We start from the raw sequence: 55597 nt of genomic DNA on the forward strand, positions 1-55597 counted from the left end.
TACTGGGGATCCCTCAGCCCTGTGGGAGAGGGTACAAACACTAAAAACGGCAACCTCAGGGTTGTCGTTTTGCTGTTAACCTCGCAGCGCGTTCTTCGCTAAACGCGCGTCTTCCGCCTGACAGGCCGCTGCGGTGAACAGCACGTCGGTAGAGGAGTTCAGCGCGGTTTCGCAGGAGTCCTGCAGCACGCCGATGATGAAGCCGACGGCCACAACCTGCATGGCGATCTCGTTCGGGATGCCGAACATATTGCACGCCAGCGGGATCAGCAGCAGCGAACCGCCCGCCACGCCGGATGCGCCACAGGCACACAGCGACGCCACCACGCTCAGCAGCAGCGCCGTTGGCAGATCCACAGGAATACCCAGCGTATGCACTGCCGCCAGGGTCAGCACGGTGATGGTGATCGCTGCACCCGCCATGTTCACGGTCGCACCCAGCGGGATCGACACGGAATAGGTATCGCGGTCCAGGTTCAGTTTCTCCGCCAGCGCCATGTTGACCGGAATGTTTGCCGCCGAGCTGCGGGTGAAGAAGGCGTATACGCCGCTCTCGCGCAAGCAGGTCAGCACCAGCGGATACGGGTTACGGCGGATCTGCCAGAACACCAGCAGCGGGTTGATCACCAGCGCCACCAGCAGCATACAGCCGACCAGCACCATTAGCAGCTGCGCGTAGCCCCACAGCGCGTCAAAGCCGGTTGTGGCCAGGGTAGACGACACCAGACCGAAGATACCGATGGGCGCAAAGCGAATCACGACCTTAACGATAAAGGTCACGGCGTTGGACATGTCGTTGACCAGGTTTTTCGTCGTTTCGTTGCCGTGACGCAGGGCGAAGCCCAGGCCGATCGCCCACACCAGAATGCCAATGTAGTTGGCATTCAGCAGAGCATCAATGGGGTTCGTAACCATGCTCATCAGCAGGCCGCGCAGCACTTCCACAATGCCTGAAGGCGGCGTGACGTCGCCCGCCGCAGAGGTCAGATGTAGCGTGGAGGGGAAGAGGAAGCTAAAGACCACTGCGGTCAGCGCAGCAGAAAACGTGCCCAGCAGATATAAAAAGAGAATCGGGCGAATGTTGGTTTTTTGTCCGTGTTGGTGATTGGCGATAGAAGCCATGACCAGCATCAGTACCAGCACCGGCGCAACGGCCTTCAGCGCGCCCACGAAAAGCGTTCCGAGAAGCCCCGTCGCTTCCGCGGCGGGTTTCGACACCAGCGCCAGCAGAATACCCAGAACAAGACCTACCAGGATTTGTTTAACCAGGCTACCCTGCGTCAGACGCGCAAGCAGGCCCTTAGATTGTGTGCTCATACTAAATTCCTAAGTGAAATTGTGTTCCATCCTGGATGTGCTCTAAGTCACATTTATTTCAGGATGTAAATATTTGTTTGCCTGGTTGAGTATCAAGGAAAGCGGGGAAAGGCGGAAGAGTAAAATGCTGGATTTTACGTGTCACATCATATTTTTTAACTATTGAGTCACAAAAGTGTGTTAACCCTCTCCCCTTTGAGGAGAGGGTTAGGGTGAGGGGATTACTCCGCCTGCTGCTTTTTATCGTGCTGGCGGTTAACCCAGGTACTGATAACCAGCGTCACCAGCAGAATGCCGAACACCACGCCAAGCGAAATGGCGATCGGGATGTGGTAGAAATCCACGATCAGCATCTTGATACCGATAAACACCAGGATCACCGACAGACCATACTTCAGCATCGAGAAGCGCTCTGCCGCACCTGCCAGCAGGAAATACATGGCGCGCAGACCGAGGATCGCAAACAGGTTAGAGGTCAGCACGATGAACGGATCAGTCGTAACCGCGAAGATTGCCGGGATGCTGTCTACCGCGAAAATCACGTCGCTCAGCTCGACCAGAATCAGCACCAGCAGCAGCGGGGTAGCAAACAGCAGGCCGTTCTTACGCACGAAGAAGTGTTCGCTCTCGATCTTATCCGTCATGCGCAGATGGCCGCGGATCCACTTCACCAGCGGCTTATCACCGATACCGGTATCGTCTTCTTTCGCCAGCGCCATTTTGACCCCGGTGAACAACAGGAACGCGCCGAACACGTACAGCAGCCATTCGAACTGGGTAATTAGCCAGCTGCCAGCGAAGATCATGATGGTACGCAGGACAATGGCACCCAGCACGCCGTAGACCAGCACGCGGCGCTGCAATGCTGCAGGCACAGCAAAGTAGCTGAACAGCATCAGCCAGACGAAGACGTTATCAACCGCCAGGGCTTTTTCAATCAGATAACCGGTGAGGAAGGCGAGCGCCTGAGGATCGGCCACCGCGCGGCCTTCAGTCGAGGCCAGATACCACCAGAAGGCGGCGCAAAAGAGGAGCGAGAGGGTAACCCAGACCAGCGACCAGACGGCGGCCTGCTTAACGCTCATGCCGTGCTCGCCGCGACGACCCTGCAAAAAGAGGTCGATCGCCAGCATGATGAGCACGACAACTGCGAATCCGCCCCACAGCATTGGAGTGCCGACAGAATGCATACTATTTTCCTTACACATAAAAAACAAAAACGGCCATGGTCAGAAGACGATAGCCGTTAGCTTTTTATGCATAGACCTCGCCTTCCGGCAAGGTCTCACTTACAACCACGAAGGTTGCCCGGCGACCGGATGCATATTTAACGCATCGTAATGACGATCCACCGGCGAAGAAGTTACTCCCCTTTGCAGGTAACAAAATATGTCAGACCATCGGTTTCGTCAATGGCCTGCGCCGTTTCATTACACAGCTTTACGCGATCGCTTCCGCGCTCACGCCGTCTGCCGGGAACACCACGCCGGTCTGACGGCGGATCTCGGTTTGCAGCTTCGCCGTGGTGCGGCTTACCGCAAGGCCTGGGTGATTCACTTCGTTGTCTTCCACCAGACGGGCGAAGACCTCTGCCTCATAGAGCATAGTGTTAATATGCTGAGGCTGCGTCAGTTCCTGCGCTTTGCCGCCGCGCGGCACGAAGCTCACCTTCTGGCATTCGGAGATCTTCTCGATGACCAGCGACCCGGCTTCGCCCTGAATTTCGCTCGGCAACACGGAATCGCTCACCTTGGAGTGCTGCAGCGTGACGCTGAAATCACCGTAATCCAGCACCACCAAACCGTGTGCATCCACGCCGCTCTCCAGCAGGCTGGCGGTGGCCGTAACGCCGTGCGGCTCGCCCCACAGCGCTACGGCAGAGGCCAGGCAGTAAAAACCGATATCCATAATCGAGCCGTTTGAGAAGGCCGGATTAAAGGTATTCGGATTCTCGCCGTCCAGATAGCGCTGATAGCGCGACGAATACTGGCAGTAGTTGATAAAGGCTTTGCGCACTTTGCCAATTTTCGGCAGGGACTGCTGCAGCATAAGGAAATTCGGCAGGCTGGCGGTTTTGAACGCTTCGAACAGCACCACCTGGTTTTCGCGGGCAAGCGCAATGGCCGCTTCCACTTCCTCAATATTCGAGGCCAGCGGCTTCTCGCAAATCACGTGCTTTTTGTGGCCGAGAAACAGCGCCGTTTGCGGGAAGTGCAGGGAGTTCGGGCTGGCGATATAGACCGCGTCAATGGCGTCGCTTTGCGCCATTTCATCCAGGGAGGTGAAGAGATGCTCGACGAGGTAGTCGTTAGCAAAGCTCTGCGCCTGCTCAAGGCTGCGGGAATAGACTGCGGTGAGTTTAAGTTTGCCGGTTTCGTGGGCGGCGTCGACGAACTGGCGCGTGATCCAGTTCGTTCCAATGACTGCGAAACGTATCATAAACGTTTACGTACTCCGTAGCGGGGAACCTTTAGCCACTGTAGCACGGGATTATTGCAAAACCAGTGCGCTATTCCGCATTACCATTTAACGATAAATGCGTAAGCCACAGGCGGGTATCAAACTCCAGCTGGTGATACTGCGGCTCCATGTGGCAGCACAGGGAATAGAACGCTTTGTCGTGCTCTTTCTCTTTCAGGTGCGCCAGCTCATGCACCACGATCATCCGCAGAAAGGCTTCCGGCGCGTTACGGAAAACCGTCGCCACGCGGATCTCCGCCTTAGCCTTCAGCTTGCCGCCCTGTACGCGGGAGATGGCGGTGTGCAGGCCGAGCGCATTTTTCAGCACGTGGATCTTGTTGTCGTACATCACCTTGTTGATCGGCGGCGCGCTCTTCAGATATCGGCTTTTCAGATCCTGCGTATACTGCCAGAGCGCCTTATCGGTCGCGAAATCGTGCGTGCCGGGATAGCGTTTTTCCAGCACCGCGCCGAGCTTCTGCTCGGCAATCAGGCTGCGAACCTGAGTCAGTAAATGCTCCGGATAGCCCTGGAGATAAGTAAGTTGGTTCATCAAAAGCCCAAATTAATGCGAAAACGGGTATACTCACGCACCCTTTTCAGGGATACGCCAAATTTTACCATTCAGGAGGGCCGATGAGCCACTTAGACAACGGTTTCCGTTCACTCAACCTTAAACGTTTCCCGGAAACGGACGACGTTAACCCGCTTCAGGCGTGGGAAGCGGCGGATGAATATCTGCTGCAGCAGTTGGATGAGACTGAAATCCGCGGCCCGGTTCTGATCCTGAATGACGCGTTTGGTGCCCTGGGCTGCGCCCTGGCGGAGCACACGCCTTACAGCATTGGCGATTCCTACCTGAGCGAGCTGGCGACGCGTGAAAACCTGCGCCATAACGACATCGACGAGTCCAGCGTGAAGTTCCTCGACAGCACCGCGGACTACCCGCAGGCGCCGGGCGTGGTATTGATAAAGGTGCCAAAAACCATGGCGCTGCTGGAGCAGCAGCTGCGCGCGCTGCGTAAAGTCGTCACGCCGGAAACCCGCATCATTGCGGGTGCCAAAGCGCGCGATATTCACACCTCGACGCTGGAGCTGTTCGAGAAAGTCCTCGGCCCGACCACCACCACGCTGGCCTGGAAAAAAGCGCGCCTGATCAACTGCACCTTCAGCGCACCTGAGCTGGCCGACGCGCCGGAGACCCTGAGCTGGACGCTGGAAGGGACCGACTGGACCATCCACAACCATGCGAACGTTTTCTCCCGCACCGGGCTGGATATTGGGGCGCGTTTCTTTATGGAGCATCTGCCGGAAAATCTGGAAGGGGAGATTGTCGATCTGGGCTGCGGCAACGGCGTGATTGGCCTTACGCTGCTGGCGAAGAATCCGGAAGCCAGCGTGGTGTTCAGCGACGAGTCGCCGATGGCGGTGGCCTCCAGCCGTCTGAACGTAGAAACCAACATGCCGGAAGCGGTGGATCGCTGCGAATTTATGATCAACAACGCGCTCTCCGGCGTTGAGCCTTTCCGCTTCAACGCCGTGTTCTGCAACCCGCCGTTCCACCAGAAGCACGCCCTGACGGATAACGTCGCGTGGGAGATGTTCCACCACGCGCGCCGCTGCCTGAAAATCAACGGCGAGCTGTATATCGTGGCGAACCGCCACCTGGACTACTTCCACAAGCTGAAGAAGATTTTCGGCAACTGCGTCACCATTGCGACCAATAACAAGTTTGTGGTGCTGAAAGCGGTGAAGCTGGGGCGTCGTCGCTAAATAACCAGTGCAAGCTGGGTGCCCTGCGCAATCGCCCGCCGCGCATCCAGCTCCATCGCCACCTCGCACCCGCCGATCAAATGCACCGTTTTACCGGCCTCGCGCAGCGGATCCGCCAGATCGCGCTTTGGCTCCTGTCCGGCGCACAAAATCACATGATCCACGCGCAGCAGCTGCGGTTCACCACCGATCAGCACATGCAGCCCGTCGTCGTCGATCTTCTGGTAGCTCACCGCCGGGATCATCTTCACTCCGCGCGAGAGCAGGGTGGCGCGGTGGATCCAGCCCGTGGTTTTGCCCAGCCCTTCACCCGGCTTGCTGGCCTTACGCTGGAGCATCACGATCTGGCGCGGGCTTTTCGGCAGCTGCGGCCCTTCCGGCCGTAATCCGCCGGACTGGCTCAGGCTGGTATCAATGCCCCATTCTACGCAAAACTCGGCGATGTTCTGGCTGGTGGCCTCGCCCGGCTGGCTTAAATACATCGCGGTATCAAAGCCGATCCCGCCGCAGCCGATAATAGCCACTTTCTCGCCAACGGGCGCTTTGTCGCGCAGTACGTCCAGATAGCTCAACACCTTCGGATGATCGATGCCCTCGATCGCAGGCGTGCGCGGTACGATCCCGCTCGCCAGGATCACCTCGTCGAAACCGATCAGATCCGCCGCGCTGACAAGCTGGTTAAGCCGAAGCTCGACGCCCGTCAGGTCGATCATCCGGCGGTAGTAGCGCAGCGTTTCATAGAACTCCTCTTTGCCGGGGATCTGTTTGGCGATATTAAACTGCCCGCCGATCTCCGCCAGCGCATCAAACAGCGTCACGCTGTGCCCGCGCGAGGCGGCATTCACCGCAAACGCCAGCCCAGCGGGGCCAGCGCCCACCACGGCCAGGCGTTTTTGACTGACCGCGGGGACGACCGGCATTTTGGTTTCATGGCAGGCGCGGGGGTTCACCAGGCATGAGGTGACTTTGCCGGCGAAGATTTGATCCAGACAGGCCTGGTTACAGCCGATGCAGGTGTTGATCTCATCCGCACGGCCGCTTTGCGCTTTGGAGAGCAGTTCGGAGTCCGCGAGGAACGGACGCGCCATCGATACCATATCGGCGTCGCCGCGTGAGATCACATCGTCCGCCACCTGCGGGTCGTTAATGCGATTCGTCGTTACCAGCGGAACGGAGACTTTGCCTTTCAGCTTGCGCGTTACCCAACTGAACGCCGCGCGCGGCACCGGCGTGGCGATGGTCGGGATGCGCGCTTCGTGCCAGCCAATCCCGGTGTTGATGATGGTGGCACCTGCGGCTTCAATCGCCTGCGCCAGCTGCACGGTTTCGTCGAACGTGCCGCCGCCCTCTACCAGGTCGAGCATCGACAGGCGGAAGATAATAATAAAGTCCGCGCCCGCACGTTCGCGCACCGCGCGCACCACTTCCACGGCAAAGCGCATCCGACGGGTATAGTCGCCACCCCATTCGTCATCGCGCTGGTTGGTGCGTGCGGCGAGGAATTCGTTAATCAGATAGCCTTCAGAGCCCATCACCTCTACGCCGTCGTAGCCCGCCTCACGCGCCAGCGCGGCGCAGCGGGCAAAATCGTCGATCAGCGCCAGGATCTCGTCGTGGCTGAGGGCGTGAGGGGTAAAGCGGTTAATCGGCGCCTGAATAGCCGATGGCGCAACCAGCTTTGGCTGATAGCTGTAGCGCCCGGTATGCAGAATTTGCAGGGCGATTTTGCCGCCTTCGTTATGCACCGCGTCCGTGACAATGCGGTGATGCGGCAGCTGTGTCGCATCATTCAGGACTGCGCCGCCCTCCATCGTCACGCCTGAAGGGGCAGGGGCTACGCCGCCGGTGACAATCAGCGCCACCCCGTGGCGGGCGCGTTCGGCATAGAAGGCTGCCAGGCGCTCGGCTCCGTCCGGACGCTCTTCCAGCCCGGTGTGCATCGAGCCCATCAGCACGCGGTTTTTGAGGGTGGTAAACCCCAGATCGAGGGGGGCGAATAGCGACGGGTAGCGGCTCATAGTCTCTTCCAGTGTAAAATTATTGTTATGTGGTCGGATGAGTTACTAATTTAGCCAGCGGCAGCAGAAAGGTAAAAGCGGGATCGAATGATTGTGATAGATCTCAAAGAACTTCCCCGGTGGCGCTACGCTTACCGGGCCTACAAAACCCCAGGACGGATAAGCGCAGCGCCATCCGGCGTTATTTACGGCGTCGCTGCCCGCGCTAACCCCGGCGCCTGCCACATCGACGTGGTCAGCCCGCTGTCCACCAGCCCGAGCTGATCCGCGTACACCGCCTGCCACTTCTCCATCATGACGTCGTACAGCTCCCGGTGCTGCGGGTTTGGCGTAAACTCGCGGCTCCACTTCACCAGCCGCTCGCCCGTCGAGGCCATATCCGCAAACAGCCCCGCGCCCGTTCCGGCGGCAATGGCGCAGCCCAGCGCCGTGGCCTCTTTGACCTCCGGTACGCGCACCGGCAGGCCGGTGACGTCGCTTAAAATCTGACTCCACAGCGCGCCCTTCGAGCCTCCGCCCGCAAACACCAGGCTATCAAACGTCACGCCGGAGAAGCGCGAAATCTGCGTCAGGTTACAGGCCGAGACGATTGCCGCGTTCTCCTCCAGGGCGCGGAACAGCGTCGCTTTGTTGCACTTTTCCGGGTCGATGGAGAGGTTAATAAACGACGGCGCGGCGTGGTACCACTGCTTGAAATGCATCGCGTCGGAGAAGATTGGCATTACGCCGTGGGAGCCAGCGGGTACGCGGCCCGCCATCTCTTCCAGCAGGGAATAGGTGTCCATCCCCATCCGCTCGGCAATCAGCTTCTCTTCGGCACAAAAGGCGTCGCGGAACCAGCGCATGGTCAGCCCGGTAAAGAAGCTGATCGACTCCGCCTGTGCCATGCCGGGGATAACGTGCGGGTTTACGCGGATGTTCATCTCAGGGTCGGTGCGCACCTGCGGCAGGTTAACCACCTGCTGCCAGAAGGTGCCGCCCAGCACCGCCGTTTGTCCGGCGCGGACCACGCCCAGCCCCAGGCAGCCCAGCTGCACGTCGCCGCCGCCCATCACTACCGGCGTGCCCTCGCGTAAACCGCTCTGCTGTGCGGCTTCTTTCGTGATGGCCCCCAGCACGGTGCCGGTCTCTTTTACCGGCGAGAGAATATCGGCGCGCAGCCCGGCCATGTCGAGCAGCGCCGGACGCCAGTCGCGTGAAAAGAGATCCAGCATGCCGGTGGTGCCCGCGTTAGACGGATCGACCGCCAGCTCGCCGGAGAGCTTTGCCGCCAGCCAGTCGCTGATCATGGTGATGGTCGCGGCCTTGCGGTAGATGTCCGGACGGTGATGCGCCAGCCAGAGCAGGCGCGGCATGGCGCTAAGGGCAAGCGTCTGGCCGGAAACGTCATACACTTCGGATTCAAAACGGTAGTCGTGGATCTCTTTGAGTTCAGCCACCTCGCGGCTGGCGCGGGCGTCGACGTTGGCGCAGGCCCAGATGGCCTCGCCGCTGCGGTCGTACAGCACGATCCCTTCGCGCATCGAACAGCAGGCGACGGACTGAATATCCGCCGCGCTCAGGCGCGCGCGCTCCAGCGCCTGCTGAATGCACCGGCAGGCCAGCTGCCAGTTGGTGTCGAGATCGAACTCCATCGACCCCGGCACGTTCTCCACGCTCAGGTGCTTCCACTCGGCCTGGCCGACGGCAATCTGGTTGCCCTGCAAATCGAAAATTACGGCGCGAACGCTGCCTGTCCCTGCATCTAACGCTAAAAGGTAACTCATGAGCTTGCCTCGCTGTTAGCGCAGGGCGACTCTTATTCGGCCAGAGCCAGCACCGCGCGGGCTGTCGTCTCTTCCGTCACCAGGCCATTAATACGGCGACCTTTCAGTGCGGCATAAATCGCATCGGCTTTCTCTTCCCCTCCGGCCACGCCGACGATGGTGGGCAGCTGCGCCAGCTCATCAAGCGAGACGCCGAGTAATTCTTTGTGGATCTCCAGCTCCTCGACGCACTCCCCTTCGGCATTGAGGAAATAGCCGAGGATATCGCCCACCGCCCCTTTACGGGCGTACATCAACTGTTCACCTTCGCTGATATAGCCGGAGCGCAGTATCGTCGCGTCACGTCGCTGGTTCACGGAACCAATGCCGACCACCGCCACGTCAGCGGCGGTCGCGGCGAGGATCACGTCCCGCACGCTGGTTTCGCGCTTTAAGATCCCGGCCACTTCGGCGGATGACACGCGAAGCGGGGCGGGGATCATGCTGACGCTACAGGCCGCATCCAGCTGGCCGATACCGGTCATATACGGCCCCACGCCGCCGGAAAGCGTCACCAGGCGGATCTGCTGCGAGCTGATAAAGCCGCTTAAGTGTTGCAGGCTGCTCATGGTGGTTTCACCGAACCCCACCGCCAGCAGTTGGCCGGGCTCCAGCACGCCCATCAGCGACTGCGCCGCGCCAATGCCCAGCCGCACGTTCATCGGCGGGGTATTTAGGGCAGGCATCACGCGCACCAGCTTCAGGCCAAAGCGCTGCTGTAGCTCGGTTTCCAGCGACAGGCAGCCCTCGTAGCGGGAGTTGATCTGCACGCGGATCACCCCCGACTGGCGGCCTTTCTCCAGCAGGCGGGAGATCTTCAGGCGCGGCAGACCGAGCCGTTCGCCGATATCATTCTGGGTCAGCCCGTCGTGGTAGTAGCACCAGGCGACGCGCGCCACCAGCTCCTCTTCCGCCAGTGCCAGCCCGGCAAACCGTCCTTCTTCCGCAGTGCGTTTATCGCTCATAATTGAACTCTTATAAAAATTTAGATCATATGTTCGTAATGGCGCGGCGTGAAAATGTGAGCCACGCGGCAAAACGGATCTTTTAGATCGTTTCTGGTTAATCTGAATCTCAATCGATAAAACTGTGATCCCTGCACGGTTGTAAATATAGTTCACCGTCTACGCTTTTGAACATTATTAAATCTAAAAATCATTTGTTCAATAGCGGAGTGATGATGACACCACTTCTCAACGCGCGAAATATCAGCAAGCAGTTCTCAGGCGTGCCGGTTCTAAAAGGCATTGATTTCACGCTGCTTGCGGGGCAGGTGCACGCGCTGATGGGCGGGAACGGCGCGGGAAAATCGACGCTGATGAAGATCATCGCCGGGGTCGAGACGCCGGACGGCGGTGAACTTTCGGTTGCGGGCGAGTCTTTTGCACGGCTTACCCCGGCGCAGGCGCACCGGTTAGGCATTTATCTGGTGCCGCAGGAGCCTCTGCTTTTCCCCAACCTGACCGTGAGGGAAAACATCCTGTTCCGCCTGCCGCGCGAGCGCGATCGGGAAAAGCGGCTGGCGGAGAAACTCCAGCAACTGCAATGTCAGCTTAATCTCGACGCAACGGCCAGCACCCTGGAAGTGGCGGACCAGCAGATGGTGGAGATCCTGCGCGGGCTGATGCGCAACGCCAGAATTCTGATCCTAGACGAGCCCACGGCCTCGCTGACGCCCGGCGAAACCGAACGGCTGTTTCGCCAGATCCGCGCCTTACAGGCGTTCGGCGTCGGGATTGTCTTTATCTCGCATAAGCTGCCGGAAATCCGCACGCTGTCGAGCCACGTCTCGGTGATGCGCGACGGCGCGGTGGTGCTGAGCGGTGAAACCAGACAGTTCGACGATAGCGCCCTGATCGCCGCCATGACGCCGGTGAGCCGCGAGAAATCCCTCAGCGATACGCAAAAGCTGTGGCTGGCGCTGCCGGGAAACCGTCGCACCCAGCCGCAGGATTTTCCGGTGCTGCGCGTGGAAGATCTCACCGGAGAGGGCTTTATCGATCTCAGCCTTGAGATCTACGCCGGAGAGATCGTCGGCCTTGCAGGCCTGGTGGGATCCGGACGCACCGAGTTTGCCGAAACGCTCTACGGCCTGCGTCCCGTACGCGGCGGGCGGGTGTGGCTGGAGAGCCGGGAGATCACCTCCGAACCGGTGGGTTCACGTCTGGAAAAAGGGCTGGTTTATCTGCCGGAAGACAGGCAGGTGTCCGGCCTGTTTCTCGACGCGCCTGTCCGCTGGAACACGGTGGCGCTGAACGAGCCGTCGCTCTGGCAGCAGCGAAAGCGGGAGTCTGCGGTGGTGGAGCGCTATCACCGGGCTCTGGGGATCAAGCTCAATCATGCGGATCAAACCGTGCGCACGCTCTCCGGCGGCAACCAGCAGAAGGTGCTGCTGGCGCGCTGTCTGGAGGCCAATCCTTTATTGCTGATCGTCGATGAGCCGACGCGCGGCGTGGACGTGTCGGCGCGTGCCGATATCTACCAGCTCATTAAAAGCGTGGCGGCGCAGAATGTTGCGGTGCTGATGATCTCAAGCGATCTCGATGAATTCCCCGGCCTCGCGGACCGCGTGCTGGTGATGCATCAGGGCGTACTCAGCGGCGAGCTGCCGCGCCACGCCGTCAGCCTCGACCGGATGATGGCGCTGGCGTTTGGAGGACAATCATGAAGTTCTTACTCAAAAACCGCGAGCTGAGCGCGTTTCTTGCCATTCTGGCGCTGTTCGCCGTGCTGGTGGCGCTGAATCCGTCCTACTTCAGCCTGCAAACGCTGGGGATGATCTTCGCCAGCGCGCAGATCCTGATCCTGCTGGCCATCGGTGCGGCGCTGGTGATGCTGACCCGCAATATCGACGTCTCCGTGGGCTCGACCGTCGGGCTGTCCGCGATTGCCGTCGGCGTGGCGCTCAACGGTGGCTACAGCCTGCCGGTATCGATACTTTTTGCGCTGTCGATTGGCGCGCTGGCGGGGGCGTTCAACGGTTTTCTGGTGGTGGGGCTGCGCATTCCGGCGATTGTCGCCACCCTCGGCACGCTGGGGCTGTACCGAGGAGCGATGCTGCTCTGGACGGGCGGAAAGTGGATTGAGGGGCTGCCGCCGGGGCTGAAATCTCTCTCCGAGCCTGCCGCCATCGGCATTTCGCCGCTCGGCGTGGGAGTGTTGATTCTCGTTGTCGTTGGCGCGTGGGGGCTATCGCGCACCTCGTTCGGGCGTGATTTTTACGCGGTGGGGGATAACCTCGCCGCCGCGCGCCAACTGGGCGTGGCGGTGAACCGCACGCGCATGATCGCCTTCACCCTCAACGGCATGCTGGCGGCCTGCGCCGGGACTGTCTTTGCCGCGCAGATCGGCTTTGTGCCCAACCAGACCGGCAGCGGGCTGGAGATGAAAGCCATTGCCGCCTGCGTGCTCGGCGGCATTTCACTGCTGGGCGGCACCGGCACGCTGGTCGGTGCGTTCCTCGGCGCGTTCTTCCTTACCCAAATCGACACCGTGCTGGTGCTGTTCAGGCTACCGGCGTGGTGGAATGACTTCATCGCCGGGCTGGTGCTGCTGGGCGTACTGGTGCTCGACGGGCGGCTGCGCCAGGCGCTGTCACGCCATCAGCGGGCGCTGAAGTACGGCCGGTTCCAGCCTGGCAACAGAGGGGGAAAGCACGTCACCCCCTTTCCCAAACGCAACAAAGAGGTGGCGTAAATGAGGCTCAACTGGGAAAGCGCGCTGCTGATATTGCTGGTGCTGGAGATCCTGCTCTTCGGCGCCATTAACCCGCGCATGCTCGACGTTAATATGCTGCTGTTCAGCACCAGCGATTTCATCTGCATCGGCATCGTGGCGCTGCCGCTGACGCTGGTGATTATCAGTGGCGGGATCGACATTTCGCTGGGCTCCACCATCGGCCTGTGCGCTATCGCGCTGGGGGTGATGATGCAGGCGGGGTGGCCCATGACGATCGCCGTTCCGCTGACGCTGCTGCTTGGCCTGCTGTGTGGGCTGGTGAATGCGGCGCTGATCCACTACACCGGCATTAGCCCTTTAGTCATTACCCTCGGCACGCTCTACCTCTACGGCGGCGGCGCGCTGCTGCTCTCCGGCATGGCGGGGGCGACGGGCTACGAGGGCATCGGCGGCTTCCCGGACAGCTTTACCGCGTTCGCTAACCTCACGGTGCTGGGGCTGCCAATCCCGCTGGTGCTGTTCGCGGTGATTACCGCCTTTTTCTGGCTGATTACCCATCGCGGGCGCTTTGGCCGCCATCTGTTTTTAATCGGCCAGAATCCGCGCGCGGCGCGCTATGCGGCGCTGTCGGTGAACGGCATGCCCTACGCGCTGTACGGTCTGGTGGGCGTGGCGTCGGCGGTGGCCGCGCTGGTGATGGTCTCCTATTTCGGCTCTGCGCGTTCGGATCTGGGGCGCGATTTGCTGATGCCCGCACTCACCGCCGCCGTACTCGGCGGGGCAAATATTTACGGGGGTTCAGGGTCGGTGCTGGGTACGGCGCTGGCGGCGCTGCTGGTGGGGTATCTCCAGCAGGGATTACAGATGGTCGGCATCCCCAACCAGGTGTCGAGCGCGCTGTCTGGGGCGCTGCTGGTTGTGGTGGTGATGGGACGTTCGCTAAGTCTGCACCGTGAATGGGTGCGATCTCTCTTCAGAAAACTATCCGGAGCGTAAGATGAAAACAAAACTGCTCGTCCTGGCAATGGCCCTCAGCTTCGCTTCGGCGCAAGCGGCGGACCGCATTGCCTTTATCCCCAAGCTGGTGGGCGTGGGTTTCTTCACCAGCGGCGGCAACGGCGCGAAAGAGGCGGGGAAAGATCTTGGCGTGGACGTGACCTACGACGGCCCGACAGAGCCGAGCGTTTCCGGCCAGGTGCAGCTCATCAATAACTTCGTCAACCAGGGCTATAACGCCATTATCGTCTCCGCCGTGTCGCCGGACGGCCTCTGCCCGGCGCTGAAGCGCGCGATGCAGCGCGGCGTGAAGGTGCTGACCTGGGATTCCGACACCAAACCGGAGTGCCGCAGCATTTATATCAACCAGGGGACGCCGGAACAGCTGGGCGGCCTGCTGGTAGAGATGGCGGGCAAGCAGGTCACCAAACCGAATGCCAAAGTGGCGTTCTTCTACTCCAGCCCCACCGTCACCGACCAGAACCAGTGGGTGAAAGAGGCGAAGGCCAAAATCGAGAAAGATCACCCCCAGTGGCAGGTCGTGACCACCCAGTTTGGCTATAACGACGCCACCAAATCTCTGCAGACCGCCGAGGGGATCTTAAAAGCGTATCCGGATCTGGACGCGATCATCGCGCCGGACGCCAACGCCCTGCCGGCGGCGGCGCAGGCGGCGGAAAACCTGAAGCGGGAAGGGGTGGCGATTGTCGGCTTCAGCACGCCGAATGTTATGCGCCCGTACGTTGAGCGCGGGACGGTGAAAGCCTTCGGCCTGTGGGATGTCGTACAACAGGGCAAAATTGCGGTCAATGTCGCCGATCGTCTGCTGAAAAAAGGCGATCTTAACCCTGGCGACAGCGTGGACGTAAAAGGTATCGGCGCGCTGAAGGTGGAGCCGAACAGCGTGCAGGGCTATCAGTATGAGGCGAAGGGCAACGGCATCGTGCTGCTGCCGGAGCGGGTGGTGTTCACCAAAGAGAACATCAGCAAATACGATTTCTGACGGGGGAGCAAATGGCTGATTTAGACGACATCAAAGACGGCAAGGATTTTGGCATCGGCACACCGCAGCAGAATGTACCGTTCACGCTGAAGGGCTGCGGCTCGCTGGACTGGGGCATGCAGTCCCGCCTGGCGCGCATCTTTAACCCGCAGAGCAACCGCACGGTGATGCTGGCCTTTGACCACGGCTACTTTCAGGGGCCGACCACCGGCCTTGAGCGTATCGATCTCTCCATTGCGCCGCTGTTTGGCGAAACCGACGTGCTGATGTGTACCCGCGGCATTCTCAGGAGCCAGGTGCCCGCCGCGACAAACAAACCGGTGGTGCTGCGCGCCTCCGGCGGTAACTCGATTCTGGGGGAACTCTCGAACGAGTGCGTGGCGGTGGCGATGGAGGATGCCCTGCGCCTGAACGTCTGCGCGGTGGCGGCGCAGGTGTATATCGGAAGCGAGTTTGAGCATCAGTCTATCAACAACATCATCAAGCTTGTCGATGCAGGGGCACGCTACGGCATGCCAACGCTGGCGGTAACGGGCGTCGGCAAGGAGATGGCCCGCGACGCGCGCTACTTCTCGCTCGCTAGCCGCATCGCCGCCGAAATGGGGGCGCAGTTCGTCAAAACCTACTACGTGGATGAAGGCTTTGAAAAAGTGACCGCCAGCTGCCCGGTGCCAATCGTCATCGCCGGGGGCAAAAAGCTGCCGGAGCACGAGGCGCTGGAGATGTGCTGGCGTGCAATTGACCAGGGGGCGTCCGGCGTGGACATGGGGCGCAATATCTTCCAGTCCAGCGCGCCGCTCGCCATGCTGAAGGCGGTGAAAAAAGTGGTTCACGAGAACGTGAGCGCCCGGGAGGCGTTCCAGTTCTGGCAGGAAGAGAAACAGGGAGAAGCAAAATGAACGTGACGCTGGTTGAAATCAACATTAAGCCCGAGCGGGTGGACGAGTTCCTGGAGGTGTTTCGCGCCAACCACGAAGGCGCAATCAAGGAGCCGGGGAACCTGCGCTTTGACGTGTTGCAGGACCCGAGGGTGAAAACCCGGTTCTTTATCTACGAGGCCTACAAAGACGAAGCGGCGGTGCTGGCGCATAAGCAAACGCCGCACTATCTGGCGTGCGTGGACAAGCTTGAGGCGCTGATGTCTGAGCCGCGCAAAAAGCGCAGTTTTGTGGGGCTGTTGCCGGAGTAGCGGATTTGCCCGGTGGCGCTAACGCTTACCGGGCCTGCGGGTACGGGGTTGTGTTGATTTTTTAGGCCGGGTAAGCGTAGCGCCACCCGGCGTATTTCACGCTTCCTCCACGCTCACTCGCAGCGCCGCCAGCGCCTTGCGCGCCGCCTTCAGCACCTGCTCACACTGCTCAATGGTCAGCGTCAGCGGCGGTTCCACGCGGATGGTTTTTGAGTTGTTGAGCGTGCCGGCCACCAGCACCCGCTGGCGGAACATCTCGCTCGCGAAGCTGTAGCCGATTTCATTATCAACGAACTCAATCGCCATCAGCATGCCTTTCCCGCGCGCCTCCTGCACCAGGTCCGGATATTCCCGGCCCAGCTGGCGGAAGCCGTCCAGCAGCATGTCGCCTTTCTGCTCCGCCTGCGCGGGCAGGTTTTGCTCCAGCAGCACGTTGATGGTGGCCAGCGCCGCCGCACAGGCCAGCGGGTTACCGCCGAAGGTGGTGGTGTGCAGGAACGGATTGTCGAACAGCACCGAGAACACCTCCTCGGTGGCAACCGTTGCACCAATCGGCATCACGCCGCCGCCGAGCGCCTTCGCAAGACACAGTATGTCCGGCTGAACGTTCTCGTGCTCGCAGGCAAACATCCTGCCGGTGCGCCCCATCCCTGTCTGCACTTCGTCGAGGATTAGCAGCGCGCCAAACTCATCGCACAGCTGACGCACGGTGGGCAGGTAGCCCTGTGGAGGCAAAATCACGCCGCCTTCACCCTGAATCGGCTCGAGGATCACCGCCGCCACGTCGTCACCGGTTTTACGGCATTCGCTCAGCGCGCTGCGCATGGCGTTAATGTCGCCGAACGGCACGTGGCGGAAGCCCGGCAGCAGCGGCATAAACGGTTTGCGGAAGGTGGATTTGGCGGTCGCAGACAGCGCACCCAGGGATTTCCCGTGGAACGCGCCGCTGGTGGCGATAAAGGTGAATTTCCCGCGTGGCGACTGGTACGCCTTGGCGAGCTTGATCGCCGCCTCGACCGACTCGGTGCCGCTGTTGCTGAAGAAGCTGTACTTCAGCTTGCCGGGCGTTAAGGCCGCCAGCGTTTTCGCGAGCATGGCGCGAAGCGGGTCGAGCAGTTCCTGACTATGGAGAGGTTGTTTCGCAAGTTGATTCTGTACGGCGGAAACCACTACTGGATTACGGTGCCCCACGTTAAAGATACCGAAACCACCCAGGCAATCTATAAACTCCTGTCCCTGGGTGTCGACAAGCGTGTTGAGACTTCCCGCTTGCCACTCTACGGCTCCGTAATCCCCGCCGGCGGTAACAGATTTGCGATACTCCAGAAAACCAGGATTCACATGCTCTTTAAAGTAATCGATGACCTCTCGGTTAAGTTGTTTCATCTCCTCATGATCGAGCGTTCGCTTCTCAATGAGATTCAGTGCGTGCGCGGTACAGGCAAGAGCCGAGGCGCTGGAAGGTAACCTGTTCAAAATATGCTCCCGGGGATCGCGTATCACATGATACTGAGTTAAGTATTGCAGGGATTACGCCACTTCAGATGACTTAACGAAAATCGGGATAAACGCCAGGTTAAAATTATGTTGCGCAATATTTAATCATGCCGGATCAATCGAAACGGGATTTAGCGGTACAGGGCAACCCGCATTCTCAGGTGCACAAAAAGGCAATTGCACTAAAGGAGTGCATGGCTTGCGGCTTAAGTGGGCGTTAACAGGTCATGTTTTATAGGTAATTTCTTTACGAAAGTATTTGGAATCAATGAATTATAAAATCTCACAAAAAGTGCGGTTTAAGTGAAATCTGCGATCTCCATCAAGTTTAACAACTAAAGATAAATTGTTTACCGCCGAAAAAACAATAAACCACAAAATTAACATTCGAATAACCTGCAAGGAATGCCCGTCATGTCTTCTCCTTCCTGTGTCACCCAGAATAATTATCCTCTGGACGATGACACCACCTTAATGTCGACTACCGACGTCCACAGCTATATGACCCATGCAAACGACACCTTTGTGCAGGTGAGCGGCTATCAGCTTGATGAGCTGATGGGCCAGCCGCACAATCTGGTGCGCCATCCCGACATGCCAAAAGCGGCGTTTGCCGATATGTGGTACACCCTGCAGCAGGGTGAGCCGTGGAGCGGCATTGTCAAAAACCGACGTAAAAATGGCGATCATTACTGGGTGCGCGCGAATGCGGTACCGATGGTGCGGAATGGGCAGGTGACGGGGTATATGTCGATCCGCACCAAAGCCACGGATGAAGAGATCGCTGCCGTAGAGCCGCTCTACCGGGCGCTGAATAACGGGAGCTGTAAAAAACGCATCCAAAAAGGACTGGTGGTGCGTAAGGGCTGGTTGGGTAAACTTCCTTCCATGCCGCTACGCTGGCGCGTACGCAGCGTGATGGCGGCGCTCTTTGCCGCGCTTGCCGCTACCCTGGTGACCACCTCCGCAGGCTGGGTGCCGCTCGCAGCGGCCGCCGTGGTAACGCTGCTGGGAACGCTGCTGTTTGAGCAACAGATTGTCCGCCCGATCGAAAACGTCGCGCATCAGGCGCTGAAGGTGGCGACCGGCGAGCGCAACAGCGTGCAGCATCTGAACCGCAGCGACGAACTGGGGCTGACCCTGCGCGCGGTAGGACAGTTGGGGCTGATGTGTCGCTGGCTCATCAATGACGTCTCAAGCCAGGTGATGAGCGTCCGTGACGGCAGCGACAGGCTGGCGCAGGGGAACGAAGCGCTGAACGATCGTACGCGTCAGACCGTGGCGAACGTGCAGCAGACCGTCGCAACGATGAACCAGATAGCCGCTTCCGTTCAGAGCAACTCAGAAACCGCCGCCGAAGTGGACAAACTCTCCGTCGCCGCGAGCAGCGCGGCGACGAAAGGCGGCAACGCGATGCAGACCGTAGTTAAAACGATGGATGACATCGCCGATAGCACGCAGCGCATCGGCTCGATTACCTCCCTGATTAACGACATCGCTTTCCAGACTAATATCCTCGCGCTGAATGCGGCTGTTGAAGCGGCAAGAGCCGGCGAGCAGGGGAAAGGCTTTGCCGTGGTCGCGGGGGAAGTTCGCCACCTTGCCAGCCGCAGCGCGAATGCGGCTAACGATATCCGCAAGCTGATTGATGCCAGCGCAAGCAGGGTACAGTCCGGCTCGGAGCAGGTGCACGCCGCAGGCCGCACGATGGATGACATTGTCGAGCAGGTGAAAAACGTCACGCAGCTCATCGCGCAGATCAGCCACTCGACGTCCGAACAGGCGACCGGGTTGTCAGAGCTAACCCGCGCGGTGGCGGAACTGGACAGCATTACGCAAAAAAATGCCGACCTGGTCGAGGAGAGCGCGCATATCTCTGCCATGGTGAAACACCGCGCCGGGCGTCTTAAGGATGCGGTGACGGTGCTCCATTGAGCCAGTAATGTTCCGGAAAAGTCGTTTGTACCGTAAGGAATAAACGGCTTTTTTATTTGTGGTTGTGACTATTAATGTTTTTTATTGTTAATGAGATATTAAATAACTAAAGAAAATGTCTCAGTTATTTATCCCTGCCTAAGTCAGTTTTTCCCGATGCTATTTTGCAAAACCCTGTTCTGGTGGTCTGGTAACGATCGATGGGGCGGAATCAATAGTCTCTACCTATCCATTGTGATGGTTATGAAATAAAAAAACGATCAAAGTCATAAAGTTAGCGGATTCGTTACCGATAACAGCGATCGTCTGAGAAATAATCACATCGATGGAGTAAATATGTTCTTACATGACGTAAAGATCGGCACGAAATTATTTCTGGCGTTTGGATTCTTTATTGTCCTGATGGTGATCAGCGCCAGTATGTCCTTACTGAGCCTGAACCGGGCTAACAACGGGATGCAATCCATCATTACCCATGATTATCCCACCACGGTAAAAGCGAACCAGTTAATCGACAACTTCCAGGAATTTATTAGCACTCAGCAGCTCATGCTGCTGGATGAACAGGGAACGTACACGGCACAGTCGCAGCAGCATCTTAAAGAGATCAGCGAGCATATCACGGTGATTTTGGGCGAGCTGAATACGGTGTTGCAGGACCCGAAATCGCAGCAGGTCCTTGCCGAGATCCGCGACGTTCGTCAGCAGTATCTGGACTCGCGCTATCGCATTTTGCAGGCGGTGCAGAATAATGACCGTGCGGGTGCTATCCAGGAGATGATGACCCATACCCTCACCGTGCAGCAGGCCTATAAAGCTAAAGTGCAGGAGCTGATTGCGATTCAGAACCATGAGATGCAGAGCGCGGGGGCGCAGGTGGAAGGAGACTTCAGGTCCAGCCGACTGCTGCTGATCCTGATCACCCTCTTTAGCGTCGCCGCTGGCAGCCTGATTGGCTGGTTTATCGTGCGCGCTATTACCCGCCCACTCGGCGAGGCGGTGAATTTTGCCAATGCCATTTCAGAGGGCGACCTGACGGGCAGCATCACGCCGCACGGCAAAGACGAAACGGGCCTATTGCTGCACGCGCTGATGGAGATGAAAAACCGCCTGCTGGATATTGTGCAGCAGGTGCAAACGGGCTCGGAGAATATCTCCAGCGCAGCCGCGCAGATTGTCGCTGGTAACCAGGATCTTGCCGCGCGCACCGAGGAGCAGGCAAGTTCCGTTGAACAGACCGCCGCCTCGATGGAGCAGATCACCGCGACGGTGAAAAACACCGCCTCGCACACCGGGGAAGCGACTAATCTCTCGGCAGATGCCGCCACGGTGGTCAAAAACAACGGGGAGATGATGAAGCAGGTGACCAGCAAAATGCGCCTGATTAACGAGACGTCGAACCGGATGTCCGACATTATCGACCTGATCGACGCCATTGCATTCCAGACCAACATTCTGGCGCTGAACGCAGCGGTGGAAGCCGCCCGTGCCGGTGAACATGGTCGCGGCTTCGCGGTCGTGGCGGGGGAAGTGCGCCAGCTTGCCCAGAAGAGCGCGTCGTCTGCCAGTGAAATTCGCGAGCTGATCGAGAGCTCCACCAGCCAGACCCAGGACGGGATGAATCTGGTGGAAAAAGCGAGCGCGTTGATCAACGGCATGGTCGGCAACGTGGAGGAGATGGACACGATCCTGCGCGAGATCCGCCAGGCCAGCCACGAGCAGACGGAGGGGATCTCGCAGATCAACAGCGCGATTGGCCTGATTGATGCCACCACCCAGCAGAACTCTGCGCTGGTGGAGGAGTCCGTCGCGGCGGCGGCATCCCTTAACGAGCAGGCGATGCACCTGAAAGAGCTGGTTCGCGTATTCCGAGTGAGCGAGCACGCGCCGGCTTAATCCAGCTGGGAGATCTCCAGCGCCGCGCGGTCGATTATGCCGATAATCTGCTTGAGCTGCGCGTCGCTGAACTCTCCCTGATTTACCTTCAGGTCTAACACCGCTTTAAAGTTATCCAGCGCCCGCTTCATCTGCGGGTTTTTGCGCAGCTCAAAGCCGACGCTGCGCGCCTTAATACGCACCTGGATCTGTTCCAGCTGTTCCCGGTTTTCGTCCAGCCAGCGTTGTCCTTCAGCGGTAATCGCAATCTTCTTACGACCGCTCTCTTCTTCCGTAATGGTGATAAAGGTTTGATCTTGCAGATAATCCAGCGTCGGGTAGATCACACCGGGGCTCGGCGTGTAGTTCCCCTGGGTCAGGTTCTCGATCTCTTTGATCAGCTCATAGCCGTGGCTGGCGCTGCGGGTCAGGATATCCAGAATCACCAGTCGCAGGTCGCCGTGGCCGAAAAAGCGCGGTCGGCGTCCACCGCCGTCGTGTTCATGTCGCATGTTATGTCTCTTAATTTGATATATCTAAACTATATCTAAGATATATTCAGATGCAATCTAAAAAATCTTGCTTTTTTACTGATTAGTAATCATTATCATTTAAAAATCAATTCCGATATATCGTATTCATCAGATAAGAGGCTAAAAATGGCATCTACCCGTTACCCACAGCGCGTGCGTAATGACCTGCGCTTTCGCGAGCTGACGGTGCGCCGCGTTGAGCGCATTAGCGCAGGCTTTCAGCGCATTGTTTTAGGCGGCGAGGCGCTGGAGGGCTTTAGCTCCCGCGGCTTCGACGACCACACCAAAGTCTTTTTCCCTGCACCTGGCACCACGTTTGTCCCGCCGAAGGTCACCGATGAAGGCATCGACTGGGGCGACGGCGTACGTCCACAGGCGCGCGACTATACGCCGCTGTACGATGAGGCAAATCATGAGCTGGCGCTCGATTTCTTCATTCATGACGGCGGGATTGCCAGCGGCTGGGCAGTCGAGGCGAAGGCGGGCGACAGGTTGACCATCGGCGGCCCGCGCGGTTCGCTGGTAGTGCCGGAGGATTACGCCTGGCAGCTGTACGTGTGCGACGAGTCCGGCATGCCCGCGCTGCGTCGACGTTTAGAGAGCGTTGCTAAACTGCCGGTTTGTCCGGAGATTCACGCGGTGGTGACCGTAGGTGACGAATCTTATAAGGACTATCTGGCGCACCTGAGTGATTACAACATCACCTGGGCGGTGGGCCACAGCGAGCAGGCGGTGGCTGACCGTCTGGCGGCGCTGGCCATGCCGGAGGAGGATTACTTTATCTGGCTGACCGGAGAAGGGAAGGTGGTGAAACGCCTGAGCCGTCAGTTTGAAACCGACGCGATTGACCCACAGCTGGTGCGTGCCAGCGCATACTGGCACGCTAAATAATCAGGCTGCCGAATCCATCTGCGCTTCGTTAACCTGGTGTTCGAGCGAGGCGCATACCTCTTTTAGCGCTTTCTCCTGCTGAGCAAAGTACGCTTCCATATTGCTCAGCGACGAGACCAGCAGCCAGGATTCCTCTTTTTCCAGCTCCGCCAGCTCGTTCACTAAGGTGTCGATTTGCTCGCGGACCTGCGCCATTTTTTTGCGGATACGCTCCAGATCGTTCAGCCTGTCGCTCGCCATCAATGGCTCGAACCCCTGGTGCAGGCGGGCCACCAGCGAACGAATGGCTTTCACGTCGCCGCGCTGCTTCGCCTGGTTGAGCTGCACCATCATGTTGTTGGCTTCTTCTTTCAGATCGTCCGCCACCAGATCCGGATGGCAGAGCTTGCTCGCCTGCCGCCAGAGGCGCTTGAGTTCGTTCTGATCTTCTTCCGAGAGATGCTTGCCCTTGCGCAGCCGCACTTCGGCATCGTGATGCTGTTCGCGATACTTCTCGTACTCTTCGTTGGCCTCGTCGCGCGCCTGACGCGCGGGCTCTTCTTCGCGCGTTAAGCCGCTTTCCAGTTCGAGCGCTTCGGCCAGCAGGTTGGCAATCAGATTGCTTTGCTGCTCCAGATGCTTACGCGCCTGAGCGGCCTGGACGGAGTCAGCCGGGAGATCGCGCCAGCGCTGGGTAAGCGTCGCCAGCACCTCCACCGCCTGCGCCATATAGCGCTGACAGCGGCGATAATCCTCCTCGCGACGACGTGCCTCCGCCTGCTGACGACGCAGGTTCAGCTCCGCCAGCGTTTTACGCAGGGCGAGGATCTGCTGCATCAGCGGTCCGAGGCGGGAGAAATAGAGATCGTTGAACTCATCAAGCTGCTGCACGCGCGCGTTGCGGCGGTCAATCAGATCGCGCAGACGCTCTTCCAGCGCCTTCAGCTCCAGCTTGCTGGCGGCTACCTGTGGGTCACGCCACTGGGTCACGGCGCGTTGGCCCTGCAGCCAGGCGGTTATGGCCGCCATGGCCGAGGTATAGTTCTTTTTCTCAAGCGCCACGACGATTGCCTGTAGCTCATCGTCAAACGCTTCATTTTTCAGGCGTGTCAGCTGGCTCTGGATGATGTCGTCATCTTCCAGTTCAATGGCATTTTTAATGATTTCTAGCCGTTTGATCGGTGTGCTCATGATGCCTTTCGCTTTGGCGCTTAAGTATTTGAGTTAAGGGTAGTTGTTGTAAAAGCTACAGGAAATAATACACACGGATGATGATCGGCGCGATGGGGGATTTCTTTAGATTTGCAGTTTGTGAGGTGCGAGATATGAGCAGGAAAGCGAATACGCAAAATGGCTTCGTTTTCACTGTTTCCCGCTCTATCCCTTAAATAACCTCGCTGTAGATCCCCACCACGCGACCCACCGTTTTTATCTCGGTGATACCGCACTCAAACGGAACTTTACCGCCCGCTACGTGGAGTTTTTTGCCCGGTAACAGCGTTAAGTCGCGGATGCTGGCGGTGCCTTCAATCTCGACCAGCCAAAGGCCGTCGGTTAACGACGCCTCTTTTTCGATAAAGTGAAGCTTTCCCTCTGCCCGAACGGCGATGCCGCGAGCCAGCGGTTTGCTAAAGAAACTGGTATCGATGCTCAAAATGGTATTTTCTTCCAGCTTACCATCACTGAGTGTGAATGCCGAAACTGAAACCGGATCGCCCGATGCGGGGTTACCTTCAAACTGCGCACCTTGCCCGGTCATCAGCCAGCGCAGGCTGGCACCGGTGTCCAGCGCGCACTGAACCGCGAAGTCGTAAGAGATGGTACCGCGCGCGTAGCGGTTCTGAAGCGAGCTGGCGGCGATATTAAAGTGCCGGGCCAGCTGGATTTTCTGCGTGAAACCATACACCTGACAGATTCTATCGAGTAACTCTTCATTATTCACTTGAGAATCCAGTATCAAAATATATTCCTTTGGGTGTTTACTAATACTCAATTGGGTATTAATATCATTGCAAATTCGAGCAATCAGCGGCAGAAGTTGGCAAACAGAGGCTAATGATTGCAGACATTATCAAAATGGGAATTTTGCAGCATGGTTTGTGAAATCGCAATCATCAAACGGCGGAAAATGCCGTGCTATGAGCGTTTTCAGCACATTAGCGTGCGTGAATTTATGCGAGGGGAGATATGGCGATAGAAGCTGCCCATGCAAGGGTTCCACTTAGCGTGGGAGCACGTCTTAACGGGCTTAACCACGTCGCTGAACTGCGCGCCCGATACGGGAGCGATAGCGGAAAAGAGCTGGCACGGTTTATGGCCGAGCTGCGCGATAAGCGCGATCCCTGTTTTGAGGAGAACAGCAGGGCGCTGGCCGCCATCTTTTACCTGGCGAGATTACCTGTCGCCCGTCATGAGTGCGATATCAGCGAGCTGACGACCGAAGAGAAACGGGCGCTAATTAACGCCATGAATCATTTTCGTGCCGTTGTGAGTTTATTTCCTGAACGGCTGACCATGCCGATATAACCCAACCAAAAACCTAATGGCGTAAACCCGCCGGGCAGCCTATTGCCTGAAATTAAGGAGAACGCGTGATGCGAAACAGTGAAAACCGCCCCTATCCGATCGGAAGTGAAGAACTGAAACGCCTGCTGATGGAGGCTAAAACAGAGGAACGATGCGCGCGAGCCCTCGCGGTCTCCCTGCGCCTGGAGGCGCTGGCGAGCCATATCTACAAAACCGGCATGAGCGGAGAGGACGTTGCCGAACTGCTGTGCCACGAGGCAGCCCGCTACGAGCGTGAATCACAGGAGCTGCACTGATGGCCGATTTTATCGATCTTGCGCAGGCGCGCGAGCAGGAAGACAGAGAGCGCCACATTAACAGTGCCCGCAGGCGACCCGCATTGCCTTCGCGTTTTCTGTGCGAGGACTGCGATGCGCCGATACCTGAGGCGCGTCGAAAGGCGGTACCTGGAGTGGCCTTGTGCATCACATGCCAGGAGATCGCGGAGATGAAAAATAAACACGTCCGGGGAGGATGAGTTGGCGACGTCATTTGCTTATCCGTGGAACGCTCCACGGTCGGCCATTGCCAGCCCTTACCTCACGCACACCCAACAGCAGCGTCGCGATCGCCTCTTCGCGGCGCTGCAGCAGGCAAGAATTGCCCTCTCACAGCAGCCTGACTGCGTGCGCTTCGAGGTCTGGCGCACGATTGACGCCCTCGAGCAGCATCAGGGCAGCCTGAAGGCTAATGCTTTCTCGATCCGCTTCTGCAAAAGGATGTTGCCCCGCTTGCGTCTGGTCTCTGAACGCTATGCCTGCAAGGGCCTGCACAATACGGTCTCCAGGGCCGTGTTTAATGACCATTTCGACACCCAGATTCTGCAATACCTCGCTTCGAGGATGGTTGAGCTGGTTACGCGCTATAACCGTCTTCCGGATATGTCCCGCGCGGACATCGACCTGCTGGCCGCAGATATCGCCAGCTTTATTCGCGGCGAGCTGGCGAATATTAACGATGCTGAGATGGGCGAATACCGGACGCTTTACGTCTGGTACCAGCGCGCCGGACTGATCGCCCGGCAGTTCAACGTTTCGCCTCCCCACTGGGAACGGGTGTCAAAGACGTTTTTCAACAAAGATGACGTTGCCTCGGCGGTGATCCGCATGTTTTCCGAGGTGTGGTGGCGCGGGCGCCTGCGCCGTATCGCGGCGGCCTGGCGCGAGCATTTGCAGATTGCCCTCGGCAACGTCAGCAAAAAGAGAACGGCGTATGCGAGCAGGCGCTGCGTGACCGAGTGGCGCGAGCAGAAGCGCCGCACCCGCGAATTTCTCAAGGGCATGGAGCTTGAAGATGAAGAGGGCAACCGCATCAGCCTGATTGAAAAATACGATACCTCGGTGTCTAACCCGGCGATACGCCGCTGTGAACTGATGACCCGCATCCGCGGGTTTGAAAATATCTGTGAGGCGCTGGGCTACGTGGGCGAGTTCTATACCTTAACCGCGCCCGCGCAGTATCACGCGACCGTGAAATCGGGCTACCCCAACGCTAAGTGGAACGGGGCCAGCCCGGCGGATACGCAAGGCTACTTTACCCGTCTCTGGGCACGTATCCGGGCAAAACTCCACCGGGACGGGCGACGTATTTTTGGTATCCGCGTTGCGGAACCCCATCACGACGGTACGCCCCACTGGCACATGCTGATGTTTATGCTGCCGGGAGATGTTGACTGCGTTCGCCAGATTATCGGGGATTACGCGCGGCAGGAGGATGCTGTTGAGCTGCAGAGCGAAAGTGCCATAAGAGCGCGCTTTCACGCGGAAGCGATCGATCCTAAGAAAGGCAGTGCTACCGGTTACATAGCCAAATACATCTCAAAGAATATCGACGGCTATGCGCTCGATGGCGAGACCGATAACGAAAGCGGCGGGCTTCTGAAGGAGACGGCGTCCGCCGTTTCGGCCTGGGCGGGACGCTGGCACATTCGTCAGTTTCAGTTCATCGGCGGCGCGCCGGTAACGGTCTACCGCGAGCTGCGACGTATGGCGGATACTGAGGCCGCGCGCGGCTTGAGCGTTGAGTTTGCCGCCGTCCATGATGCCGCCGACGCCGGTGACTGGGCGGGTTACGTTACTGCGCAGGGCGGGCCGTTTGTCCGTCGCGATGATTTACAGGTGCGCACGCTGTATGGACCGCGCGCCGGGTTTAACCAGTACGGCGAGGAAACGGTCCGTATTCGTGGCGTGTACGACTCCGCCGTCGGCGCGGGCAGCCCGATTGTCACCCGGCTCACCCAGTGGAAAATTGTGCCGAAGAGGGCCCCGGAAATTAAGAATGCGCCTGAGCCCTCTCGGAGTTCTGTCAATAACTGTACGCAGGACGATCTGTCTCAGCCCCTAAGCCGGCGTGCGAGACGGGCATTAACCGAACGCATCAAATTCATCCGCCCCGGTGCTACGTCGCCCATCGTCTTCGCGAGCGACCCGCAGAACGGGGTACCAGAGAAGGTGATTGACGAGATACGGCTCGCCACCGGGATAGCCATCAGCCGGGGCGAGGCCCTGCATCTTATGGCCGGAGGCGTTAGCCGTTTTAACGACAAATGGTGCAGGGGCGCAGCTGACGGAACGCTATTTCCTGCAGCGTGTTCTTATCAGGAAAAGGCGCGGAAAATCCTTGAACGTATTGGGTATTTAACGGATTTGTTAACCAGGCGAGTACGCTAATCTTTATCGATATCATGTACATACCGTTAAAGGTTCTGATTTTTCGCTTCACTCTTTTTATGAATACATGCTACTGTATGTTTATACAGTATCTCGTGGTGGAGGTTGTGTGGACAGAGAGTTGAACGAGCAGGTCATGATTGAACGAGTCGAGATGATTGCTCGGCTGACGACAGAAGGAACGTGTCAGGAAAGAGATCGTGAGATTGCCCTGAATTTGATTGCTGAGATTGCGCGGGGAAATTTAATCAAGAACAACGCCTTTACCGTTGTTTTCTCGGCATCGCCTGTTCCGGAACGAATCAAAAAAGAGAGTAACGTTCGGGTGAACATTACTCTCGATAAAGATCGGCTGGCTGGCCAGTCCGTCGCCGAAGCCTTTCAGTGCGAACTGACCCGCAGAATAGGGTCCCTGTTTCCGTCAACGAGGGTGACCGTGAGAGTAGGCTCGGTGACGGGGGTAGAGCTCCAGGGGCTTGAAAAAGAGGCCGATCGCGAGGCGCTGGACACTATTCTCCGGGAAGTCTGGGAAGACGAGAGCTGGCGCTAAACCCGGTTTTGTTACCCGGACCGAACACCCTCATTAGATTTTTACGTTCCCATTGAACCGCGCTTCGCTTCCCTCGGATGGTTTGTTGTGTCCGCGAGCGTCCATCCGTCAGCGATAGCGAAAAGCCTGCTGGCCCGGGAAACTCTTCAGTACCTGGAAACCGGATGTTGGGAGCGACTGATGAAGATCTATGCAATGCAGGGGGACACGCTTGATGCCGTTTGCGCCCGCTTTTATGGGCGCACGGCTGGCGTCGTTGAAGCCGTTCTGAAGGCCAACTCTGGCCTCGCGGAGTTAGGGGTTATCTTGCCTCACGGCACGCCGGTAGAGATGCCGGAGGTGGATAGCGCCCCCACAAAAGAATTCGTAAACCTATGGGACTGAGCCTGGAGAAAATCACCACGTTTATCGCCTACTGGCTGGCCGTGGCGCTGGCCTGGTTCGGGGCGATGTCTCCTGACAAAGTCGCGCTGTACGTGGGAAGTCTTTGCGCCATTTTTACCGCGCTGACGAATTACTGGTTTAAGCGAAAAACCTGGCGCTATCTCAAATCTCTTGGCCTCGATAAGAAGAGCATTCGTGAACTCAATCATTAAGCGTTGCAGCGTCGCCGGCGTGCTGGCCCTGGCGGTGCTGATGCCTGATTTTCGGTTACTGAAAACGTCTCCGGAGGGGCTGGCGTTGATTGCCGATCTTGAAGGATGCCGCCTCTCGCCCTACCGGTGTAGTGCCGGGGTGTGGACGTCAGGCATTGGCCACACGGCAAACGTTGTGCCCACGCGGGACATTACCGAACGCGAGGCCGCGGCAAACCTGGTCGCTGATGTGCTCAACGTGGAGCGGCGGCTGGCGTCGTGCGCGCCGGTGGAGATGCCGCCTCGGGTCTACGACGCGCTGGTGAGCTTCACGTTTAATGTCGGCGCAGGCGCTGCCTGCCGTTCGACGCTGGTGTCCTTTATCAAGCGTAAACAGTGGTCGCAGGCGTGCGAGCAGCTTACCCGCTGGGTGTACGTCAACGGCGTTAAAAATACCGGGCTCGAAAATCGCCGTGTCCGCGAGAAGGCATGGTGCACGAAGGGGTTGCCATGAGAGCCCTCATGCTGGCGCTGGCCGGACTGCTGGCCATCACGCTGTGGCTCCGTCATGACAACCTGACCCTGTCCCGTTCCTTAGCCACGGCTAACCGGGTCGCCAGCGAGCAAAAAACGGCCCTCGCCACGCTTAACCAGCAGCTGTCCCTGTCACAACGGATAGCCCGATCAAACGAAAACGCCCAGGTCAGGCTCCGCGAGGCGCTTGTCACTGCGGGCGAAGAGAGCGCGAGACGGGAAGCGACTATCGGGAGATTACTCAATGAAAATGAAGCGTTACGCCGCTGGTATAGTGCTCGGCTGCCTGATGCTGTCCGCAGGTTGCACACCCGCACCGCCTGCGCCTCCGCAGCCCATTGTTTACCACGCCTGCCCGAAGGTGAGCCTCTGCCCGATGCCGGGCAGCGAACCCGCCACTAACGGCGATCTCAGCGCGGATATTCGCAGGCTTGAGTATGCCCTTATCGCCTGCGCGCTGCAGGTTGAAACCATTAAAAACTGTCAGGATAAATTCGATGCACAAACTCAAGAGCCTGCGTCAGGCATTAATTGACGCCATCCCCCAACTGAACGCTAGCCCGGAACGCCTGCAGATGTCGGTCGGAAGCGGGCATATTGACGCCCGCCTGGCCTCCTCGCTCTCCTTTGAAAAACACTATCAACTGAATGCAAAGGTCAGCGGTTTCAAAGGCGACAGCGAGGGATTGTTCGTTCCCGTGCTGGCCTGGCTTCGGGAAAACCAGCCGGACATTTTTACCCTTGATGAAGGCCGTAAAAACGGATGTTCCTTCACGATAGTCTTAAACGATGACGATACGATGGATATCAGCATCAGTTTGCAATTAACCGAGCGCATGCTTGTTGCACAGGATCAGAGCGCTCTGCACGTGACGTATTCCCCGGAGCCGCCGCTGCCGGAGCCCGTCACGCGTCAGACGTCGTTGTACATCAACGGTGAGCTGGTCAGCCAGTGGGAGGCGTAAGTTCCCCCGCGCCGAGAGCTCGCTGTCTGTACAGCGTGTTGTTTCATCCCGCATAAAACCCCGTCTCGTTGCTGCCGTTCCTCCTGAACGGCATTCTCTTCTCATGAATACATTAACTTCCATGAACGGTATCGCTCGCGCGATCCGCAATCTGATTCGTATCGGTGTTGTGACCGAGGTTGACCTCAACAGAGGGCTTTGTCGTGTCCAGACCGGCGGGATGAAAACTACCTGGCTGAACTGGCTAACCTGTCGTGCGGGACGTTCGCGCGTCTGGTGGGCGCCTTCCGAGGGCGAGCAGGTGCTGCTGCTGGCCATCGGAGGCGAGCTTGATACCGCCTTTGTGCTGCCCGGCATTTTCTCGGACGACCATCCGGCCCCGTCCGGGTCGTCTGACGCGCTCCATGTATCGTTCCCTGACGGCGCGGTGATCGAGTACGAACCCGAACGCGGGGCGCTGACGGTTACTGGCATTAAAACGGCCGACATTACCGCCTCGGAATCGCTGACCGCCACCGTGCCGGAGGTGCGGGTGACGTCAACTTCCCGCATCACGCTGGATACGCCTGAAGTGGTGTGTACCAACAAGTTAATTACCGCCTCTCTTGAAGTGCAGCAGGGCGGTGTGATGGCCGGAAATATTGAGCATTCCGGCGGTAAATTCACCTCCAACGGGGTGCAGGTGGACAACCACGCGCACGGCAGCGTGCAAAGCGGCGGAAGCTGGACTAAGGGGACACAATGACGGTGCGATACAGGGGAATGAACAGGCAGACCGGGCTGAGCATTTCAGAGGCTGAACACATCCGGCAAAGCGTGCGCGACATTCTGGTCACGCCGATTGGCTCGCGGGTCATGCGGAGGGATTACGGCTCGCTGCTGGCGGCGATGATCGACAGGCCGCAGAGCCCTGCGCTGCGTCTGCAAATCATGTCCGCATGCTATTCCGCCATCCAGAAATGGGAGCCGCGGATAAGCCTGACGGCAATCACTTTCGAGCGTTCGGAGAACGACGGGACGTTGTATGTCGATATCACCGGCACGCGCCCGACCTCCGGACAATCCTTTTCTATCACCATTTCACTGAGTTAAACGCTATGGCTATTGTTGATCTGAGCCAGCTCGCCGCGCCTGATGTCGTGGAGGAGGTGGATTATGAAACGCTGTTGGCAGAACGAAAGGCCACCTTTGTCTCGCTCTATCCGGAAGAGGAGCGAGAGGCGATTGCACGGACGCTGACCCTGGAATCCGAGCCGATTGTGAAGCTGCTGCAGGAGAACGCCTACCGGGAAGTCATGTGGCGTCAGCGGGTTAACGAGGCCGCGCGTGCGGTCATGTTAGCCTATGCAGCGGGCAGCGATCTGGACCAGATTGGGGCAAACGCTAACCTTGCGCGTCTGGTGATCGCCCCTGCCGACGACACCACGTTCCCACCCACGCCGGCTGTGATGGAGTCCGATACCGATTTTCGTCTGCGCATCCAGCAGGCGCCGGAAGGGCTGAGCGTGGCCGGTTCGACGGGCGCGTACCAGTTCCATGGCCGCAGTGCCGATGGCCGGGTAGCGGACATCTCCGTCATCAGCCCGCAGCCGGCGAACGTCACGATTTCCGTACTCTCCCTGGAGAATAACGGCATAGCGTCTGAAGAGCTGATCGCTATTGTTCGTAACGCCCTAAACGATGAAGACATCAGGCCGGTTGCCGACCGCGTTACCGTCCAGTCGGCCAAAATAGTTGATTACAGCATCGAAGCATCGCTTTTCCTTTTTCCCGGCCCCGAAAGCGAGCCGGTACTCAACGCGGCAAGAACCCGGTTACAGGCCTATATCACGGCTCAGCATCGTCTTGGACGCGATATTCGCAAGTCCGCCATTTATGCCGCTCTTCACGTAGAAGGGGTGCAGCGGGTGGAACTGACCGCACCCGCGGCTGACATCGTGCTTGATGAAACCCAGGCCTCATGGTGCAGCCACTACAGCGTAACCGTGGGAGGGAACGATGAGTAACACCCGCCTTTTACCGGTTGGCTCATCGCCCCTTGAGGTCGCGGCAGCGCGCGCCTGTGCGGACATCGAAAATACGCCCGTTCCGCTGCGCCACCTCTGGAATGTGGATACCTGCCCGGCGAATTTGCTGCCGTGGCTGGCATGGGCATTTTCGGTTGACCGCTGGGACGAGAGCTGGCCGGAAGCCACCAAGCGGGACGTGATCCGCGCGGCGTGGTTTATCCATGCCCACAAAGGGACGATTGGTGCCGTGCGTCGCGTGGTGGAGCCGCTTGGCTATCTGATTAACATCACCGAGTGGTGGGAAACCAACGATCCGCCCGGCACTTTCCGCCTTGATATTGGCGTGCTGGACACCGGTATTAACGAGGAAATGTATTACGAAATGGAGAGGCTGATTGCTGATGCAAAGCCTGCCAGCCGCCACCTTATTGGCCTGAATATCATCCAGGACATTCCGGGTTATCTCTATACCGGCGCCTTGGGCTATGACGGCGACATCATCACGGTTTATCCCGAATAAGTGAGAGCACAATGACAGTGAAATATAAAACGGTTATCACCAAAGCCGGTGCCGAAAAACTGGCTGCAGCGACCGTCCCGAACGGCAAGAAAGTGAATTTTACGGCGATGGCGGTGGGTGACGGTGGGGGCACGTTGCCGGTACCTGATGCCGGGCAGACGAAGCTGGTTAATGAAGTCTGGCGCCACGCGCTTAATAAAATCAGCCAGGATAACAAGCATCAAAATTATGTGATCGCGGAGCTGCTCATTCCGCCTGAAACCGGTGGTTTCTGGATGCGAGAAATGGGCCTCTATGATGACACGGGGACACTGATTGCCGTTGGGAACATGGCAGAAAGCTATAAGCCGTTGTTGGCGGAAGGATCCGGACGTGCGCAGACCGTGCGTATGGTCATCATGGTAAGCGACATTGAGTCAGTCGAACTCTCGATAGATACGTCTACGGTAATGGCGACCCAGGAGTACGTTGATGAGAAGCTTGAAGAACATGAGCAGTCTCGTCGCCATCCTGATGCAACGCTAACGGCTAAAGGGTTTACTCAGCTTAGTAGTGCGACTGATAGCTCCTCAGAAGTGCTGGCGGCGACGCCGAAAGCGGTTAAGGCTGCTAACGATAATGCTAATGGCCGTGTGCCATCAGGAAGAAAGGTTAACGGACATATTCTGACGGAAGATATCAGTATCACCGCCCAGGATATTTTTAATACTCAGGCTGTGGAAATAGGTAATGCTGCTGATCTGAATGCCTACACCACACCGGGACTGTATTATCAGCCCTCAAACGCGCAGGCGCAAACCGGGAAAAACTATCCTGAGGCTGTTGCCGGGGCGCTTGAGATTTTTAAACACGCAGGTATTACGCAGGTTTACCGGATATACGTTGGATCTCGTTCATATATCCGTACGCTGTACAGCGGTATGTGGTCACCATGGACAAAACAGTATGATACCGTAAATAAACCCACCCCTGACGAGGTTGGCGCGGTATCAGCGAATGGCGGAGGTTATAACGGCACATTCAGGTTTAGAAGTGTGGGCACGCTGCCATCTGAAAGAAACACAGCGACACTTGTAAGTGCTCAGCCTGGTGTGGGTGGAATTGTCTCTGGCGCGGTGTTTGAATGGTATGACAATTCAATGGCTATCGGTCTGACGAGAGGGGGAGGAACCGACGTTACCGGCTTCGCTATTTTGATGAATAATCATCTTCTGGCAACAGTTGCTCCTGATGGAGCGATTGCGAATAGTGGAAATATCTATTCAGGGCAAGGTGTATTTGAATCTGGTGGCAGAGTACGAGTTTACTCATCAAACAATCCACCCCCTCAGCAGGATTTAAGCCCTTATGCACGACAGGACTGGACACTGCAATACTTTGTCCGGGATGTTGCCATGGGTGCGGAGGGAGCATTTACGATTGTAAAAAATGCCTGGCAGCGTGTGCCTCCTGGATGTGCTATGACAGGCTACAACTTTGAAGGTGATAACCCCGGTGGCGATACCATTTTCTATCGCCCAATTCAGAAGTACATGTCTAATATCGGATGGATTACTGTAGGTCATACAGCATGATTACCCTTAAAAATTTCGTTCAATATGAACCAAAATACAAAGAGTTTTTGTTTAATGCTATATTTCTTCAGTCAGATGAGGGGCTTGACTGGTATTATCATATGTCACGATTTCAGCCTGAAACACTGAAAATTTGCTACGACAAAAATAATATTATTCGCTCTTTTAGTAATGATGCTGATCGCCTTTTTCCTCTGGGGATGTCAGTTTCAGAAGTTGATCCAACAGACGTGCCTGAAGGGCTGAATATACACGGTGAGTGGGTATGGAATGGCACTAAAATTATTCCACGCCAGTTGACCCGGGAGGAATTAATTCAACAGGCGGAAACCAGAAGAGGTGAATTGCTTGCCGAAGCTTCGGATGTTATTGCCCCCCTCCAGGATGCTTTCGAGCTCGGCATTGCAACAAACGAGGAAGCAGCCACGTTGTTACTCTGGAAGCGCTACCGGGTGACGCTAAACCGGCTGGATTTCAGTACTGCCCCTGATATCGACTGGCCCGAACGCCCTGCCTGACCCCAAGCCCTCCCTCCGGAGGGCTTTTCGTTTGTTGTGTAATCCTTTCCCCAACCCCAATACGTCGCATCAATCGCGCGCTCCACAGACAATAGCCTCACCACTAAACGAAGGAGTTAACCGGATGGGCGACTATCACCACGGCGTGGAAGTTATCGAAATCAACGATGGCACCCGCACCATTTCCACCGTCTCGACGGCAATCATCGGCATGGTCTGTACGGCCAGCGATGCTGACGACAAGACATTTCCTTTAAACGAGCCCGTGCTCATTACCAACGTACAAACTGCGATTGCGAAAGCCGGCAAGGCGGGGACGCTGTCCACTTCTCTGCAGGCGATCGCCGACCAGTGTAAACCGGTTGTCGTGATTGTTCGCGTGGCTGAAGGCACTGCAGAGACCCCGGAAGAGGCCCGCAAACAGACCGTTTCCAACATCATCGGTACCACTGATGAAAACGGTAAATACACCGGTCTGAAGGCGCTTCTCACGGCGAAAACGGTGACCGGCGTTAAGCCACGCATTCTCGGCGTACCGGGGCTGGACTCTCAGGAAGTGGCGACCGCTCTGGCCGCCACGTGCCAGAGCCTGCGCGCGTTTGGCTATGTCAGCGCATGGGGGTGCAAAACCATTTCTGAGGCGATCAACTACCGCAAAAACTTTAGCCAGCGCGAGCTGATGGTTATCCACCCTGATTTTCTGGCGTGGGATACCACTACGAATGCGACGACAATGGCCTGGGCGACCGCCCGTGCGCTTGGCCTGCGTGCCAAAATCGATCAGACAATGGGCTGGCATAAAACCCTGTCAAACGTTGGCGTTAACGGCGTCACTGGCGTAAGCGCTTCGGTCTCCTGGGATCTGCAGGAACAGGCCACCGACGCGAACCTGCTTAACCAGGCTGGCGTCACCACGCTGATTCGCAACGACGGCTTCAAATTCTGGGGTAACCGCACCTGCTCAGACGATCCATTATTCGTCTTTGAAAACTACACCCGTACCGCGCAGGTGCTGGCCGATACCATGGCGGAAGCGCACGCGTGGGCGATGGATAAACCCATCACGCCAACGCTTATCCGCGACATCGTCTCCGGTATTAATGCCAAGTTCCGCGAGCTGAAAACCAACGGCTATATCGTCGACGGCTCCTGCTGGTATGACCCTGAGTCGAACGACGCATCAACCCTGAAAGCGGGGAAACTGTATATCGATTATGACTACACCCCTGTCCCGCCGCTGGAAAATCTGACCCTGCGCCAGCGCATCACCGATACCTATCTGGCAGACCTGTCAGATTCGGTTAATAGCTAAGGAGCTGAAGCATGGCGTTACCACGCAAACTGAAATATCTGAATATGTTCAACGATGGCCTGAGCTACATGGGCGTTGTTGAGTCTGTCACCTTGCCGAAGCTTACCCGCAAGCTGGAGAAGTATCGCGGCGGCGGTATGCCTGGCTCGGTCTCTGTCGACCTCGGTCTGGACGATGATGCTCTGGCGCTGGAGTGGACCGTTGGCGGTCTTCCGGACGCCGCGCTGTGGGCGCAGTATGCCTCTCCGGGCGCGGACAGCGTGCCGCTGCGCTTTACCGGCTCTTATCAGCGCGATGACACCGGCGAAATTTCCGCCGTCGAAATCGTCATGCGCGGTCGTCATAAAGAGTTTGATGGTGGTGAAAACAAGCAGGGCGAGAGCGGCACCACCAAAATGTCCACCGAGTGCGCCTACTACCAGCTGACCATTGATGGCAAAGAGATCATCGAAATCGACATCATCAACATGGTGCTGAAAGTCGATGGCGTCGATCGCCTGGCAGAACACCGTAAGGCCATCGGCCTGTAACCCTTTAACCGGCCGGGATCGCCGGCCGGTAAGTTAACTTTGTGAAGAGTAACGAAATGGAAAATACCAACGAGATCGCCATGAACGAAAATCCACATATCGTCACGCTTGATAGCCCTGTTCAGCGCGGTGAGCAAAAAATTGAAAAGGTGACCGTTTCAAAACCGAATGCCGGGACCCTGCGAGGGGTATCTCTGGCGTCGCTGGCGCAATCTGACGTAGATGCGCTGATCAAGGTGCTGCCGCGAATGACCTCGCCAGCCCTGACCGAGCATGAGGTAGCGCGCCTGGATGCCTGCGATCTGCTCTCTTTTGCTGGCAAGGTGATCGGTTTTTTGTCACCGGCTTCGGCTCGCTGAAATTTCCTGAAAATCTGTCGGTCGACGATCTGATGGCGGATATCGCGGTGATCTTTCACTGGCCGCCGTCAGAGCTGTACACCCTGAGCGTGACCGAACTCCTCTTATGGCGCGAAAAAGCGCTGCAGCGAAGCGGAAACCACCATGAGTAATAATGTCAGACTTCAGGAGCTGCTTAAGGCTGTCGACCGGGCAACCCGACCGCTTAACGCTCTCCATAACGCCAGCCTCACTCTCGCGAACGATATCCGCGACGCGCAGGCGGCACTTGGGGCGCTCGATGAGCAGGCGGGGCGTATCAACGGCTTCAGGAAAGCAAACGGCCAGCTCGCCATGACGGAGCAGTCCCTTGCTCAGGCGAAACAGCAGGCCGCGGCGCTGGCGGTGCAGTTTAAAAACACGCAGAACCCCACCCAGGCACAGGCTGATGCGCTGTCCGCGGCCCGAAAATCGGCAGCCGATCTTAAGCTTGAGTACAACAGCTTACGCTACTCGGTACAGCGTCAACGTGCTGAGCTCGCACAGGCGGGGATAAACACGCGCACGCTTTCGTCGGACGAGCGTCGTCTACGAACCAACATCAGCGAAAAAACGCAGCAGCTTAACCGGCAGCGGGATGCGCTGTCCCGCGTCAACCAGCAGCAGGAGCGGCTGAGTACCGTTCAGAACCGCTACGAGTCAGGCAAGCGCGCTATCTCGCGAGTCCAGCAACTGGCTAATGCGGGCGTGAGTATGGCAAAAGCGGGCTTTGACCAGACGTCCCGCTTTATGGCGCCAGGCATCAGTTTTGAAAAACAGATGTCTGCCATTCAGGCAAACCTTGGCCTGGAGAAGGGAGACCTCCGGCTTGAGGCCATTCGCCGGCAGGCACGGGAAGTTAGTGCTAGCACCGGAACGCCTGCGGATGCGGTCGTCCGGACACAGAGCGAACTGGCCCGTTCAGGCTATGACGCCGATGGAGTGCTTGCGGCCACTGTGCCAACGATCAACCTCAGTCAGGTGGGGAATATCGGCGCGGCAAAAGCGGCCGATATTATCAGCAGTACGCAGGCCGCGTATAACCTGGCAGATGCAGATGCCGGACGCATCGCAGACGTGCTTACGCGCGGTTTTACCTCTTCGAATACCAGCCTCGCTGAGATGGTGGCGGCCGTCACCTCCGCTGCGCCCGCTGCGGATGCCGCCGGTATGGGGCTTGAAGAGACTACTGCGCTGCTTGGCGTTCTTGCGGAAAAGGGGATGAAAGGTGCCGCCGCCGGGGACGCGCTCAGCGCGATGTTGCGCCATGTTCAGACTCCGGATGCCATAAAAGCCGCAGGGGCGCTGGTTTCCGCCGCGGGTGATGGATCGCTTGATGAAAAACGTAAGCAGCTGCAGGGGGCAAAGGGCAGTACCGCGCTCGCGGCTTCCGTTCAGACCGATAATCTTGACGGCGACATCAACCGATTCCAGGCCGCGTGGAGCGGGTTGAAGATTGACGTGTTCGATAAAGCAGATGGCGCTCTGCGCAACCTGATAACAACCGCAACCGGCTGGCTCAGCACGGCCTCCCTTTGGGTGAATGCCAACCCTGAGCTGACGCAGACTCTCGCCAGCATTGTTGTCGGCGCGCAGGCGTTTGCTGGCGTACTGGGCGGCGTAGGAACAGTTATCGCCCCGGTTCTGACGGGCGTCAATATGATCATCACCGCGGCCGGGATGTTGGGAACGGTATTCAGCGTGGTGGGCGGCGCCATCATGACGGTGCTGGGTGCCCTTAGCTGGCCGGTGATTGCCCTTGGCGCGGCGATTGCCGCCGGAGCCTTGCTGATTTTTAAATACTGGGAACCCATCAGCGCCTTCTTTGGCGGGGTGATGGAAGGGCTTTCGACGGCCTTCGCACCACTGGGGGCGATGTTCTCACCGGTGATAACGGTATTTGATGCTATCTCAGAGACGCTGGGCGGTATCTGGCAATGGTTCACCGATTTGGTTGCGCCGATCAAGGCGACGCAGGAAACGCTGGATGGCTGTAAAAATGCTGGCGTGATTTTTGGGCGGGCGTTGGGCGATGCGTTAACGGCACCGCTTGATCTCTTTAACAGCCTGAGCGGCAAGGCCAGCTGGCTGCTGGAGAAGCTCGGTCTGATCAAAAACGAGTCGGGTAACCTCGACTCCGCTGCGGCAAAAGCAGAAGCGGCATCCTCCTCTCCTGCGGGCAGCTCTTATATTCCGGGTACGGGGACCTATGGCGGCTATCAGGGGTATCAGCCAACCATCGCCACAGGGGGACGCTCTTACGTCGATCAGAGTAAAAGCGAGTACAACATCACGCTGCAGGGGGGCACGGCCTCCGGAATGGATCTGACGCGTCAAATCCGGGAGGCAATAGATAACATTGAACAGGATAAAGCGAGACGGCAGCAATCCAGCTTTATGTCTGGTTGAGGAGAGAGAAAATGTTAATGGTGCTGGGTCTGTTTGTCTTTGAACGACGAACCTTACCGTATCAGACAATGCAGTTTACAAAGGACTACCGCTGGGCGTCCAACGATCGCATCGGGAAGCCCAAAGCCTGGCAATATCTTGGCGAAGGTGAGACCTCCTTTAGCCTCACCGGAGTACTTTACCCGGAGCTCACGGGAGGGCGGCTTTCTCTCAAGGCGGTTGAGCTGATGGCGAATGAAGGGCGGGCATGGCCGTTGATAGATGGTACCGGCATCATTCACGGCATGTTTATCATTGAGAAAGTCACGCACACGCATTCGGAGTTTTACAGTGATGGTACCGCGCGAAAAATTGAATTTTCCCTGTCGCTAAAACGCGTGGACGAATCGCTGATGAAGATGTTTGGCGATCTGAGAACGCAGGCTGAAGAGCTGGTGACTAGCGCACGTAATAGCATTGGAGGGCTGGTGGGATGATCGCCGAGATGAATATCCGGGCGGGCGGCAAAATCGCCCCTGACTTTATGCTTAAGCTTAACGACCGTGATATCACGCAAAATTTCAGCCACCGCCTTATCAGTTTATCCATGACCGACAAACGTGGGCTGGAAGCCGATCAGCTGGATATTCAACTGGATGATTCCGATGGGCTGTTAGACCTGCCAGCCCGGGGAGCAACGCTCTCCTTATGGCTGGGGTGGGAGGGAGCTCCGCTCCAGCCGAAAGGGAACTTTACGATCGACACAATTGAATTTCGGGGGGCGCCGGACACCCTGACCATTAGGGGATGCAGCGCGGATTTTCGTGGGAAGCTAAACGTGCGGCGCGAACAGTCGTGGCATGACACGACGATCGGCGCGATAGTCACTACTATCGCTCAGCGGAACCAGTTGACCACAAGCGTTGCGGCTGGGCTTTCATCCATTGCCATTTCTCATATTGACCAGTCTCAGGAGACTGACGCGGCGTTTCTCACCCGCCTGGCCGAACGCAATGGTGCATTTGTTTCCATCAAAGCCGGGAAGGTCATTTTCATGAAAGCGGGCCAGGCCGTGACGGCCAGTGGCACAGCGATTCCCTTAATGATGATTGAACGTGGGGATGGCGATCGGCACCTTTTTTCCGTCGCCGACCGTGAAAGTTATTCCGGCGTGACGGCCAAATGGCTGCAAACGCGCGATCCAAAACAGCAAAATCCTCAATTGAGTATTAATCGCCAGATTGGGGGGCAGCCCACAGAGGTGCTACAGCATCCGGATGCCGCCGCGTCGGGAGCTAAAGGCATGGAGCCGAAGCCGCAAGAGAGGCTGGTGGGATCGGCGGAGAACGTGTTTGAGCTTGCTACGGTGTATGCGTCTGAAGAGCAGGCGCTCAGGGCTGCGGAGGCGAAGTGGCGCGCGCTTCAGCGGGGAACCGTGAAATTTTCTATCCAGCTGGCGCTGGGGCGAGCCGATCTGTTTCCCGAAACGCCGGTGCTGGTTAACGGCTTTAAACGAGTCATTGACGAGCAGGCGTGGATCATCAGCGAAGTGGTTCATACGCTGAGCGGGAGTGGATTTACCACGCAGCTGAACCTTGAGCTGAACGTCACCGACGAAAAATTTTCTGTGGATAGAGAGTAATTCATTTGCCATTACGTTGTTTTTGAGTATTATTAATTCACACAAAGTGAATTAAACGGAGGGTGTATGTTTCATTGTCCTAAGTGCAAGCATTCAGCGCATGCGCGTACCAGTCGCTATTTAAGTGAAAACACCAAAGAGCGCTATCATCAGTGCACCAATGTGGACTGCAGCTGTACGTTCGTGACGATGGAATCCGTAGAGCGTCTGATTGCAACTCCTGGCGCCTCTGAACGTGTCCGAACGGCTTCGTTGAGTCACGGTTAACGGCGGTGCCACCGGCTCATAAAAAACCAATAAAAAAGCCACTCAATCGAGTGGCTTAATTCTTTGATTCTACATCTAAAATTTGGTGGCCCCTGCTGGACTTGAACCAGCGACCAAGCGATTATGAGTCGCCTGCTCTAACCACTGAGCTAAGGGGCCGTGGCGGTGAATTATAAAGTAACTCCCCGCAGCAATCCAGCCATTCACACCTGCCTGCTGTTTTTATAAACAACGCATTATCAATCCTTTATACTTCCATTACGACGTATCAGTGGGAGTAAAGATGATCAACGACATTCTGGCCCCTGGCCTGCGGGTGGTGTTTTGCGGAATCAATCCGGGAAAGTCCTCGGCGCACACCGGCTTTCACTTCGCCCATCCGGGCAATCGCTTCTGGAAGGTGATCTATCAGGCCGGGTTTACCGACAGGTTACTCAAGCCGGAAGAGGAGCAGCACCTGCTGGACACGCGCTGCGGGATCACCATGTTGGTCGAGCGGCCGACGGTACAGGCAAGCGAGGTCAACCTGCATGAGCTGCGCAGCGGCGGGCGGGAACTGGTGAAGAAGATTGAAGACTATCAGCCCGCCGCGCTGGCGATCCTCGGTAAGCAGGCCTACGAGCAGGCGTTTAGCCAGCGCGGGGCTAAGTGGGGTAAGCAGAGCATCACCATTGGCGTTACGCAGGTGTGGGTGTTGCCGAACCCGAGCGGGCTCAACAGGGCAACGCTGGATAAGCTGGTGGAGGCCTACAGGGAGCTGGATGAGGCGCTGATGGTGCGGGGGCTTTAGGAGCCTCTGTGGACTGATGTCCTCACCCTGGTCCTCTCCCACAGCAAGAGGCAATAAAAAAGCTCCCCGAAGGGAGCTTTTTCACGGTCACGACAGTTTAGTCGTCCAGGAAGCTACGCAGCACTTCAGAGCGGCTTGGATGACGCAGCTTACGCAGCGCCTTCGCTTCGATCTGACGGATACGTTCGCGGGTCACGTCGAACTGTTTACCCACTTCTTCCAGCGTGTGGTCGGTATTCATGTCGATACCGAAACGCATACGCAGCACTTTTGCTTCACGGGCGGTCAGGCCAGCCAGCACGTCGTGCGTTGCGGCACGCAGGCTCTCGGTGGTGGCAGAGTCCAGCGGCAGCTCGAGGGTGGTATCCTCGATGAAATCCCCCAGATGCGAATCTTCATCATCACCGATTGGTGTTTCCATGGAGATCGGCTCTTTGGCGATCTTCAGCACTTTACGGATCTTGTCTTCCGGCATCAGCATGCGCTCGGCCAGCTCTTCCGGCGTCGGCTCGCGTCCCATCTCCTGCAGCATCTGGCGGGAAATACGGTTGAGCTTGTTGATGGTCTCAATCATATGCACCGGAATACGGATGGTGCGCGCCTGATCCGCGATAGAGCGGGTGATAGCCTGACGGATCCACCATGTCGCGTAGGTGGAGAACTTGTAACCACGACGGTATTCAAACTTGTCTACCGCTTTCATCAGACCGATGTTGCCTTCCTGAATCAGATCCAGGAACTGCAGACCGCGGTTGGTGTATTTCTTGGCGATAGAGATAACCAGACGCAAGTTCGCCTCAACCATCTCTTTCTTCGCACGGCGCGCTTTCGCTTCACCGATAGACATACGACGGTTGATGTCTTTGACCTGCTCGATGGTCAGGCCGGTCTCTTCTTCAATCTGCTGCAGCTTCTGCAGACCGCGATAGACATCGTCCTTCACGTCGTGCAGTTTTTCAGACCACGGCTTGTTCATCGCGATAGCCGCGTTGAACCAGGTTTCGCTGGTTTCGTTGCCGGTGAAGAGGGTGATGAAGTTCTTCTTCGGCATTTTGCACTGCTCAACGCACAGCTTCATGATGATGCGTTCCTGGGTGCGTACGCGATCCATCATCACGCGCATGCTGTTTACCAGGTAGTCGAACTGTTTTGGCACCAGGCGGAACTGTTTGAACACTTCAGACAGCTTCAGGATCTCTTCCTGAGCGGCGGCATGGCTGCGGCCTTTCGCTTTGATGGTGTCACGCGTTACTTCGTACTGGGTACGCAGCTCGGCAAACTTCTCGCGCGCCAGTTCCGGGTCGATGCTGTTGTCATCGTCCGCGCTATCGTCGTCTTCTTCCTCATCTTCATCTTCGTCGTCATCCATCTCTTCCTGAGACAGCTCAGAACCGACGTGAGTGGCGGTAGGCGCCATATCTTCTTCAGCGTTCGGGTCGACAAAACCGGTGATCAGGTCAGACAGGCGCGCTTCTTCCGCTTCAACGCGATCGTACTGCTCCAGCAGATAGGTAATCGCTTCCGGGTATTCGGCAACAGAGCACTGAACCTGGTTGATCCCGTCTTCGATGCGTTTTGCGATGTCAATTTCGCCTTCGCGGGTCAACAGTTCAACGGTACCCATTTCGCGCATGTACATGCGGACCGGGTCAGTGGTACGCCCGATTTCAGATTCCACGCTGGACAGTACCTGTGCAGCAGCTTCTTCCGCATCTTCGTCAGTGTTGTTGGAGGTTTCAGCCAGCAACAGATCATCGGCATCCGGTGCTTCTTCCATCACCTGAATGCCCATGTCATTGATCATTTGGATGATGTCTTCGATCTGGTCTGAATCGACGATATCTTCCGGCAGATGGTCATTGACCTCGGCATAGGTCAGATAGCCTTGCTCCTTACCGCGTTGGACAAGAAGTTTCAGCTGTGACTGCGGGTTTTGCTCCATAAGACGGTATCCACACTTAATTCGTTTGATTGGTGTCGGCGATGGTGCTGCCAACCTTTAAAGCGAGGGCGTACTTATATTTTTGCCGCTGCCTCTCAGTGCGGCTGCCGGGGGCTTCCCGATCGATATTCGGCACTTAAGCCGTTAAATTTTTTATTTCTTCGCCAGTTCCTGGTTAATCATCCAGAGCTCCCGGCGTTCTTCGCTGCTTAAGCCATGGGTGCGCTCGCGAGCTATCAACTCTTCCTGGCGCAACTCAAGCATCGAATCAAACATATGGTTGAGCGAGTCGGTGAACGTTTTTTCTGCAATTTCCTTATCTGCTATATCGTCCCACATCGACAGTTTTTCAAGGGTAGCGGCCTCTTTTGTGCCGCGATAATGCTCTAAAAGTTGTCCGGTGGTCAGACCTGGCTGAGACAAACAAGTGTTGACCAGTTCTGAAAATAAGCCAAGTCCGGGCAACTTTTCGTGGTTCAAACCCGCCAGCGACGGCACTTGCGGAGCAAGTTCGGGGTTTTGCACCAGTAACCCTATCAGTATACGCATGGTTGTGCGTTTTAGCTGAGGCGCGGGGCGAACCGTGCCGTTTTCAGCCTGTTTAGGCATTAAACGTTCAAGCTGGCTGTCATCCAGGATACCGAGCTTGTTGCCTAACTCCTGACGCAGGTAGATGCGCAGCGTTTCGCCGGGCACCTGGCTGATTAACGGCAGCGCCAGAGTACTGAGCTGCGCGCGCCCGTCAGGGGTACTCAAATCCACCTGCGGCATCAGGCTGTTAAACAGAAACGTGGAGAGCGGCTGTGCCTGCTCCATCCGCGCTTCGAATGCCGCTTTGCCCTCTTTACGCACCAGCGTATCCGGGTCTTCACCGTCGGGCAGGAACATAAAGCGTAGCTGACGTCCGTCGGTCATATACGGCAGCGCGGTTTCCAGCGCTCGCCAGGCGGCGTCGCGTCCGGCTCGGTCACCGTCGTAACAGCAGATGACGTTGTTGGTCACCCTGAACAGCAGTTGAATATGATCGGCAGTGGTGGACGTACCTAACGACGCAACCGCGTAGTTAATGTCGTACTGCGCCAGCGCAACGACGTCCATATAGCCTTCGACGACCAGCAGACGCGGAGGTTCCGCATTGTCCTGCTGCGCCTCATAAAGACCGTACAACTGGCGGCCCTTATGGAAAATATCGGTTTCCGGAGAGTTGAGGTATTTCGGCAGGGCATCACCCAGCACGCGACCACCAAAACCAATTACCCGGCCACGCTTGTCGCGGATCGGGAACATCACCCGTTCACGGAAGCGGTCGTAGCTTCGTCCCTGGTCGTTAGTGACCAGCATGCCTGCGTCGATGAGGGATTTACGATCTTCGCTATTGCCGCCAAAACGCTTTAACACGTTGTCCCAGCCGGGCGGGGCGTAACCAATAGCGAAACGCGCAATCACATCGTCGCTCAGTCCGCGCTTGTTCAGATACTGACGCGCAGGCTCAGCCGCAGAGTGCTTAAGAGACTGTTGGTAAAACGAATTCAGGCCATCCATCAGTTGATACAGCGTTTGCCGCTGATGGCGCTCGATCTGACTTGGCCCACAGCCTGCTTCATACGGCACTTCAAGATTATGCATCGCCGCCAGTTCTTCGACGGTTTCAACGAACTCGAGCTTGTCGTAGTTCATTAAAAAATCGACGGCATTACCGTGTGCGCCACAGCCGAAGCAATGGTAAAACTGCTTTTCACCGTTTACGGTGAAGGAGGGGGTTTTTTCGTTATGGAACGGACAGCACGCATGGTAGTTCTTGCCCTGCTTTTTCAGCTTTACCCGCGCGTCGATGAGATCGACGATGTCGGTTCTGGCGAGCAGGTCATTGATGAAAACGCGTGGGATTCTTCCGGCCATATGCCCCAAAAATTTAAGCGACTTATAAACGAAAACAAGCCGCGCATTCCTTCCGGAAGCACGGCCTTACGACTACTACTCTGTCTGTCAATTGAGGGCGTTGGCCCTCAACAGATTAGTACAGACGAGTACGGCGTGCGTTTTCGCGAGCCAGTTTCTTCGCGTGACGTTTCACAGCGGAAGCTTTAGCGCGCTTACGTTCGGTCGTTGGTTTTTCATAAAACTCACGACGACGAACTTCAGCCAGAACACCTGCTTTCTCGCATGAACGTTTGAAGCGACGCAGTGCTACGTCGAACGGCTCGTTTTCACGTACTTTAATTACCGGCATGTAACTCTCACCTTTAATAAATTCGGTTTGCCGCTGGCATCAACGCCAGCTTATTTCAAAATGGTGCGGAATTTTACTGCAAATGCTGCTGCTTTGTAAAGCACCGATGCGATTTTGAAAGGGACTTTAATAAGGGTGAGGAGTATACACGAGCCTTCTTCCTGGGGCGAACAAAGTTTTACATCAACCCGCCCAGGCTCTACACTGCGCGGTATTGAAACGAGGTAAAACAAGTCATGCGTGTACTGGGTATTGAAACATCCTGCGATGAAACCGGCATCGCCATTTACGACGACGAAAAAGGGCTTCTGGCCAACCAGCTGTATAGTCAGGTGAAATTGCACGCTGACTACGGCGGCGTCGTACCTGAACTGGCCTCTCGTGACCACGTGCGTAAAACGGTGCCCCTGATTCAGGCGGCGCTGAAAGAGGCCGGATTAAGCTCAACCGATATTGACGCCGTAGCCTATACCGCCGGTCCGGGCCTGGTCGGCGCGCTGCTGGTCGGCGCAACGGTGGGGCGTTCGCTGGCCTTCGCGTGGGACGTTCCCGCCATTCCGGTTCACCACATGGAAGGGCATCTTCTGGCACCGATGCTGGAAGAGAATCCGCCCGAATTCCCGTTCGTGGCGCTGCTGGTCTCCGGTGGGCATACCCAGCTGATTAGCGTAACTGGTATTGGCAAGTACGAGCTGCTGGGCGAGTCGATCGATGACGCCGCCGGTGAAGCCTTCGATAAAACCGCCAAGCTGCTGGGCCTGGACTACCCTGGCGGCCCGATGCTCTCTAAAATGGCGTCGCAGGGAACGGAAGGGCGCTTTGTCTTCCCGCGCCCGATGACCGACCGTCCGGGGCTGGACTTCAGCTTCTCCGGGCTGAAAACCTTCGCGGCGAATACTATCCGCAATAACGACGACAGCGACCAGACCCGCGCCGATATCGCCCGCGCGTTCGAAGATGCGGTAGTGGATACGCTGATGATCAAGTGCAAGCGTGCGCTGGATCAGACCGGCTTCAAGCGTCTGGTGATGGCGGGCGGCGTCAGCGCCAACCGCACGCTGCGCGCGAAGCTTGCGGAGATGATGCAAAAGCGTCGCGGGGAAGTGTTCTACGCGCGTCCGGAATTCTGTACCGATAACGGGGCGATGATCGCCTACGCCGGTATGGTGCGCCTGAATGCGGGGGCAACGTCCGACCTGAGCGTGTCCGTGCGTCCGCGCTGGCCGCTGGCGGAACTGCCTGAGGCGTAACCCCCTCACCCTAACCCTCTCCCCACAGGGGAGAGGGAAATTTACGACTACACCCGCAGCATCCCTTTCTCTTCCAGAAACGCAATAATCGTCCCCAGACCGTCACCCGCCTTCAGGTTGGTAAACGTCCACGTGCGCTCGCCGCGCATGCGGTTAGTATCATGCTCCATCACCTCCAGCGACGCCCCCACGTATGGCGCAAGATCGGTTTTGTTGATCACCAGAAAATCGGATTTGGTGATCCCCGGTCCGCCCTTGCGCGGAATTTTTTCCCCTTCGGCCACGTCGATCACGTAAATGGTCAGGTCCGCCAGCTCCGGGCTGAAGGTCGCGCTCAGGTTGTCCCCGCCGCTTTCAACGAAGATCAGATCCAGATTACCGAACTTCTCGCTGAGTGCTTCTACCGCCGCGAGGTTCATTGAGGCATCTTCGCGGATGGCGGTATGCGGGCAGCCGCCCGTCTCCACGCCCACGATGCGCTCCGGCTCAAGCGCGCCCGCCTCGGTCAGGATGCGCTGATCCTCTTTGGTGTAGATATCATTGGTCACCACCGCCAGATGGTACGTGTCGCGCATCGCCTTGCAGAGCGCTTCCAGCAGCGCGGTTTTGCCCGATCCTACCGGACCGCCCACGCCCACGCGCAGGGGATGTTTGTAATCAGCCATGTTGACTCCTCAGGAACGGAATAGTCGTGAATATTGTGTTTCGTGGCGCGCGGAGGCGATGGCCGACAGTGGCGTAGCTGCCCCCAGTGCGTCGTCGCCACGTAAAAATGCCTGTTCAAATCCGGCGGCAAAATGGTCGCTCAGCTCGATAATCAGCTGCTGCGCCGCCTGCTGTCCGAAGGGGACGAGCTTGACGCCCGCCATCACCGCGCTCTCTATCCAGCTGTAGCCGAGGCTCAGCGCCAGCTCGCGCGCGCCAATGCCCCAGCGCACGCCGAGCCACGCCATGCCGCAGAGCTGGCTCTGCGCAAACAGCGGCAGCCACTCTGCCGGGCAGTTCGGCTCCCAGCTTTTAATCAGGCGCGTAAAGGCCGCACCACGGTTGCGCTCCTCTTCGCGCAGCTCGCGCGTTTCCCGGCAGGCGAGCAAATATGCCGTCCAGCGTTTTGCTGCCGCGACGTCCTGCTGTTCGCAGGCACGGTACAGGCGGATGAACAGCGGCAGGTCGACGCAGAAAAAGCTCTGCTTCATCTGCTGGATCTGCCAGCGCCTGAAGGCGTCGGTGCTCGTAACCCAGCCCGCCTCTACGGCCCACTCCAGCCCCTGCGACCAGGTAAACGATCCGACCGGCAGGCTACTGCTGGAGAGCTGCATCAGGCGCAGCCGCTGGCGGGCATGCTCCATCAGCTCATCAGCGCCAGCAGGGCGGAGACGATCAGCCCGCCGCCGAAGGTTTTACGCAGCCCGTCGTGACGGCGCAGCAGCAAGCCTGCGGCGAAACTGGCGCACAGCACCGTCGCGCTGGCCAGCATAAAACCGCTGGTGAACAGCCAGAAGCTGTGGCCAGACATCTCCACGCCGTGCGCCCAGCCGTGGAACATCGCCAGGGCAGGCACCGCCAGCAGCAGGCGGTTTTCGGTTTTAAACATCATCACGCCGCACACCGCCAGCGAGGCGATAATCAGCATCTCCATGCCGCTAAAGCCGCCGAGCAGGCTGCCCGCAACGGCGCCGACAAGCATCATGCCGAGGGTGGCAAACGGCAGCAGGAGCTTGCGGCCGCTCAGGGCAGATAGCATGCCAGCCCCGGTCAGCATCAGCAGGTGATCCAGCCCGGTCAGCGGGTGGAGAAAACCGGCCTGAAAGCTGTCGGCGCCGTGGCCGGGATGCGCGAGCGCGGGAACGGAAAAAGCCAGCAGTAACAGCGGTAAATACTTACGCATGATTGATCCTTAATGTGAATGGGCGTGAGAATGGCTATGGCTGTGGGTATCGCTGGCGTAAGCGCCCGCTTCCGGTTCAAACGGCAGGCTGGCGAAGGTTACCTCCAGCCCGAACTGGCGCAGCATATCGTCGAGAACGTGATCGTGGTGATAGCGCAGCTCGCCGGGCATGACCTGCAGCGGCACGTGGCGGTTGCCCAGGTGGTAGCAGGCGCGGGCGAGCAGGAACGGATCGGCGCAGCGCACCACGGAAACCGACTCCGGGGCGGCGATCACCTCAATCACCTCGCTGCCGTCTTCGTTACAGAGCAGGTCGCCCCCGCGCAGCAGCAGGCCGCGCGGCAGCATCAGTCCGGCTTCACGACCGTCGTTCAGCGATACGCGGGCGCGGCTTTTCACCCGCACGTCAATCGGCAGCGTGACGCTGGCGGTGATCGGGTGCGCGTGGTCCAGACGTTGTGTTAAGTAGATCATCTTCACTCCTTAAAACAGGAAATAGCGTTGCGCCATCGGCAGAACGTCAGCCGGTTCGCTGGTTATCAGTTCACCGTCGACGCGCACCTCGTAGGTTTGCGAATCGACGGTGATGTTCGGTTGCAGAGCGTTATGGATCATGTCGGCCTTTTTCACCGTCCGGCAGCCTTTTACCACCGCCGTGGCGCTCTGCAGGCTGAGCTGCTGCGGGATGCCGTTCGCGTGGGCCGCCTGAGAAACAAACGTCAGCCGCGTGGCGTGGCGTGCTGCGCCCAGCGCGCCAAACATCGGGCGGTAATGCACTGGCTGCGGCGTGGGGATCGAGGCGTTGATGTCGCCCATCGGCGCGCAGGCGATCATCCCGCCTTTGACGATGGTGGCCGGTTTTACGCCAAAGAAGGCGGGGGACCAGACCACCAGATCCGCCAGCTTGCCCGCCTCAATCGAGCCCACTTCATGGGCGATGCCGTGGGTCAGCGCCGGGTTAATGGTGTATTTGGCGACATAGCGCTTCACCCGGAAGTTGTCGTTATCGCCCGTCTCTTCCGGCAGCGCGCCGCGCTGGACCTTCATGCGATGCGCCACCTGCCAGGTGCGGATAATCACTTCCCCGACGCGGCCCATGGCCTGGGAGTCTGACGAGGTGAGCGAGAACGCGCCGATATCGTGCAGCACGTCTTCTGCAGCGATGGTCTCCCGGCGAATGCGGGATTCGGCAAACGCCACGTCCTCGGCGATATCCGGGTCGAGGTGATGGCAAACCATCAGCATGTCGAGGTGCTCGTCGATGGTGTTCACCGTGTAGGGCAAGGTCGGGTTGGTGGAAGAGGGCAGAATATTCGGGTGCGCGCAGGCGGTGATGATATCCGGCGCGTGGCCGCCGCCCGCGCCTTCGGTGTGGAAGGTGTGGATCGTGCGCCCGCCGATGGCCGCCAGCGTGTCTTCGACAAACCCGGACTCGTTCAGCGTGTCGCTGTGCAGCGCCACCTGAATATCCATCTCTTCGGCCACCTCCAGCGAGCAGTTAATCGCAGCGGGCGTCGCGCCCCAGTCTTCGTGGATCTTCAGCCCGATGGCGCCGGCGGCGATCTGCTCGCGCAGGGCGTTCGGGTTGGAGCCGTTACCTTTGCCGAGCAGGCCAATATTCACCGGCAGCGTATCGGCGGCCTGCAGCATGCGGGCGATATACCACGGCCCCGGCGTGCAGGTGGTGGCGTTGGTGCCCGCCGCCGGACCGGTGCCGCCGCCAATCATGGTGGTGATGCCGGAGACCAGCGCCTCTTCCGCCTGCTGAGGGCAGATCCAGTGGATGTGGGTGTCGATCCCGCCAGCGGTGACGATCTTCCCCTCGGCAGCAATCACTTCCGTCGCGGCGCCGATCGGGATCGTCACGCCGGGCTGAATGTCCGGGTTCCCGGCTTTGCCGACGGCGAAGATCCGCCCGTCCTTCACACCGATATCGGCCTTCACGATCCCCCAGTGATCGACGATCAGCGCGTTGGTGAGAACCAGGTCCACGCAGCCGTCAGCGGTCATCTGCCCCTGACCCATGCCGTCGCGGATCACCTTCCCGCCGCCGAACTTGACCTCTTCGCCGTAGACCGTGAGATCGTCTTCCACTTCGATCCACAGCTCGCTGTCCGCCAGCCGCACCTTATCCCCGGTAGTGGGGCCGAACATGTCGGCATACGCCTGACGTGAAATTTCAGCCATGTTTCACCTCGCCCATTACCTCGCCGCGAAAGCCAAAAATGCGCTGCGCGCCCGTCACCTGCACCAGCGTCACCTCTCGCTTCTGGCCTGGCTCGAAGCGCACGGCGGTGCCCGCCGGAATGTTCAGCCGGTAGCCCCTGGTGGCTTCGCGATCAAACTTCAGCGCGGGGTTGACCTCGTAAAAGTGGTAGTGCGATCCGACCTGGCTCGGCCTGTCGCCGTGGTTTTCCACAATCACGCTTTGAGTGTCTCGCCCGACGTTGATCGCAATAGTGCCGGGCTGGATCTGGAATTCACCTGGGATCATCACGTGCTCCTTACACGATCGGGTTGTGGACGGTGACGAGCTTGGAGCCGTCCGGGAAGGTGGCTTCCACCTGTATATCCGGGATCATCTCCGGCACGCCCTCCATCACCTGATCGCGCGTAAGGACGTGGCGGCCCGCCTCCATCAGCGAGGCGACGGTTTCGCCATCGCGCGCGCCTTCCATGATGAAGGCGCTGATCAGCGCGACCGATTCCGGGTAGTTGAGCTTTACCCCGCGCGCAAGGCGGCGTTCGGCAACCAGCGCGGCGGTAAACAGCAACAGCTTGTCTTTTTCTCTGGGGGTCAGTTCCATAACGTTTCTCTTATGTCTGCCAGATGCGCGGCGAACAGGCGGTTTTGGTAGTAAGAAGCGGGCGAAGCGACTGCCAGATGTCGCGCATCGCCCGCTGGCAAATCAGGTTGTCGTGGGAGAGAAAACGCACCGACAGCAGAGCGTCGGTGAGCGTTGCCCCCGCAAAATGGCCCAGAGGCGCGAGCAGCGCGCGCACCGTGTCGAGATGATCTTCCCGGGCCGGATAGAACAGCAGTGTGCCGATCCACGGGTGTCCGGCAACGGGCGTGAGATCGCCGTCGCCGAGGTGCTGGCGCTCTATCAGGCGCGGTTCGTCATCCACCCACACTTCAAGGCGGCTCTCCAGCGTGCCGTGGCTGAAGGTCTCACTGATTACCGGGCGGCCCAGGCAGTACAGCTCCCACGCCAGCAGCGTGCTGGAGGCCTTAAGGTGGAAGATGGAACGCAGCGCGGCGTTCGCGCCGGGAAAGATAATGGTGTCCTGCGGCAGCCACTCCAGCGTGGCGTTTTCATCAAGATAAAAGTGCTGGCTCAGACGCGCCTGCGGGCCGCTGCTGCGGTAGAACTTGCTGGCGCCGGGCATGGTGATAAGCGCGTGGCTTTTGGCATCGAGCCGAACGGAAATATCCAGCGTATCGCCGCCCACGACGCCGCCGGGCGGGTGCAGCAGATAGAGGTGGCAGGTTTTTCCTTCGGGATAAAACGGACGTTGTACGGTGAGCGGCCCGACGTGTCGAGCGGAACGCAGGAGGGTTTTCTCAGGGGCGTGACAAAACTGCAGGGCAAGCGACGCCTGCCAGCCTTTATACGTATTATCAGTGACCTGAGCTGCTAACATGCTGCTTCCATCTGCGCATCATCGGGGTCGTTTCAGTATGCCCTGGCGGAAATGAAGGCTGTCATATGAGTCGCTTATGGATAGAGGAAATTAAAAAGCACGGCCCGGGGCCGTGCTCTGTGTGAAGCGTGACGATCCTATTTCAGGTGGTCATGCAATGCTGCACCTGCCTGCTCAAGGGCGACTTTAACCGTTGGCTCCTGGCTCAGCGGGTTAAGCAGGCCGTAATCGTGGATCATGCCGTTATAGCGCGTGACGGTCACCGGGACGCCAGCCGCATCCAGTTTACGCCCGAATGCTTCACCTTCATCCCGCAGAACGTCCAGCTCAGCTGTCTGAATCAGCGTCTCCGGGAAGCCTTTCAACTGTGCAGTGCTGGCGCGAAGCGGAGAGGCAAGGATATTGTTACGATCGGCAGCGCTGGTGGTGTAGTTGTCCCAGAACCATTTCATCATGTTTTTTGACAGGAAGTAGCCATTTTCGAACTGGTGATAGGAAGCCGTATCAAAGCTGGCGTCCGTCACTGGCCAGAGCATCACGTTGTAGCGAATTTTTGGCCCATTAAACTGTTTGGCCTGCAATGCCACTGAAGCCACCATGTTGCCGCCCACGCTGTTACCAACCAGGCCCAGACGGCTGCCGTCCACGCCAATTTCCTGGCCGTGCTCGGCTACCCATTTTGTCGCTTCATAGGCCTGATTGATTGCCACCGGGAAATGGGCTTCAGGTGACGGTGTGTAATCAACGTAAACCGCTGCGGCGCCTGATGCGCGAACCAGATCGCGGATTAAACGTTCGTGGGTTGGAAAATCACCCAGCACCCAACCGCCACCGTGGAAGAACATAAATACCGGGAGCGTACCGGCAGCATGTTCAGGCTTCACAATTTTTAGGGCGATCGTCTGGCCATTGACCTGGATCGTTTTTTCAGTCACCTGAGCGGGCGGCAATTTTGCTCCTTGCTGTGCGCCGATCAGTACCTGGCGGGCCTCCTGCGGGGTCATCTGTTCCATCGGTTTCCCTTTGCCAGCATTCAGGACATCAAGAAATGCCTGTACGCCTGCGGTCGGGGCTGGAGTATTGGTGGTTTGAGCGGATGCCGCGGCTGACGCGAAGACGGAAGAAATCAGGATGGCGGTTAATGTTTTCATGATGGTACCCCTTTTAACGTATTTGATCGGATAGATAAATAGCGCACTACTTAGTTGTTGGTCTAATACTTGCGTGCAAGATACTTTTAGTCAAACATTATTTATAATTTTTTTTAGACAACAGATTCAGGGTTGATAGAAAAATGAAAGAAAACAAAACACTAGATGATTTATTGTGCTTCTCGCTGTACTCGGTCACCAATGCGTTCGTTCGCCAGTATCGCCCCCTGCTGCAGGAGATGGATCTGACCTATCCGCAATTTGTTGTTTTGATGGCGCTTTATGAGAAAGACAACATCCCGCTTCGCGATCTCAGCGATAAAACCTATTTTGATTCAGGCACATTGACCCCGCTGGTTCAGAAGCTTGAGGCAAAAGGTTTTCTCAACCGTATCGCGGTTGTGGGGGATGAAAGGATGAAAAATGTCGTATTGACCGATAAAGCGAACGAACTGAAAAAGCAGGTGATGGCGCTGCCGGATCAGATTCGCTGCAGCATGCGGATGAATGATGATGAGCTGGAAATGCTAAAAAAACTCTCCCGAACGCTGCTGGAAGATTTTTAAGCGCACTTCGGTGGGGCTGAACCCACCGAAGCGATGTGTCGTTACCGGTAGTCCTCCGCATCCACATCATACCCGGACGGCTCCCAGCGGATCGCCAGCAATGACGCCAGACCGATAAACGGCGCCAGCGCAATCACCCAGAACACGGCGGTGTCGAGAGACGCGACCAGCAGCGGGAACAGGAACAGCGA

Annotated in this window: 62 protein-coding genes and 1 tRNA gene (1 of these 63 cut by a window edge); 38 read left to right on the plus strand and 25 right to left on the minus strand. The window is 57.8% G+C overall.

What is annotated here, in order from left to right:
* Positions 1–75: 75 nt before the first annotated feature.
* The 4 genes from sstT to IM273_RS08420 all read right to left on the minus strand — a co-directional run bounded on the left by sstT (position 76) and on the right by IM273_RS08420 (position 4330).
* On the minus strand, positions 76–1317 hold the full coding sequence (gene sstT, locus IM273_RS08405) for a serine/threonine transporter SstT (protein ID WP_063867639.1): 1242 nt from the start codon (positions 1315–1317) through the stop codon (positions 76–78).
* 221 nt (positions 1318–1538) lie between these two features.
* The gene (locus tag IM273_RS08410; RefSeq protein ID WP_193051871.1) at positions 1539–2507 is read right to left on the minus strand and encodes a TerC family protein; all 969 of its coding nucleotides are present in this window, start codon (positions 2505–2507) and stop codon (positions 1539–1541) included.
* A gap of 250 nt (positions 2508–2757) precedes the next feature.
* Positions 2758–3756 (minus strand): Gfo/Idh/MocA family protein, encoded by a 999-nt coding sequence (locus tag IM273_RS08415; RefSeq protein WP_193051870.1) that lies wholly within the window; start codon positions 3754–3756, stop codon positions 2758–2760.
* 70 nt (positions 3757–3826) lie between these two features.
* Positions 3827–4330 carry a YgjP-like metallopeptidase domain-containing protein gene (locus IM273_RS08420; protein ID WP_023333531.1) on the minus strand — a complete coding sequence of 168 codons (504 nt, stop codon included), beginning with the start codon at positions 4328–4330 and terminating at the stop codon, positions 3827–3829.
* Positions 4331–4413: 83 nt separating this feature from the next.
* Between IM273_RS08420 and rlmG the strand changes: the two genes are divergently transcribed.
* The gene (rlmG, locus tag IM273_RS08425) at positions 4414–5550 is read left to right on the plus strand and encodes a 23S rRNA (guanine(1835)-N(2))-methyltransferase RlmG (protein WP_193051869.1); all 1137 of its coding nucleotides are present in this window, start codon (positions 4414–4416) and stop codon (positions 5548–5550) included.
* Here rlmG and IM273_RS08430 read toward each other — a convergent pair.
* From IM273_RS08430 to lsrR, 3 genes are all read right to left on the minus strand, one after another.
* Positions 5547–7568, minus strand: a complete 2022-nt coding sequence (locus IM273_RS08430) for an NADPH-dependent 2,4-dienoyl-CoA reductase (RefSeq protein ID WP_193051868.1) — start codon at positions 7566–7568, stop codon at positions 5547–5549. The genes rlmG and IM273_RS08430 overlap by 4 nt on opposite strands.
* Positions 7569–7753: 185 nt before the next feature.
* Positions 7754–9334 carry an autoinducer-2 kinase gene (gene lsrK / locus IM273_RS08435; protein WP_059358403.1) on the minus strand — a complete coding sequence of 527 codons (1581 nt, stop codon included), beginning with the start codon at positions 9332–9334 and terminating at the stop codon, positions 7754–7756.
* A 32-nt stretch (positions 9335–9366) separates the two neighbouring features.
* Entirely contained in the window at positions 9367–10338 is a 972-nt protein-coding gene (gene lsrR, locus IM273_RS08440; RefSeq protein ID WP_028014496.1) for a transcriptional regulator LsrR, read from the minus strand.
* A gap of 215 nt (positions 10339–10553) precedes the next feature.
* Between lsrR and lsrA the strand changes: the two genes are divergently transcribed.
* From lsrA to lsrG, 6 genes are read left to right on the plus strand one after another with little or no spacing between them, the layout of a single operon-like run.
* Complete coding sequence (lsrA, locus tag IM273_RS08445) at positions 10554–12041, plus strand: autoinducer 2 ABC transporter ATP-binding protein LsrA (protein ID WP_193051872.1); 1488 nt, start codon at positions 10554–10556, stop codon at positions 12039–12041.
* Positions 12038–13069 (plus strand): autoinducer 2 ABC transporter permease LsrC, encoded by a 1032-nt coding sequence (lsrC, locus tag IM273_RS08450; RefSeq protein ID WP_193051867.1) that lies wholly within the window; start codon positions 12038–12040, stop codon positions 13067–13069. Before lsrA ends, lsrC begins: the two co-directional genes overlap by 4 nt.
* The gene (gene lsrD, locus IM273_RS08455; protein WP_126327101.1) at positions 13070–14047 is read left to right on the plus strand and encodes an autoinducer 2 ABC transporter permease LsrD; all 978 of its coding nucleotides are present in this window, start codon (positions 13070–13072) and stop codon (positions 14045–14047) included.
* Position 14048: 1 nt separating this feature from the next.
* On the plus strand, positions 14049–15050 hold the full coding sequence (gene lsrB / locus IM273_RS08460) for an autoinducer 2 ABC transporter substrate-binding protein LsrB (RefSeq protein WP_045260120.1): 1002 nt from the start codon (positions 14049–14051) through the stop codon (positions 15048–15050).
* 11 nt (positions 15051–15061) lie between these two features.
* Positions 15062–15949: a 3-hydroxy-5-phosphonooxypentane-2,4-dione thiolase gene (gene lsrF, locus IM273_RS08465; RefSeq protein ID WP_193051866.1), complete on the plus strand. Its 888-nt coding sequence runs from the start codon at positions 15062–15064 to the stop codon at positions 15947–15949.
* The gene (gene lsrG, locus IM273_RS08470) at positions 15946–16239 is read left to right on the plus strand and encodes a (4S)-4-hydroxy-5-phosphonooxypentane-2,3-dione isomerase (RefSeq protein WP_193051865.1); all 294 of its coding nucleotides are present in this window, start codon (positions 15946–15948) and stop codon (positions 16237–16239) included. The genes lsrF and lsrG overlap by 4 nt, the downstream gene beginning before the upstream one ends.
* A 96-nt stretch (positions 16240–16335) precedes the next feature.
* Here lsrG and ygjG read toward each other — a convergent pair whose 3' ends face one another.
* Positions 16336–17715 carry a putrescine aminotransferase gene (gene ygjG, locus IM273_RS08475; protein ID WP_193051864.1) on the minus strand — a complete coding sequence of 460 codons (1380 nt, stop codon included), beginning with the start codon at positions 17713–17715 and terminating at the stop codon, positions 16336–16338.
* Positions 17716–18150: 435 nt separating this feature from the next.
* Between ygjG and IM273_RS08480 the strand changes: the two genes are divergently transcribed.
* Together IM273_RS08480 and IM273_RS08485 are read left to right on the plus strand one after the other, a co-directional pair.
* The gene (locus IM273_RS08480; protein WP_193051863.1) at positions 18151–19671 is read left to right on the plus strand and encodes a PAS domain-containing methyl-accepting chemotaxis protein; all 1521 of its coding nucleotides are present in this window, start codon (positions 18151–18153) and stop codon (positions 19669–19671) included.
* Positions 19672–20007: 336 nt separating this feature from the next.
* The gene (locus tag IM273_RS08485) at positions 20008–21567 is read left to right on the plus strand and encodes a methyl-accepting chemotaxis protein (protein WP_028014479.1); all 1560 of its coding nucleotides are present in this window, start codon (positions 20008–20010) and stop codon (positions 21565–21567) included.
* Here the strand turns inward: IM273_RS08485 and IM273_RS08490 are convergent.
* A complete protein-coding gene (locus IM273_RS08490) occupies positions 21564–22058 on the minus strand; it encodes a PadR family transcriptional regulator (RefSeq protein WP_059358387.1) in 495 nt (164 codons plus the stop codon). The two genes, IM273_RS08485 and IM273_RS08490, sit on opposite strands and share 4 nt — an antisense overlap.
* Positions 22059–22205: 147 nt before the next feature.
* Here IM273_RS08490 and IM273_RS08495 point away from each other — a divergent pair, with 147 nt between their 5' ends.
* Positions 22206–22970, plus strand: a complete 765-nt coding sequence (locus tag IM273_RS08495; RefSeq protein ID WP_193050881.1) for a siderophore-interacting protein — start codon at positions 22206–22208, stop codon at positions 22968–22970.
* On the opposite strand, the gene IM273_RS08500 is transcribed toward IM273_RS08495, so the two are convergent.
* Together IM273_RS08500 and IM273_RS08505 are read right to left on the minus strand one after the other, a co-directional pair.
* Positions 22971–24140 (minus strand): DNA repair protein, encoded by a 1170-nt coding sequence (locus IM273_RS08500; protein WP_193050879.1) that lies wholly within the window; start codon positions 24138–24140, stop codon positions 22971–22973.
* A gap of 193 nt (positions 24141–24333) precedes the next feature.
* Positions 24334–24909 (minus strand): phage repressor protein CI, encoded by a 576-nt coding sequence (locus tag IM273_RS08505; protein WP_193050877.1) that lies wholly within the window; start codon positions 24907–24909, stop codon positions 24334–24336.
* 227 nt (positions 24910–25136) lie between these two features.
* On the opposite strand from IM273_RS08505, the gene IM273_RS08510 reads away from it, so the two are divergent.
* The 25 genes from IM273_RS08510 to IM273_RS08625 all read left to right on the plus strand — a co-directional run bounded on the left by IM273_RS08510 (position 25137) and on the right by IM273_RS08625 (position 41944).
* A complete protein-coding gene (locus IM273_RS08510) occupies positions 25137–25475 on the plus strand; it encodes a DUF5347 domain-containing protein (protein WP_048958928.1) in 339 nt (112 codons plus the stop codon).
* Positions 25476–25543: 68 nt separating this feature from the next.
* The gene (locus IM273_RS08515; RefSeq protein WP_041908021.1) at positions 25544–25771 is read left to right on the plus strand and encodes a DUF2732 family protein; all 228 of its coding nucleotides are present in this window, start codon (positions 25544–25546) and stop codon (positions 25769–25771) included.
* Positions 25771–25992, plus strand: a complete 222-nt coding sequence (locus IM273_RS08520) for a TraR/DksA family transcriptional regulator (protein WP_193050875.1) — start codon at positions 25771–25773, stop codon at positions 25990–25992. The genes IM273_RS08515 and IM273_RS08520 overlap by 1 nt, the downstream gene beginning before the upstream one ends.
* Position 25993: 1 nt before the next feature.
* Positions 25994–28183 carry a replication endonuclease gene (locus tag IM273_RS08525; protein WP_193050873.1) on the plus strand — a complete coding sequence of 730 codons (2190 nt, stop codon included), beginning with the start codon at positions 25994–25996 and terminating at the stop codon, positions 28181–28183.
* Positions 28184–28292: 109 nt separating this feature from the next.
* Positions 28293–28733, plus strand: coding sequence for a DinI-like family protein (locus tag IM273_RS08530; protein ID WP_041908026.1), 441 nt, complete (start codon positions 28293–28295; stop codon positions 28731–28733).
* A gap of 180 nt (positions 28734–28913) precedes the next feature.
* Positions 28914–29117, plus strand: coding sequence for a tail protein X (locus IM273_RS08535; protein ID WP_193050871.1), 204 nt, complete (start codon positions 28914–28916; stop codon positions 29115–29117).
* Positions 29108–29329 (plus strand): HP1 family phage holin, encoded by a 222-nt coding sequence (locus IM273_RS08540; RefSeq protein WP_045260131.1) that lies wholly within the window; start codon positions 29108–29110, stop codon positions 29327–29329. Before IM273_RS08535 ends, IM273_RS08540 begins: the two co-directional genes overlap by 10 nt.
* Positions 29313–29822 (plus strand): lysozyme, encoded by a 510-nt coding sequence (locus tag IM273_RS08545; RefSeq protein ID WP_193050869.1) that lies wholly within the window; start codon positions 29313–29315, stop codon positions 29820–29822. The genes IM273_RS08540 and IM273_RS08545 overlap by 17 nt, the downstream gene beginning before the upstream one ends.
* The gene (gene lysB / locus IM273_RS08550; RefSeq protein WP_193050867.1) at positions 29819–30244 is read left to right on the plus strand and encodes an Rz-like lysis system protein LysB; all 426 of its coding nucleotides are present in this window, start codon (positions 29819–29821) and stop codon (positions 30242–30244) included. The genes IM273_RS08545 and lysB overlap by 4 nt, the downstream gene beginning before the upstream one ends.
* Entirely contained in the window at positions 30132–30377 is a 246-nt protein-coding gene (lysC, locus tag IM273_RS22400; RefSeq protein ID WP_236327693.1) for an Rz1-like lysis system protein LysC, read from the plus strand. Before lysB ends, lysC begins: the two co-directional genes overlap by 113 nt.
* Entirely contained in the window at positions 30340–30807 is a 468-nt protein-coding gene (locus IM273_RS08555; protein WP_193050865.1) for a phage tail protein, read from the plus strand. Before lysC ends, IM273_RS08555 begins: the two co-directional genes overlap by 38 nt.
* A gap of 103 nt (positions 30808–30910) precedes the next feature.
* Entirely contained in the window at positions 30911–31552 is a 642-nt protein-coding gene (locus IM273_RS08560; RefSeq protein ID WP_041908037.1) for a phage baseplate assembly protein V, read from the plus strand.
* On the plus strand, positions 31549–31899 hold the full coding sequence (locus IM273_RS08565; protein WP_041908038.1) for a GPW/gp25 family protein: 351 nt from the start codon (positions 31549–31551) through the stop codon (positions 31897–31899). The genes IM273_RS08560 and IM273_RS08565 overlap by 4 nt, the downstream gene beginning before the upstream one ends.
* Positions 31900–31904: 5 nt before the next feature.
* A complete protein-coding gene (locus IM273_RS08570; RefSeq protein WP_193050863.1) occupies positions 31905–32813 on the plus strand; it encodes a baseplate assembly protein in 909 nt (302 codons plus the stop codon).
* A complete protein-coding gene (locus IM273_RS08575) occupies positions 32806–33336 on the plus strand; it encodes a phage tail protein I (RefSeq protein ID WP_193050861.1) in 531 nt (176 codons plus the stop codon). Before IM273_RS08570 ends, IM273_RS08575 begins: the two co-directional genes overlap by 8 nt.
* Positions 33337–33347: 11 nt before the next feature.
* The gene (locus IM273_RS22405) at positions 33348–34910 is read left to right on the plus strand and encodes a phage tail protein (RefSeq protein WP_065366020.1); all 1563 of its coding nucleotides are present in this window, start codon (positions 33348–33350) and stop codon (positions 34908–34910) included.
* Complete coding sequence (locus tag IM273_RS08585; RefSeq protein WP_045260138.1) at positions 34907–35428, plus strand: tail fiber assembly protein; 522 nt, start codon at positions 34907–34909, stop codon at positions 35426–35428. Before IM273_RS22405 ends, IM273_RS08585 begins: the two co-directional genes overlap by 4 nt.
* A gap of 124 nt (positions 35429–35552) precedes the next feature.
* Entirely contained in the window at positions 35553–36740 is a 1188-nt protein-coding gene (locus tag IM273_RS08590) for a phage tail sheath protein (protein WP_193050859.1), read from the plus strand.
* A gap of 11 nt (positions 36741–36751) precedes the next feature.
* Positions 36752–37270: a phage major tail tube protein gene (locus IM273_RS08595; protein WP_023309235.1), complete on the plus strand. Its 519-nt coding sequence runs from the start codon at positions 36752–36754 to the stop codon at positions 37268–37270.
* Between the two features lie 56 nt (positions 37271–37326).
* Complete coding sequence (locus IM273_RS08600) at positions 37327–37629, plus strand: phage tail assembly protein (RefSeq protein WP_041908050.1); 303 nt, start codon at positions 37327–37329, stop codon at positions 37627–37629.
* Positions 37630–37661: 32 nt separating this feature from the next.
* Positions 37662–37781: a GpE family phage tail protein gene (locus IM273_RS08605; RefSeq protein ID WP_041908052.1), complete on the plus strand. Its 120-nt coding sequence runs from the start codon at positions 37662–37664 to the stop codon at positions 37779–37781.
* Complete coding sequence (locus tag IM273_RS08610) at positions 37774–40056, plus strand: phage tail tape measure protein (protein WP_193050857.1); 2283 nt, start codon at positions 37774–37776, stop codon at positions 40054–40056. Before IM273_RS08605 ends, IM273_RS08610 begins: the two co-directional genes overlap by 8 nt.
* Before the next feature lie 11 nt (positions 40057–40067).
* Positions 40068–40532, plus strand: coding sequence for a phage tail protein (locus IM273_RS08615; RefSeq protein WP_193050855.1), 465 nt, complete (start codon positions 40068–40070; stop codon positions 40530–40532).
* Positions 40529–41677, plus strand: coding sequence for a phage late control D family protein (locus IM273_RS08620; RefSeq protein WP_041908058.1), 1149 nt, complete (start codon positions 40529–40531; stop codon positions 41675–41677). The genes IM273_RS08615 and IM273_RS08620 overlap by 4 nt, the downstream gene beginning before the upstream one ends.
* Positions 41678–41743: 66 nt before the next feature.
* Positions 41744–41944, plus strand: a complete 201-nt coding sequence (locus IM273_RS08625; RefSeq protein WP_052682964.1) for an ogr/Delta-like zinc finger family protein — start codon at positions 41744–41746, stop codon at positions 41942–41944.
* Positions 41945–42027: 83 nt separating this feature from the next.
* Here IM273_RS08625 and IM273_RS08630 read toward each other — a convergent pair.
* Positions 42028–42103, minus strand: a tRNA-Ile gene (locus IM273_RS08630).
* A gap of 124 nt (positions 42104–42227) precedes the next feature.
* Here IM273_RS08630 and mug point away from each other — a divergent pair.
* Positions 42228–42734 (plus strand): G/U mismatch-specific DNA glycosylase, encoded by a 507-nt coding sequence (gene mug / locus IM273_RS08635; protein WP_023333460.1) that lies wholly within the window; start codon positions 42228–42230, stop codon positions 42732–42734.
* A gap of 97 nt (positions 42735–42831) precedes the next feature.
* On the opposite strand, the gene rpoD is transcribed toward mug, so the two are convergent.
* The 3 genes from rpoD to rpsU all read right to left on the minus strand — a co-directional run bounded on the left by rpoD (position 42832) and on the right by rpsU (position 46906).
* On the minus strand, positions 42832–44676 hold the full coding sequence (rpoD, locus tag IM273_RS08640) for an RNA polymerase sigma factor RpoD (RefSeq protein WP_028014473.1): 1845 nt from the start codon (positions 44674–44676) through the stop codon (positions 42832–42834).
* 153 nt (positions 44677–44829) lie between these two features.
* Positions 44830–46575 (minus strand): DNA primase, encoded by a 1746-nt coding sequence (dnaG, locus tag IM273_RS08645; protein ID WP_193050853.1) that lies wholly within the window; start codon positions 46573–46575, stop codon positions 44830–44832.
* Between the two features lie 115 nt (positions 46576–46690).
* Entirely contained in the window at positions 46691–46906 is a 216-nt protein-coding gene (gene rpsU, locus IM273_RS08650; RefSeq protein ID WP_001144069.1) for a 30S ribosomal protein S21, read from the minus strand.
* 236 nt (positions 46907–47142) lie between these two features.
* Between rpsU and tsaD the strand changes: the two genes are divergently transcribed.
* A complete protein-coding gene (tsaD, locus tag IM273_RS08655; RefSeq protein ID WP_028014471.1) occupies positions 47143–48156 on the plus strand; it encodes a tRNA (adenosine(37)-N6)-threonylcarbamoyltransferase complex transferase subunit TsaD in 1014 nt (337 codons plus the stop codon).
* A 47-nt stretch (positions 48157–48203) separates the two neighbouring features.
* Here the strand turns inward: tsaD and ureG are convergent, their stop codons facing one another.
* The 9 genes from ureG to IM273_RS08700 all read right to left on the minus strand — a co-directional run bounded on the left by ureG (position 48204) and on the right by IM273_RS08700 (position 54840).
* Entirely contained in the window at positions 48204–48821 is a 618-nt protein-coding gene (ureG, locus tag IM273_RS08660) for an urease accessory protein UreG (RefSeq protein WP_193050851.1), read from the minus strand.
* A 9-nt stretch (positions 48822–48830) separates the two neighbouring features.
* On the minus strand, positions 48831–49505 hold the full coding sequence (locus IM273_RS08665; protein WP_193050849.1) for an urease accessory protein UreF: 675 nt from the start codon (positions 49503–49505) through the stop codon (positions 48831–48833).
* On the minus strand, positions 49505–50044 hold the full coding sequence (locus IM273_RS08670; RefSeq protein WP_193050847.1) for a HupE/UreJ family protein: 540 nt from the start codon (positions 50042–50044) through the stop codon (positions 49505–49507). Before IM273_RS08670 ends, IM273_RS08665 begins: the two co-directional genes overlap by 1 nt.
* A gap of 9 nt (positions 50045–50053) precedes the next feature.
* The gene (gene ureE, locus IM273_RS08675; protein ID WP_192987506.1) at positions 50054–50518 is read right to left on the minus strand and encodes an urease accessory protein UreE; all 465 of its coding nucleotides are present in this window, start codon (positions 50516–50518) and stop codon (positions 50054–50056) included.
* A 9-nt stretch (positions 50519–50527) separates the two neighbouring features.
* The gene (gene ureC, locus IM273_RS08680; protein ID WP_193050845.1) at positions 50528–52231 is read right to left on the minus strand and encodes an urease subunit alpha; all 1704 of its coding nucleotides are present in this window, start codon (positions 52229–52231) and stop codon (positions 50528–50530) included.
* The gene (locus IM273_RS08685; RefSeq protein WP_193050843.1) at positions 52224–52538 is read right to left on the minus strand and encodes an urease subunit beta; all 315 of its coding nucleotides are present in this window, start codon (positions 52536–52538) and stop codon (positions 52224–52226) included. Before IM273_RS08685 ends, ureC begins: the two co-directional genes overlap by 8 nt.
* 10 nt (positions 52539–52548) lie before the next feature.
* Positions 52549–52851 (minus strand): urease subunit gamma, encoded by a 303-nt coding sequence (locus IM273_RS08690; RefSeq protein ID WP_003862556.1) that lies wholly within the window; start codon positions 52849–52851, stop codon positions 52549–52551.
* A 10-nt stretch (positions 52852–52861) separates the two neighbouring features.
* A complete protein-coding gene (locus IM273_RS08695; protein WP_193050840.1) occupies positions 52862–53689 on the minus strand; it encodes an urease accessory protein UreD in 828 nt (275 codons plus the stop codon).
* A gap of 137 nt (positions 53690–53826) precedes the next feature.
* The gene (locus IM273_RS08700) at positions 53827–54840 is read right to left on the minus strand and encodes an alpha/beta hydrolase (RefSeq protein WP_028014463.1); all 1014 of its coding nucleotides are present in this window, start codon (positions 54838–54840) and stop codon (positions 53827–53829) included.
* Between the two features lie 143 nt (positions 54841–54983).
* Between IM273_RS08700 and IM273_RS08705 the strand changes: the two genes are divergently transcribed.
* Complete coding sequence (locus IM273_RS08705) at positions 54984–55406, plus strand: MarR family winged helix-turn-helix transcriptional regulator (RefSeq protein ID WP_193050838.1); 423 nt, start codon at positions 54984–54986, stop codon at positions 55404–55406.
* Positions 55407–55447: 41 nt separating this feature from the next.
* On the opposite strand, the gene IM273_RS08710 is transcribed toward IM273_RS08705, so the two are convergent.
* Positions 55448–55597 carry the final stretch of an MFS transporter gene (locus IM273_RS08710; protein ID WP_059358372.1) on the minus strand. It continues 1317 nt past the right edge of the window, so the window shows 150 of its 1467 coding nt (coding positions 1318–1467); its start codon lies off the right edge, out of view; it ends in the stop codon at positions 55448–55450.

The organism is Enterobacter cloacae complex sp. P13B (genome assembly GCF_014895915.1).
GTDB lineage: Bacteria > Pseudomonadota > Gammaproteobacteria > Enterobacterales > Enterobacteriaceae > Enterobacter > Enterobacter bugandensis.

Bases quoted from the DNA above. Each gene is read 5' to 3' on its own strand.
- sstT (WP_063867639.1), bottom strand. From the start codon at position 1,317: ATGAGCACACAATCTAAGGGCCTGCTTGCGCGTCTGACGCAGGGTAGC.
- IM273_RS08410 (WP_193051871.1), bottom strand. From the start codon at position 2,507: ATGCATTCTGTCGGCACTCCAATGCTGTGGGGCGGATTCGCAGTTGTC.
- IM273_RS08415 (WP_193051870.1), bottom strand. From the start codon at position 3,756: ATGATACGTTTCGCAGTCATTGGAACGAACTGGATCACGCGCCAGTTC.
- IM273_RS08420 (WP_023333531.1), bottom strand. From the start codon at position 4,330: ATGAACCAACTTACTTATCTCCAGGGCTATCCGGAGCATTTACTGACT.
- rlmG (WP_193051869.1), top strand. From the start codon at position 4,414: ATGAGCCACTTAGACAACGGTTTCCGTTCACTCAACCTTAAACGTTTC.
- IM273_RS08430 (WP_193051868.1), bottom strand. From the start codon at position 7,568: ATGAGCCGCTACCCGTCGCTATTCGCCCCCCTCGATCTGGGGTTTACC.
- lsrK (WP_059358403.1), bottom strand. From the start codon at position 9,334: ATGAGTTACCTTTTAGCGTTAGATGCAGGGACAGGCAGCGTTCGCGCC.
- lsrR (WP_028014496.1), bottom strand. From the start codon at position 10,338: ATGAGCGATAAACGCACTGCGGAAGAAGGACGGTTTGCCGGGCTGGCA.
- lsrA (WP_193051872.1), top strand. From the start codon at position 10,554: ATGACACCACTTCTCAACGCGCGAAATATCAGCAAGCAGTTCTCAGGC.
- lsrC (WP_193051867.1), top strand. From the start codon at position 12,038: ATGAAGTTCTTACTCAAAAACCGCGAGCTGAGCGCGTTTCTTGCCATT.
- lsrD (WP_126327101.1), top strand. From the start codon at position 13,070: ATGAGGCTCAACTGGGAAAGCGCGCTGCTGATATTGCTGGTGCTGGAG.
- lsrB (WP_045260120.1), top strand. From the start codon at position 14,049: ATGAAAACAAAACTGCTCGTCCTGGCAATGGCCCTCAGCTTCGCTTCG.
- lsrF (WP_193051866.1), top strand. From the start codon at position 15,062: ATGGCTGATTTAGACGACATCAAAGACGGCAAGGATTTTGGCATCGGC.
- lsrG (WP_193051865.1), top strand. From the start codon at position 15,946: ATGAACGTGACGCTGGTTGAAATCAACATTAAGCCCGAGCGGGTGGAC.
- IM273_RS08480 (WP_193051863.1), top strand. From the start codon at position 18,151: ATGTCTTCTCCTTCCTGTGTCACCCAGAATAATTATCCTCTGGACGAT.
- IM273_RS08485 (WP_028014479.1), top strand. From the start codon at position 20,008: ATGTTCTTACATGACGTAAAGATCGGCACGAAATTATTTCTGGCGTTT.
- IM273_RS08490 (WP_059358387.1), bottom strand. From the start codon at position 22,058: ATGCGACATGAACACGACGGCGGTGGACGCCGACCGCGCTTTTTCGGC.
- IM273_RS08495 (WP_193050881.1), top strand. From the start codon at position 22,206: ATGGCATCTACCCGTTACCCACAGCGCGTGCGTAATGACCTGCGCTTT.
- IM273_RS08500 (WP_193050879.1), bottom strand. From the start codon at position 24,140: ATGAGCACACCGATCAAACGGCTAGAAATCATTAAAAATGCCATTGAA.
- IM273_RS08510 (WP_048958928.1), top strand. From the start codon at position 25,137: ATGGCGATAGAAGCTGCCCATGCAAGGGTTCCACTTAGCGTGGGAGCA.
- IM273_RS08515 (WP_041908021.1), top strand. From the start codon at position 25,544: ATGCGAAACAGTGAAAACCGCCCCTATCCGATCGGAAGTGAAGAACTG.
- IM273_RS08520 (WP_193050875.1), top strand. From the start codon at position 25,771: ATGGCCGATTTTATCGATCTTGCGCAGGCGCGCGAGCAGGAAGACAGA.
- IM273_RS08535 (WP_193050871.1), top strand. From the start codon at position 28,914: ATGAAGATCTATGCAATGCAGGGGGACACGCTTGATGCCGTTTGCGCC.
- IM273_RS08540 (WP_045260131.1), top strand. From the start codon at position 29,108: ATGGGACTGAGCCTGGAGAAAATCACCACGTTTATCGCCTACTGGCTG.
- lysB (WP_193050867.1), top strand. From the start codon at position 29,819: ATGAGAGCCCTCATGCTGGCGCTGGCCGGACTGCTGGCCATCACGCTG.
- lysC (WP_236327693.1), top strand. From the start codon at position 30,132: ATGCTGTCCGCAGGTTGCACACCCGCACCGCCTGCGCCTCCGCAGCCC.
- IM273_RS08555 (WP_193050865.1), top strand. From the start codon at position 30,340: ATGCACAAACTCAAGAGCCTGCGTCAGGCATTAATTGACGCCATCCCC.
- IM273_RS08560 (WP_041908037.1), top strand. From the start codon at position 30,911: ATGAATACATTAACTTCCATGAACGGTATCGCTCGCGCGATCCGCAAT.
- IM273_RS08565 (WP_041908038.1), top strand. From the start codon at position 31,549: ATGACGGTGCGATACAGGGGAATGAACAGGCAGACCGGGCTGAGCATT.
- IM273_RS08570 (WP_193050863.1), top strand. From the start codon at position 31,905: ATGGCTATTGTTGATCTGAGCCAGCTCGCCGCGCCTGATGTCGTGGAG.
- IM273_RS08575 (WP_193050861.1), top strand. From the start codon at position 32,806: ATGAGTAACACCCGCCTTTTACCGGTTGGCTCATCGCCCCTTGAGGTC.
- IM273_RS22405 (WP_065366020.1), top strand. From the start codon at position 33,348: ATGACAGTGAAATATAAAACGGTTATCACCAAAGCCGGTGCCGAAAAA.
- IM273_RS08585 (WP_045260138.1), top strand. From the start codon at position 34,907: ATGATTACCCTTAAAAATTTCGTTCAATATGAACCAAAATACAAAGAG.
- IM273_RS08590 (WP_193050859.1), top strand. From the start codon at position 35,553: ATGGGCGACTATCACCACGGCGTGGAAGTTATCGAAATCAACGATGGC.
- IM273_RS08595 (WP_023309235.1), top strand. From the start codon at position 36,752: ATGGCGTTACCACGCAAACTGAAATATCTGAATATGTTCAACGATGGC.
- IM273_RS08600 (WP_041908050.1), top strand. From the start codon at position 37,327: ATGGAAAATACCAACGAGATCGCCATGAACGAAAATCCACATATCGTC.
- IM273_RS08605 (WP_041908052.1), top strand. From the start codon at position 37,662: ATGGCGGATATCGCGGTGATCTTTCACTGGCCGCCGTCAGAGCTGTAC.
- IM273_RS08610 (WP_193050857.1), top strand. From the start codon at position 37,774: ATGAGTAATAATGTCAGACTTCAGGAGCTGCTTAAGGCTGTCGACCGG.
- IM273_RS08615 (WP_193050855.1), top strand. From the start codon at position 40,068: ATGTTAATGGTGCTGGGTCTGTTTGTCTTTGAACGACGAACCTTACCG.
- IM273_RS08620 (WP_041908058.1), top strand. From the start codon at position 40,529: ATGATCGCCGAGATGAATATCCGGGCGGGCGGCAAAATCGCCCCTGAC.
- IM273_RS08625 (WP_052682964.1), top strand. From the start codon at position 41,744: ATGTTTCATTGTCCTAAGTGCAAGCATTCAGCGCATGCGCGTACCAGT.
- mug (WP_023333460.1), top strand. From the start codon at position 42,228: ATGATCAACGACATTCTGGCCCCTGGCCTGCGGGTGGTGTTTTGCGGA.
- rpoD (WP_028014473.1), bottom strand. From the start codon at position 44,676: ATGGAGCAAAACCCGCAGTCACAGCTGAAACTTCTTGTCCAACGCGGT.
- dnaG (WP_193050853.1), bottom strand. From the start codon at position 46,575: ATGGCCGGAAGAATCCCACGCGTTTTCATCAATGACCTGCTCGCCAGA.
- rpsU (WP_001144069.1), bottom strand. From the start codon at position 46,906: ATGCCGGTAATTAAAGTACGTGAAAACGAGCCGTTCGACGTAGCACTG.
- tsaD (WP_028014471.1), top strand. From the start codon at position 47,143: ATGCGTGTACTGGGTATTGAAACATCCTGCGATGAAACCGGCATCGCC.
- ureG (WP_193050851.1), bottom strand. From the start codon at position 48,821: ATGGCTGATTACAAACATCCCCTGCGCGTGGGCGTGGGCGGTCCGGTA.
- IM273_RS08665 (WP_193050849.1), bottom strand. From the start codon at position 49,505: ATGGAGCATGCCCGCCAGCGGCTGCGCCTGATGCAGCTCTCCAGCAGT.
- IM273_RS08670 (WP_193050847.1), bottom strand. From the start codon at position 50,044: ATGCGTAAGTATTTACCGCTGTTACTGCTGGCTTTTTCCGTTCCCGCG.
- ureE (WP_192987506.1), bottom strand. From the start codon at position 50,518: ATGATCTACTTAACACAACGTCTGGACCACGCGCACCCGATCACCGCC.
- ureC (WP_193050845.1), bottom strand. From the start codon at position 52,231: ATGGCTGAAATTTCACGTCAGGCGTATGCCGACATGTTCGGCCCCACT.
- IM273_RS08685 (WP_193050843.1), bottom strand. From the start codon at position 52,538: ATGATCCCAGGTGAATTCCAGATCCAGCCCGGCACTATTGCGATCAAC.
- IM273_RS08690 (WP_003862556.1), bottom strand. From the start codon at position 52,851: ATGGAACTGACCCCCAGAGAAAAAGACAAGCTGTTGCTGTTTACCGCC.
- IM273_RS08695 (WP_193050840.1), bottom strand. From the start codon at position 53,689: ATGTTAGCAGCTCAGGTCACTGATAATACGTATAAAGGCTGGCAGGCG.
- IM273_RS08700 (WP_028014463.1), bottom strand. From the start codon at position 54,840: ATGAAAACATTAACCGCCATCCTGATTTCTTCCGTCTTCGCGTCAGCC.
- IM273_RS08705 (WP_193050838.1), top strand. From the start codon at position 54,984: ATGAAAGAAAACAAAACACTAGATGATTTATTGTGCTTCTCGCTGTAC.